50 protein-coding genes (1 of these 50 running past the window's edge) are annotated in these 57,671 nt (G+C 41.2%); 13 read left to right on the forward strand and 37 right to left on the reverse strand.

From position 1 onward, the window contains the following. Positions 1–377: 377 nt before the first annotated feature. From ACVPON_RS04295 to ccpA, 14 genes are all read right to left on the reverse strand, one after another. A complete protein-coding gene (locus tag ACVPON_RS04295; protein ID WP_462876515.1) occupies positions 378–1,397 on the reverse strand; it encodes a DUF3114 domain-containing protein in 1,020 nt (339 codons plus the stop codon). 781 nt (positions 1,398–2,178) lie between these two features. Further along, on the reverse strand, positions 2,179–4,119 hold the full coding sequence (thrS, locus tag ACVPON_RS04300; protein WP_462876516.1) for a threonine--tRNA ligase: 1,941 nt from the start codon (positions 4,117–4,119) through the stop codon (positions 2,179–2,181). A 267-nt stretch (positions 4,120–4,386) separates the two neighbouring features. Further along, positions 4,387–4,731 carry a nucleoside triphosphate pyrophosphohydrolase family protein gene (locus ACVPON_RS04305; RefSeq protein WP_462876622.1) on the reverse strand — a complete coding sequence of 115 codons (345 nt, stop codon included), beginning with the start codon at positions 4,729–4,731 and terminating at the stop codon, positions 4,387–4,389. A 1,251-nt stretch (positions 4,732–5,982) separates the two neighbouring features. Then, the gene (locus ACVPON_RS04310; protein WP_462876518.1) at positions 5,983–6,732 is read right to left on the reverse strand and encodes a SagB/ThcOx family dehydrogenase; all 750 of its coding nucleotides are present in this window, start codon (positions 6,730–6,732) and stop codon (positions 5,983–5,985) included. After that, positions 6,719–8,101: an ATP-binding cassette domain-containing protein gene (locus ACVPON_RS04315; RefSeq protein ID WP_462876520.1), complete on the reverse strand. Its 1,383-nt coding sequence runs from the start codon at positions 8,099–8,101 to the stop codon at positions 6,719–6,721. The genes ACVPON_RS04310 and ACVPON_RS04315 overlap by 14 nt, the downstream gene beginning before the upstream one ends. Before the next feature lie 14 nt (positions 8,102–8,115). After that, positions 8,116–9,306, reverse strand: a complete 1,191-nt coding sequence (locus tag ACVPON_RS04320; protein ID WP_462876521.1) for an MFS transporter — start codon at positions 9,304–9,306, stop codon at positions 8,116–8,118. Between the two features lie 9 nt (positions 9,307–9,315). Next, positions 9,316–10,356, reverse strand: coding sequence for a YcaO-like family protein (locus ACVPON_RS04325; protein ID WP_462876523.1), 1,041 nt, complete (start codon positions 10,354–10,356; stop codon positions 9,316–9,318). Positions 10,357–10,412: 56 nt separating this feature from the next. Continuing rightward, positions 10,413–11,162, reverse strand: a complete 750-nt coding sequence (locus ACVPON_RS04330; protein WP_462876525.1) for a hypothetical protein — start codon at positions 11,160–11,162, stop codon at positions 10,413–10,415. Positions 11,163–11,347: 185 nt separating this feature from the next. Beyond that, entirely contained in the window at positions 11,348–12,571 is a 1,224-nt protein-coding gene (locus ACVPON_RS04335; RefSeq protein WP_462876527.1) for an MFS transporter, read from the reverse strand. 121 nt (positions 12,572–12,692) lie between these two features. Then, positions 12,693–12,860, reverse strand: a complete 168-nt coding sequence (locus ACVPON_RS04340) for a hypothetical protein (protein ID WP_462876529.1) — start codon at positions 12,858–12,860, stop codon at positions 12,693–12,695. A 492-nt stretch (positions 12,861–13,352) separates the two neighbouring features. Next, the gene (locus ACVPON_RS04345) at positions 13,353–14,219 is read right to left on the reverse strand and encodes an Rgg/GadR/MutR family transcriptional regulator (protein ID WP_462876531.1); all 867 of its coding nucleotides are present in this window, start codon (positions 14,217–14,219) and stop codon (positions 13,353–13,355) included. Positions 14,220–14,444: 225 nt separating this feature from the next. Beyond that, complete coding sequence (locus tag ACVPON_RS04350) at positions 14,445–15,761, reverse strand: glycosyltransferase family 4 protein (protein WP_462876533.1); 1,317 nt, start codon at positions 15,759–15,761, stop codon at positions 14,445–14,447. Next, positions 15,762–16,760, reverse strand: a complete 999-nt coding sequence (locus tag ACVPON_RS04355; RefSeq protein ID WP_462876623.1) for an LTA glycolipid anchor biosynthesis glycosyltransferase, IagA/BgsA family — start codon at positions 16,758–16,760, stop codon at positions 15,762–15,764. Positions 16,761–17,221: 461 nt separating this feature from the next. After that, on the reverse strand, positions 17,222–18,223 hold the full coding sequence (gene ccpA, locus ACVPON_RS04360) for a catabolite control protein A (RefSeq protein ID WP_462876625.1): 1,002 nt from the start codon (positions 18,221–18,223) through the stop codon (positions 17,222–17,224). A 451-nt stretch (positions 18,224–18,674) separates the two neighbouring features. Between ccpA and ACVPON_RS04365 the strand changes: the two genes are divergently transcribed. From ACVPON_RS04365 to ACVPON_RS04385, 5 genes are all read left to right on the forward strand, one after another. Then, positions 18,675–19,757: a M24 family metallopeptidase gene (locus tag ACVPON_RS04365; protein ID WP_462876535.1), complete on the forward strand. Its 1,083-nt coding sequence runs from the start codon at positions 18,675–18,677 to the stop codon at positions 19,755–19,757. A gap of 597 nt (positions 19,758–20,354) precedes the next feature. Beyond that, positions 20,355–23,027, forward strand: coding sequence for an aconitate hydratase AcnA (gene acnA / locus ACVPON_RS04370; protein ID WP_462876537.1), 2,673 nt, complete (start codon positions 20,355–20,357; stop codon positions 23,025–23,027). 12 nt (positions 23,028–23,039) lie between these two features. Further along, complete coding sequence (locus ACVPON_RS04375; protein WP_462876539.1) at positions 23,040–24,170, forward strand: citrate synthase; 1,131 nt, start codon at positions 23,040–23,042, stop codon at positions 24,168–24,170. After that, positions 24,160–25,341 carry an NADP-dependent isocitrate dehydrogenase gene (gene icd / locus ACVPON_RS04380; RefSeq protein WP_462876540.1) on the forward strand — a complete coding sequence of 394 codons (1,182 nt, stop codon included), beginning with the start codon at positions 24,160–24,162 and terminating at the stop codon, positions 25,339–25,341. The genes ACVPON_RS04375 and icd overlap by 11 nt, the downstream gene beginning before the upstream one ends. A gap of 144 nt (positions 25,342–25,485) precedes the next feature. Next, positions 25,486–26,256, forward strand: coding sequence for a MerR family transcriptional regulator (locus ACVPON_RS04385; RefSeq protein ID WP_462876542.1), 771 nt, complete (start codon positions 25,486–25,488; stop codon positions 26,254–26,256). Between the two features lie 527 nt (positions 26,257–26,783). On the opposite strand, the gene tgt is transcribed toward ACVPON_RS04385, so the two are convergent. After that, positions 26,784–27,923, reverse strand: a complete 1,140-nt coding sequence (tgt, locus tag ACVPON_RS04390) for a tRNA guanosine(34) transglycosylase Tgt (protein WP_462876544.1) — start codon at positions 27,921–27,923, stop codon at positions 26,784–26,786. Between the two features lie 152 nt (positions 27,924–28,075). On the opposite strand from tgt, the gene ACVPON_RS04395 reads away from it, so the two are divergent. Then, positions 28,076–28,906, forward strand: a complete 831-nt coding sequence (locus ACVPON_RS04395) for a DUF975 family protein (protein WP_462876546.1) — start codon at positions 28,076–28,078, stop codon at positions 28,904–28,906. A 330-nt stretch (positions 28,907–29,236) separates the two neighbouring features. Here the strand turns inward: ACVPON_RS04395 and ACVPON_RS04400 are convergent, their stop codons facing one another. Further along, positions 29,237–30,274 (reverse strand): M42 family metallopeptidase, encoded by a 1,038-nt coding sequence (locus ACVPON_RS04400; RefSeq protein WP_462876548.1) that lies wholly within the window; start codon positions 30,272–30,274, stop codon positions 29,237–29,239. A gap of 84 nt (positions 30,275–30,358) precedes the next feature. Here ACVPON_RS04400 and birA point away from each other — a divergent pair, with 84 nt between their 5' ends. Further along, on the forward strand, positions 30,359–31,315 hold the full coding sequence (gene birA / locus ACVPON_RS04405) for a bifunctional biotin--[acetyl-CoA-carboxylase] ligase/biotin operon repressor BirA (RefSeq protein WP_462876550.1): 957 nt from the start codon (positions 30,359–30,361) through the stop codon (positions 31,313–31,315). On the opposite strand, the gene ACVPON_RS04410 is transcribed toward birA, so the two are convergent. The 9 genes from ACVPON_RS04410 to udk form a co-directional block, all read right to left on the reverse strand. Then, on the reverse strand, positions 31,275–31,469 hold the full coding sequence (locus ACVPON_RS04410) for a DUF3272 family protein (protein ID WP_462876552.1): 195 nt from the start codon (positions 31,467–31,469) through the stop codon (positions 31,275–31,277). The genes birA and ACVPON_RS04410 overlap by 41 nt on opposite strands. Positions 31,470–31,536: 67 nt before the next feature. Beyond that, positions 31,537–33,213, reverse strand: coding sequence for a DNA polymerase III subunit gamma/tau (dnaX, locus tag ACVPON_RS04415; RefSeq protein WP_462876554.1), 1,677 nt, complete (start codon positions 33,211–33,213; stop codon positions 31,537–31,539). Beyond that, complete coding sequence (locus ACVPON_RS04420; RefSeq protein WP_462876556.1) at positions 33,213–33,710, reverse strand: GAF domain-containing protein; 498 nt, start codon at positions 33,708–33,710, stop codon at positions 33,213–33,215. The genes dnaX and ACVPON_RS04420 overlap by 1 nt, the downstream gene beginning before the upstream one ends. An 83-nt stretch (positions 33,711–33,793) precedes the next feature. After that, positions 33,794–34,399 (reverse strand): 3-isopropylmalate dehydratase small subunit, encoded by a 606-nt coding sequence (gene leuD / locus ACVPON_RS04425; protein WP_462876558.1) that lies wholly within the window; start codon positions 34,397–34,399, stop codon positions 33,794–33,796. A 2-nt stretch (positions 34,400–34,401) separates the two neighbouring features. Continuing rightward, complete coding sequence (gene leuC, locus ACVPON_RS04430; protein ID WP_462876561.1) at positions 34,402–35,784, reverse strand: 3-isopropylmalate dehydratase large subunit; 1,383 nt, start codon at positions 35,782–35,784, stop codon at positions 34,402–34,404. A 1-nt stretch (position 35,785) separates the two neighbouring features. Further along, the gene (locus ACVPON_RS04435) at positions 35,786–36,055 is read right to left on the reverse strand and encodes a DUF1294 domain-containing protein (RefSeq protein WP_462876563.1); all 270 of its coding nucleotides are present in this window, start codon (positions 36,053–36,055) and stop codon (positions 35,786–35,788) included. Beyond that, positions 36,052–37,086, reverse strand: a complete 1,035-nt coding sequence (gene leuB / locus ACVPON_RS04440; protein ID WP_462876564.1) for a 3-isopropylmalate dehydrogenase — start codon at positions 37,084–37,086, stop codon at positions 36,052–36,054. Before leuB ends, ACVPON_RS04435 begins: the two co-directional genes overlap by 4 nt. A 15-nt stretch (positions 37,087–37,101) precedes the next feature. Then, positions 37,102–38,658, reverse strand: coding sequence for a 2-isopropylmalate synthase (locus tag ACVPON_RS04445; RefSeq protein ID WP_462876627.1), 1,557 nt, complete (start codon positions 38,656–38,658; stop codon positions 37,102–37,104). 713 nt (positions 38,659–39,371) lie between these two features. Further along, positions 39,372–40,001: a uridine kinase gene (gene udk / locus ACVPON_RS04450; protein WP_462876567.1), complete on the reverse strand. Its 630-nt coding sequence runs from the start codon at positions 39,999–40,001 to the stop codon at positions 39,372–39,374. Positions 40,002–40,296: 295 nt separating this feature from the next. Between udk and ACVPON_RS04455 the strand changes: the two genes are divergently transcribed. Then, positions 40,297–41,298: a Gfo/Idh/MocA family protein gene (locus tag ACVPON_RS04455; protein WP_462876568.1), complete on the forward strand. Its 1,002-nt coding sequence runs from the start codon at positions 40,297–40,299 to the stop codon at positions 41,296–41,298. Next, positions 41,276–42,358 (forward strand): DEAD/DEAH box helicase, encoded by a 1,083-nt coding sequence (locus tag ACVPON_RS04460; protein WP_462876570.1) that lies wholly within the window; start codon positions 41,276–41,278, stop codon positions 42,356–42,358. The genes ACVPON_RS04455 and ACVPON_RS04460 overlap by 23 nt, the downstream gene beginning before the upstream one ends. A gap of 1,095 nt (positions 42,359–43,453) precedes the next feature. On the opposite strand, the gene ACVPON_RS04465 is transcribed toward ACVPON_RS04460, so the two are convergent. From ACVPON_RS04465 to ACVPON_RS04475, 3 genes are all read right to left on the reverse strand, one after another. Further along, complete coding sequence (locus ACVPON_RS04465) at positions 43,454–44,848, reverse strand: polysaccharide deacetylase family protein (RefSeq protein ID WP_462876572.1); 1,395 nt, start codon at positions 44,846–44,848, stop codon at positions 43,454–43,456. 87 nt (positions 44,849–44,935) lie between these two features. Beyond that, the gene (gene gloA, locus ACVPON_RS04470; RefSeq protein WP_462876574.1) at positions 44,936–45,319 is read right to left on the reverse strand and encodes a lactoylglutathione lyase; all 384 of its coding nucleotides are present in this window, start codon (positions 45,317–45,319) and stop codon (positions 44,936–44,938) included. A 280-nt stretch (positions 45,320–45,599) separates the two neighbouring features. Continuing rightward, positions 45,600–46,292: a phosphoglycerate mutase gene (locus ACVPON_RS04475; RefSeq protein ID WP_462876576.1), complete on the reverse strand. Its 693-nt coding sequence runs from the start codon at positions 46,290–46,292 to the stop codon at positions 45,600–45,602. A 300-nt stretch (positions 46,293–46,592) separates the two neighbouring features. Here ACVPON_RS04475 and ACVPON_RS04480 point away from each other — a divergent pair, with 300 nt between their 5' ends. From ACVPON_RS04480 to ACVPON_RS04495, 4 genes are all read left to right on the forward strand, one after another. Next, positions 46,593–47,777: an acetyl-CoA C-acetyltransferase gene (locus ACVPON_RS04480; protein WP_462876578.1), complete on the forward strand. Its 1,185-nt coding sequence runs from the start codon at positions 46,593–46,595 to the stop codon at positions 47,775–47,777. Between the two features lie 3 nt (positions 47,778–47,780). Beyond that, positions 47,781–48,944 (forward strand): hydroxymethylglutaryl-CoA synthase, encoded by a 1,164-nt coding sequence (locus tag ACVPON_RS04485; protein ID WP_462876580.1) that lies wholly within the window; start codon positions 47,781–47,783, stop codon positions 48,942–48,944. Positions 48,945–48,995: 51 nt separating this feature from the next. Then, positions 48,996–50,258 carry a hydroxymethylglutaryl-CoA reductase, degradative gene (locus ACVPON_RS04490; protein WP_462876582.1) on the forward strand — a complete coding sequence of 421 codons (1,263 nt, stop codon included), beginning with the start codon at positions 48,996–48,998 and terminating at the stop codon, positions 50,256–50,258. A gap of 375 nt (positions 50,259–50,633) precedes the next feature. Beyond that, positions 50,634–50,906, forward strand: coding sequence for a YiaA/YiaB family inner membrane protein (locus tag ACVPON_RS04495; RefSeq protein WP_462876584.1), 273 nt, complete (start codon positions 50,634–50,636; stop codon positions 50,904–50,906). A gap of 236 nt (positions 50,907–51,142) precedes the next feature. Here ACVPON_RS04495 and ACVPON_RS04500 read toward each other — a convergent pair whose 3' ends face one another. The 9 genes from ACVPON_RS04500 to ACVPON_RS04540 all read right to left on the reverse strand — a co-directional run. After that, complete coding sequence (locus tag ACVPON_RS04500) at positions 51,143–51,418, reverse strand: HU family DNA-binding protein (protein WP_462876586.1); 276 nt, start codon at positions 51,416–51,418, stop codon at positions 51,143–51,145. Between the two features lie 93 nt (positions 51,419–51,511). Beyond that, entirely contained in the window at positions 51,512–52,111 is a 600-nt protein-coding gene (locus ACVPON_RS04505) for a YpmS family protein (RefSeq protein WP_462876588.1), read from the reverse strand. Continuing rightward, complete coding sequence (locus tag ACVPON_RS04510; protein WP_462876590.1) at positions 52,080–52,922, reverse strand: SGNH/GDSL hydrolase family protein; 843 nt, start codon at positions 52,920–52,922, stop codon at positions 52,080–52,082. The genes ACVPON_RS04505 and ACVPON_RS04510 overlap by 32 nt, the downstream gene beginning before the upstream one ends. Further along, on the reverse strand, positions 52,915–53,748 hold the full coding sequence (locus ACVPON_RS04515; protein WP_462876592.1) for a DegV family protein: 834 nt from the start codon (positions 53,746–53,748) through the stop codon (positions 52,915–52,917). The genes ACVPON_RS04510 and ACVPON_RS04515 overlap by 8 nt, the downstream gene beginning before the upstream one ends. A 253-nt stretch (positions 53,749–54,001) precedes the next feature. After that, a complete protein-coding gene (locus ACVPON_RS04520) occupies positions 54,002–54,733 on the reverse strand; it encodes a metallophosphoesterase (RefSeq protein WP_462876593.1) in 732 nt (243 codons plus the stop codon). Positions 54,734–54,741: 8 nt separating this feature from the next. Then, the gene (gene recN / locus ACVPON_RS04525) at positions 54,742–56,403 is read right to left on the reverse strand and encodes a DNA repair protein RecN (RefSeq protein ID WP_462876595.1); all 1,662 of its coding nucleotides are present in this window, start codon (positions 56,401–56,403) and stop codon (positions 54,742–54,744) included. Positions 56,404–56,409: 6 nt separating this feature from the next. Beyond that, positions 56,410–56,841, reverse strand: coding sequence for an arginine repressor (locus ACVPON_RS04530; protein WP_462876597.1), 432 nt, complete (start codon positions 56,839–56,841; stop codon positions 56,410–56,412). Continuing rightward, on the reverse strand, positions 56,834–57,649 hold the full coding sequence (locus ACVPON_RS04535; protein ID WP_462876599.1) for a TlyA family RNA methyltransferase: 816 nt from the start codon (positions 57,647–57,649) through the stop codon (positions 56,834–56,836). The genes ACVPON_RS04530 and ACVPON_RS04535 overlap by 8 nt, the downstream gene beginning before the upstream one ends. Then, positions 57,642–57,671: the 3' portion of a polyprenyl synthetase family protein gene (locus tag ACVPON_RS04540; RefSeq protein ID WP_462876601.1), read on the reverse strand. Its footprint extends 846 nt past the window's final position; only the last 30 of its 876 coding nucleotides appear in the window; the start codon falls outside the window, past its right edge; it ends in the stop codon at positions 57,642–57,644. The genes ACVPON_RS04535 and ACVPON_RS04540 overlap by 8 nt, the downstream gene beginning before the upstream one ends.

A 57,671-nucleotide genomic window follows, 5' to 3' on the forward strand; every position in this document is an offset into this window, starting at 1 on the left:
CCCCCCCCTGCATTTTTAAGCATGTTTTCGTGTGACATCGTATTTTCCTTTCATCTGTTTGATTTGTGTCAGTAGGTTTTTGTTGCCTTTTCTCAGTTCCATTGCCTTATTAGTAGATTTCGCCTGAAACATCTTTTTTTGACACCTCTATTTTACCAAAAATACTGTGTTTTGATAAGGGCTTCTATCATTTTTCTCTCTTAAAAGTATGCGTTACTATATTTTTAGAGAAAACCAGATAGACTATACTTCGCAAAATGATATCGTTACAGAATCTCCTCACCAATCGCTTTTTTCCTATCTATTCTTGCAGAGAAGAAAAAGTGACAGACTTCCGTCCTACCAAGTTGAAAAAATCGCTGAAGACATACACTTCTTCAGCGATTTCTTTTTTTCATTAATTGCTTAAAATCCCGTACGACTAGCTTGGTCTGTTGGTAGCTAGACAAGCCATCTTTAGCATACAGACCGCAGGGATTGAAATAGCTACGTTCATAGTCTGAATCCTTTCTTCCGCTTCGGTTGGGGGCACGAAAGCCTTTCGTTGCCTGATTGCGAAAGGCAGGGTCATGAGGCCCTACAGGATCAACATCTAAGTCCCAGTGGCTTTTGCCTGCTTTTCCATAGTTAAAACTGGCTCCGTTGACGATACCAATCTCAGTCACTTCTTGCGCATCTAGTTCATTGAGGAAATTCCCTCGGCTATCAAGGATAAACTCTGTATGAAAGTGAATCAGAATCTTGATATTAAAGGAAGAATAGCCTGACGGATAGATTGTCTTGCCCTTTTCAAATTTGAGCTTATTGTGCAAACGAGCAGAGCTTCCAATGCTATAGTCCTTTTTCCAGCGCCACCAGGGATAGGTGTTCCGCAAGTAGCGAGCCAGAGCCTGACTATCTGTTTCAGCCCTGCGTTTAAAGTGCTGACGGACATACTCTGCCTGCTGGCTAGAAATCACATAGCGGAGTTGGTGCAGTTGCCGCGCTAGCAAATCTTTTTGGCTCATGGTCTGCTCTTTAAAGGCTTGGTCAACCAGTTGAGAAAGCTCCCACCAAAAAGAATCATGGGGAGCAAGGGTTGGATAAAAGCCTGCCACTAGTGCTTGATTCTCGGGCACTTCTCCCGTGACCTCCTCTGGCATACCGACTATTGCAACAATCAAGTCCAAGAGCTGTCTAGGAGATTTGAGCCTTTTTTCTAGTCGCCAAAGTGAGCAAAACAAGGGAGAGCCAATCCGACTGTCACCCAAGTCCAATTCTTTAGCGACTACCCTGCCTAAGCTATCATCAGACCAGCCCTGTGCCTTGAGGGTCAGAAGCTGGTTTGCCACACGATAGCGTTCTGTCAATTCTTCTGGTGTGAACCCCCAGTGGCGCTTTGCTAGAATCTGCCACATACTTCTCTCCTTATTTTCGATTCAAAAGCTGTAAAGCAAGCAACATACAAGCAAAAGGTGTACGAAAGAAATGATCCAGTGAAAAGTTGTTGCATACCTTTATACTTCTAAGGATAGACTAAAGTTTGGAAATAAAACGAGTGATACTCGTGTCAAACGCTCTCGTATCTTAACTGAGTTTTTTACGGACTTTGTATCTTGGTGCAATTGAACTCGAGCTACGAGTTATGCAAAAAAGATCGTTTTTCCTAGAACCGAAAGGTTCTGCGTCAAAACTCCTATTTTTGCTTTACTCGTTTCACGCTCTCGTATCTTAATTGAGTTTTTCACGGGCTTAGTATCTTGGTTTAATTGAACTCGAGCTACGAGTTGTGCAAAAAAGATCGTTTTTCCTAGAACCAAAAGGTTCTGCGTCAAAACTCCTATTTTTGCTTTACTCGTTTCACGCTCTCGTATCTTAATTGAGTTCGGACTAAAAGCTCGGAAAAAAAGACCAACAATGAATAAGAAATATACTTTGTTTAATTGGCGGTAGCTAGCTGACTATTCACTGCATTTCATTTGTGACTAGCCTAGCTATCTTCGCAGGGGTCTCGCAACGAAGTTGCAAGCAACTTCTGTTCGGCCGCCTATTTTTCTTTCCATTTTCTTAACGTCCTCACATCTTAATTGAACTCGCCCTAAACTCTGTGCGAAAAAGAGAGATTGTCTTGTGTTCATCGAACACTGCGGCAATCTCCTATTTTCGCTTTGGGTTTTTTACGGGCTTAGTATCTTATTTTTACTTCACTCGCGAATAGTTGGCGATATCGGCAAGGATTTGCTCGGTAAAGTCTGCTAGACCAACCGTTTGCGTTTCCTTATGTCCATAACGACGAACATTGACTGCACGGTCTTCTACTTCCTTGTCACCGACAATCAACTGATACGGAATTTTAGTCGTCTGACTTTGGCGAATCTTGTATTGCATTTTTTCATTTCGCTCGTCAACAACAGCACGTACACCATGGTTTTGCAATTCTTTTGCGACTTCCCAAGCGTAGTCTACATGCTTTTCATTAGAAACTGGAATCACCGTTACTTGGGTAGGAGCAAGCCACGTTGGAAAAGCACCTTTATAGGTTTCAATCAAGATAGCGGTAAAGCGTTCCATAGTTGAAATGACTCCACGATGAATCATGACAGGACGGTGTTCTTCCCCGTCAGCCCCGATATAGTGAAGGTCAAAGCGCTCTGGCAACAGGAAGTCAAGCTGAATCGTTGACAAGGTTTCTTCATTTCCAAGAGCCGTTTTAACCTGGATATCCAATTTCGGACCGTAAAAGGCTGCTTCTCCTTCTGCCTCAAAGTAGTCTAAGTCCATATCATCCATCGCAGCTTTTAGCATGGCTTGGGCATTTTCCCACATCTCATCATTGTCATAATATTTGTGCTTATCTGCTGGATCACGATAAGAGAGGCGGAAGCGATAGTCCGTCAGATTGAAATCTTCATAAACGTCAATAATTAACTGCAGTGCACGTTTAAACTCTTCTTGAATCTGCTCTGGAGCAACGAAGATATGACCGTCATTCAAGGTCATTTCACGCACCCGTTGGAGACCTGAGAGAGCACCTGATTTTTCATAACGATGCATCATACCAAGTTCAGCAATACGGACTGGCAATTCACGGTAAGAACGCACATGATTCTTGTAGACTTGAATGTGGTGTGGGCAGTTCATTGGACGAAGGACAAATTCTTCCCCGTCTCCCATATCCATTGGCGGGAACATATCTTCTGAATAATGCTCCCAGTGACCTGAGGTCTTGTATAATTCTACAGAAGCAAGTGGTGGTGTATAGACATGCTGGTAGCCCGATGCCAATTCCTTATCGGTGATATAACGCTCCAGGGTACGGCGGATAGTCGCTCCATTTGGCAACCAGAATGGCAAACCTTGTCCCACTTCCTGACTAATCATAAACAAATCGAGTTCTTTTCCAAGTTTGCGGTGGTCACGTTCCTTAGCTTCTTCTCGCATCTGGATATAGTTTTTCAAATCTTTTTTATCAAACCAAGCTGTACCATACACCCGTTGCATCATAGCATTGTCGCTATTTCCACGCCAGTAAGCCCCTGCTACATTAAGCAATTGAAAGACTTGAATACGACCCGTTGACGGCACATGAGGACCACGGCAAAGATCCACATATTCACCTTGATGATAAATGGTCAAACCACCTTCATCCTCAGAATGTTCCTCAATCAATTCCAACTTGTAAGGGTCATTCTTGAATAGCTCACGCGCTTGTTCTTTTGAAACTTCCTCACGAATACTTGGGAAGTTCTCCTTGACAATCTTTCTCATCTCTTCTTCAATAGCTGCCAAGTCTTCATTTGAGATCTGTCCGGCTTCATTATCCGTATCGTAGTAGAAGCCATCCCGAATAGCAGGACCAACTCCTAGGTGAATATCTGGAAAATGGCGACGAGCTGCTTGGGCGAACAAATGGGCTGCTGAGTGGCGCAAGATATCAAGCGCATCTTCATGGTCTGGAGTGACAATCTCAAGTGAGCCGTCTTCTGTAATCGCACGGGTCGTATCGATCAATTTGCCATTCAATTTCCCAGCAAGTGCCTTTTTGGCAAGAGAATGACTAATAGATTGGGCAATCTCAAAAGTTGTCACGCCAGACTCAAATTCACGCACAGCGCCATCTGGAAAGGTAATCTTAATCATCTAATATTCTCCTTATTTCTTTATAATCCTAATCTTAATTATCAGCTATCTGCCCATCATGGACTAGTCACTGACACTCATCTAGAGACAGGTTGGTCAAGCAGACTGTGAAAAACAGAAGCTCTGGACTACAGACAGTGAGACCAAAGAAATTCCCTTTCTTAGAACCTGTATATGGTGAAACGACTTACCGTCTCTGAACATTCTAAGTGGAAATCCTGCCACAGTCTTGCTCAGTCTCAATAGCCCATCCTCTATTTGAATCACTCAATAGTGATACCTACTATTTTCCCCTGCATCTGAGATACCAAAGCGCTTTTCCTTATCTGATAGGAAAGCCTCCAATTCTTCCTCAAGGTTAAGCCCCAAACGCTGAGACAACTCCACTAGCCACCAGATGTTTTCAGCGAGCTTTTGCTCCAAGCTATAGGGCGTTTCATCATAATAACGTCCCTGCTTAGTCATCACAAGGCGGTTGAGATTGCCAATATCATTGGATAAGCCAAGCAAATCTTCTTCAATCGTCCACTCACTCCCGTGGTGCATGATTTCAAGTTTGCGATAGGTCTCTCGAATCGCAAGGCTTCGTGCTAGTAATTCCTCAATCGTCATATTTGCCCCCTTTCTCGCATTCATACTTCCATCAATAGCAATAAGGTCTATTCTCGATAGTATTCGACAGTTCAGACACCAGAAACATTCTCTTATCCTCTTCAACTGCCCACTGGACTGTATAGAAATTCTAACCTAAAGAGCAGTAAACAAGACAATCCCGTACATGAAATCCTAAAGGACAGAATAGCATCTTTCAATTCCATGTGAAATGGAGACCAAGCAACTATCCTTTTGATTGTAGGTAGTCCATTTATCGTTCACATCAAAACAAAAACGACCTCCTAAAAAGGACGTCGCAACGTGGTTCCACCTTCATTCATGCCTGCCTCCTTCAAATAAAATTAGAACAAGCACCTCGAATCAGCTATATCGTAGCAACCGTTTTATGTTTTCATAAAAATTAAAAGAGGAGTATCTCATCAGGCTTTTTATGCGTTTGCAGCAACCACGCACTCTCTTGAAAAAAGTTCCTAACAGACTTGTCTCTGATTGCTATTATAGCACCTTTAGGGGAAAATTCAAGTATTTTTTATCATTTTTATAGCCATTATTTCAAGCGATGGATTACTGGAATGATTCAGTTTAAGTTTTTTCAAGTATATTTCTAGTTTTTATGGAGAGATAACAATAGAGCGATGATTGAATCAATTGTAAATAGGAAATGGTTATCTCGTATCTATTTTTGGTTTCGGATTAGTATTAGGTCCCCTCATCCTCTATAATATACCTTAATATCACGTTTTTATTCGTAAAGCCACGATTTCGCCATCCCTTCCTCTGACGATCTTGGTTTCTTGCGTCAGACTTAAAACGGTCTCTCTCCAGACCGTTTTAATCCGCTAACTCGCGGTATTCAAGCTTGGGAGTCGCTATTTGGTTCACCAGTGGGGGATGCCCACAGAGAACTTTCACCTCAGATGTACGACATGCCCATCGTACTTAAAAAGACCCTACACAATAAATATTGGAGTAGAATCTTTAACTTAATGTCTTAATGACATTGATTCAAACAGCTAGTTTATTTGCTACGCACCTTACGTATACAGATTGTGACGGACTAAAAGTCACATACAATAAAATCCCAAGGAGTTTATAATAAAATCTTCTTAGGATTTTAGATTACTAGTCTAATTTAGTAATATGCTCCTCAATATTACTTCTTGTCCTCTATTAAAAGTATCAATTATAAATGTTTTGGAATCTGAAAGAATTACTTTCTTAGCCTCAACAAAACGAGAAACTTTTACTTTAAACTGAACCTAAAAAGCACTCATATAACACTAAGATATCATCATCGTTTACTAAAGAATGCAGTGTAGGTAAAGTTGGAATATCATATCCTCCTCCTGACATGGTACATCCAACTCCAGTCGCAGAAGAACATAGGTGTATACTTTGCATAATATGACCACATTCAAGTAATAAAAAGCGATAACCTCTATCTTGATATTTATAGCATTTCTGCTTAGTGGACGAAAATAAATGTATTGAGAAAGCTGATTGAGTCGCTAATTGAATTGAGGAGGTCAGCATTTCATAATCACATAAAGAAAAATCAGAAATTTTAAATAGACTAAACTCCTTTGCACAATAATAATAAATTCCTTGTTCAATTTCGTCAACATTACTTACACATATAATAGGAATAATAGATTCAATTCCTCCACTAACCGGATAAGTAAAATAAATGTTCTCATCCTCAATATGAGATACTCCCAAACTATTATTTAAAATAAAAGCAAAATCATCTACGGAAATACTTGTTGTAGAAAAGTTCCGAACACTCCTTCTTGAATTTAGGAGTGAAGCAATTGGTTCATTTAATTCCCGACCAAAATATTTCAATTTATATTTTAATTTCCACTCCTCTGGCATTTGGAAGGCTAGTTGTTTAGAAAAATCTCGCATACTTGCTACCCATGAGGCAATATCAGAAAATTCCTTCGCATTTTCTAATGATAAACTCGATTGCTTATGAAATAATTTATAAGCCTCCATTCTCAACCCCTTTTCTTTCTTCTATATCTAAAACGATGGTCGCCAGGTTCTTGATAAAATCGTGGTCATGACTCACAAAAATGAGGATTCCTGGATAAGAATGTAGTACCTTTTCCACTGCTTCTATAGTTTTCATGTCTAAGTAACTTGTGATTTCATCTAGCAACAAGACATCCACATCGCTCACTAAAAATCCCAATAAAGCGAGTTTTGCTCGTTCTCCCCTACTTAGATACTTGATGGTACAAAAGACTTTATCCCTTCTAAAATCAAGCAAAGCGAGTAGTGTACGCAGTTGACTTTCTTCTAAGTACCCTCCAGCCTTCTCAGAAATAAATCCATAAACACTGTCTTCTTCGTTCTCAAAGTTCAACTGATGTTGTTTAAAATAACCTATCCTGTAACTGGATGGAAGAGTTGATAAAATATAATTTAAATAAGTTGTTTTACCTGAGCCATTCCTTCCTTTAATCCCAATTTTTTCACCACTGTGTAAGGTAATAGAAGAAAGTGATTCTAAAAAATTTTTTCCAGATTGAGCTTCTGGAGTTGGAATAAGAATTTGCCTTTTGGGTCTACAAGTAAGTGTAGATAAAAAAGAAATATCTATATCCTCTTCAACCCTCTCTGGTTTTTGAAGAGTATTTAACTTACTCTCTTGTTGTCGAATCCCTTTTTGCAGTTTCTTTTGTTTAACATTTATTTTTGTCTTCACACCAGTAATGCGATACTCAGAGGGACTCATTTTTCTCGGTTTCCCCTTTTTTTGATCTCTTTTTTCCTTCATTGCTTGAAGGCTCTCTTTTATCTTTTTTTTATCTTTTTGGTATTTTTTCAAATCACTTTGATATTGTATCAGCCGATAGGAACGCTCTTGTAAGTAATCTGAAAAACCACAAGCATATTCTTGTATTTTTCCTTGTTCAATCACCCATATTTTCGTAGCAACTTCTCTTAAAAGCCTACGATCGTGGCTGGCTATACAAAAAGAAGAGCAGGAACGCTTAATCATTTGGACAACGTTTGAAAAGTTCTTCTCATCTAGATAAGTAGTCGGTTCATCCAACAACAGTAAACTAACGGACTCCCTCAAAGACTGAAAAAAATTTGCAATAGCAAGTTCTCCCCCACTCTTGGTCATGGACTCCGTCAAAATTAGCTCACTAAACATCACAGATGGATTTCCAAATTTCTCTCCTGAAATACCATTAAACTGATTCGAGAGACTTTTTAGAAGACAGGTTTTTCCTGACCCATTTTTTCCAATTAGGCCGATAACATCTCCTTCTTCTATTGTCAATTTCTCTGCTTCAAATAGGGTCTGTCCTGCAATCTCACAGCTTATATTTTTTAAAGTTAGAACAGGCAAATCAAACACCTCCTTTAATCAAAGGTAGATTGGAAGACTGGCAACAATCCGACACATATAGACGCCAGCAACATCATCATGGATAAAATGATAACTAAAATAGGAATGGGCAACATAGCTACCAAGGAACTAGAAACCATGGCCGCAAATGGATTGACGAGAGAAAATAAAGTTATAATCGTACCAAATACACTACCGATAATATCTTTCGGAACCTTAATTTGTAGATTTCCAAAATAAATGATGGAAAAAATGGTATTGAACAAAGCGTATAAAAACCATAAAAAGAGCAAAATTGTGTAAGATAGAATCTTGGCTTGAAGCAACAAATCAATCCCTAATAACAATAAGGTTAAACTCTGTAAAAAGAGGGTTACTCTAAATAAGTGGTATTTATTTTGGTAGCTAAAGAAATATTTGGTAAAAATCCATCCACCAACAATTCCTCCAAAGGCAAAGAACAATTCCAAGACACTATAAGAAATATTAAAAAATGAAAAATGATCATTCATAATTTTGGGTAACAGAAGAAAAATACTCCAAAATGAAAAGTTCATTACCAAAGCGATTGGGATTAAATTACGAATATAGGATGTTTTCAGAATATAAGACAATCCTTTATAAATGGTTTGAAAGACTGAAACGGATTGCAGGGGTGTTTCTACAGCTATGTGTAGTAATAAAATAAATGAAAGGATTGACAGAATCAGCGAAATCAATAAGACAGTTGAAAAAGATAAAAGGGAAATATATAAAGCTGAAAGAACTACGGATAAAACGGTCGCTGTCTGTGTTAGGCTTGCCACGATAGAGTTCACACGAAATAGTTCATCATCTGTCTTTACTAGAAAAGGAATGAGAGATTCTAATGTAGGAGATAGCAAACTTCCTATCGCTGTTGAAATAAACATAAATAAAGGAAGTATCAGTGCTAAATCAAGAATTCCTTGCAAACTCCAAATGATAAGTAGTAAGAAAATTTTTAGAAATTTCAGTATTTTAATAAAAGTCAGTTTATTGACCCTGTCCGATATGCCACCTCCCAAAGTGGATAGAAAAATGCCACTCAGTTGTCCTAATCCAACTAACCCAATCATTGTTTGGGTTTCAAAATAGTGATAGGCAAACCAATAAATGTAGATATTTAGAGCTGATGATAAAACTGTAGCAATAAAATCAGAAGTAAGAATTCTTTTTATTTTCATAGAAACCTCTTATAAAAATGGAAAATAAGGCTTTACGACAGCATCTATATCACTGGCTGTAAAAAATCTTTTTGTCAAGGGAACAGTATCACAGTATAAGCTAGACTGCAATTCAAAAGAATAAGCTTTCACTAAATATCCATCATTTATTGAAATGTAAGAATAGTAAATGTCGTACTCACTAATTGCTCGCTGGTTATCCAATATGATAGAAAAATCAGATATCCTTGCAGACTTACTATTTGAAATAAAATCTGGATAATAAATATGTGTATTTATCCTCTTAAAATTTATAAATTCGTATCTTAATCCTGCTATACAAGAGATTGCTTCAAAAATTGAATGTTTTACTGCTTCAACTATATCAAAATGTGCAGCACTACCATACGCTACTCTTGGATAATCATCTTGTTCTAGAATAGATACTACAACATAGACATCTAAATTATTTTTTATATTTAACAAAGTTAATTTTATATTTTGATTAGTTAAACACTCTGTAATGGATAAAACCTCATCACTGGAGCTTTCGTCTATAATAATGAACTCACTTGATGTTTCTCTATGCCACCACAAAGTTGTCACATCTTTTTCAATCAGTTCCATCATAGCTTTTAGTTTAGCTTTCTCTAACTCATAGTCAAATGAATATCCTTCTTGAGGGCTAAAAGTAAGACCTGTTCCTTTTTCTTTATCATAAATAGTAAGCTCTTTTGGAATATATTTTAACTTCCCTGTTTTATAATGATAAAATGGAACGTATGCAACATTCATTCGATTATACCATTCAACATCTTTCAATACTCTTTTTTGCCACATAAACGGATGTAAGTGAATGGGTAACAAAAAATCACCTAGAAATGCCCTCCCAAAAAGTACCTCTGGAAAATTTCCATAAAAAATTGAATCCAGTTCCTTTCTCTCCAATTCTGTTGCTTTTATAGCCTCTAGCTTTGTTTTTCGTGTAGCACAAGGGCGAAATGTTTCGCTCTCTGTCACATGATAAGTATAAAATCCTTCTATACCAAGTAAAGAAACTTCTTCAAGCATAGCACACCCCTATCTAAAAAATCCCGCATCTTAAGAAAGATACAGAATTTAAATCATCATTTAACCTGTTTGAAAATCATACTATCACTACTAGAATTAGGCAATAAATCAAATAATTCTAATTTTTTCCCTGAAATACTAGTATGAGCAGCAAATTCAGCTAAACATAAGTATGTCAATGAACTAGTTAGCTCACTAATTTTTGTTAAAGCCATCGCAGTCAAAGGAGTAACTTTAACAGTCATGTCTCTAATAGCTATATAGGATACTCCCAAACGAACATGTTTCTCTAGTAGTTTATATTCTTCAAAAAGATTTTGTAAAATATTTTTGAATGCACTTAACTCTCTTTGTTGATAAAGCAAGTACTCAACCTCGCCTCCATTTTGGAGAGAATCAATTACAGAATTCCAAGTACTTGTTTCATTTGTCACCATTCCCTCATTTTCAAATAATGTTTTTGCAAACGAACTCTCAAAACCTCTGTATTGATCAACCGAGCCTTTTTTTAAACGACTGTATTTGAATAAAGGTGCAATCTCGTTATAACAATTAATAAGCGATTGAGTAGCATTGTCCAATGAGGTCATCGTATCCTGAATCGCTACTAAAGTAGATTTATACGCTGATAATGCTCTGCTAGAATTTTCTTTTTCCAAAAGGGTAAATTCTTCAACTAGAGAATTAGCATGATAGAATTGTTCTAAACACTCAAATAAATACTTAGAGTACAAAGCATATTCCAAGCGATAGGGCTCATTTATATTAGTTCTATTGTTGGACATTCCGCAATTAATACCACCCATAATGGCACCTCCTTATTTTTGTATCTCTATCATAACAAAATAGTATTTCGTTGTCAACAGTTATTTTTGAAATTTTTAGAATTTTATGAACATTTTTTCGTTGTTTTTTCAATCTTTATTTTTCCCCATTATTTCAAGCGATGGATTACTGGAATGATTCAGTTTAAGTTTTTTCAAGTATATTTCTAATTTTTATGGAGAGATAACAATAGAGCGATGATTGAGATAAGCAAAAATACAAACCAGGTAGTTGTTATATTGTAAACTGCTAACGAGGAAAAGAGGAAGGTCCCAACAGGAAGTGATAGAGTAAAAAGCATGCCTAGAAAACTGTTGCTTTGTGCTAAAATATCTGAAGGCAGACTTTCCATAAGTAAGGCGTCTAGTTTTGGTACTGCTTTCCCCATGATGTAGCTAGCAAAAGCTAATACAATAATACCAAATAATGGACTGAAAGATACTGAATTTACAAGTCCAACAAGCCCAAATAGAGAACTATTGATGACTAAAAGAGTTGAAAAACTTTTCTTTGAGAAATAGTCGCGGGGTGTTAAGCTACCTAAAATAGCCCCTGCTAACAATGCAATTTCAACTACAAGCAAAGATTTTCCGTAACTCAAATTTAGTAAAGTATGCTTCATGAAATAGAAATTATAAATACTACCAACCGCTCCACCCAGCGCATTTATACACAATATCGATGATACTATTTTTAAAAAGGAAACATTATTTGAACGTTTAAAAATGGTATCCATTTTTCCATACATTTCTTTAAATTGCCTTGATAAAGAATCCGACTTACTTGAACTAACAACCGCTTCATGAGTCAGTTTCTTTTTATTGAGGAAAAGGACAATAGCAGATAGTAGAAATGATACTGCATTGATGATAGCTACAAATGCAAAATGATTATTGGAGATTGTAAGCAACCATACACCAAATGTTTGTCCAACGATGTTGCATAGATAGGAAACGAATTGGGCAAAGGAGTAGGCTTCAAACAATTCTTCTTTCGGAAGATTCTTTTGTAAGATAGGTAAGCGTAGACCTGAAGCATAATCGCTTAGCAGATCACTCAGAATATTTAGAAGACATACAAAAGAAAACACAAGGAAGGTCTTATTTTCAATAACAAAAGCGACCAAGGTAAACAGAATGGCTTGAAGAATGCCAACAAACACCATCACTGAACCTTTGTTTCGAGTATGATCTGCCTTTATACCGACCCAGAATGTAAACATTGTCGGAATAATGGTTACCATATTTGCTATAAAGACGGTAATTGTAGCTTGCGGTAAACTAGCAGCATAGATAACAAAAACTAAATTATAGATATAGGAGCCAAGAGCGTTTAGCATTCTTGAAATCGTTAGGATTCTGTATAAACGGTTCTTAAAAAATAGTCTCATCCCTCACCTCAATATCTGTTTTTGATATTGGCTAAAGACACAAAGGTATAAATCGTAAACCCAAATTCAGGGAGGTCATACTGTAAGGTCTCATGGTACTTAAACTGTGATGATTTCATAGCTATCCTCCCTTGTTCATAATTGTTATAAACGGATACTTTTGAGGATTATTGACTACTTTCTTTACTTTACTTTCAATATACTGTTCAAATCTTTCTTCAAAGCTATTACCATTTGAAACTTTTGGTTCTTCTAGATTGCAGTATTTTGTTAAAATTGTTTTTTTCATCATATTCTCATTTCTAATCAAATTCCCCTCCCATTGGTAGGAAGGGGAGTTTGATGGTTATACTCTTTAAAAATCAAAAGGATACTTCGTTAACTTGCCTTGGTGAACGCTCGTTCTACCTTCGGCTTCGATTATAAGGAAATGAGCAGTGCTACTCTCATTTCCAACCTTTCACAATTCTGAATTGTGAAAGCTAGTCTACTTTTGATTTTTATTGAGTATTAGTTAGTATTCACTTGACATTTGTATGTCAATACAACATCTTGAGATGGCATAGCATATTTGCTAGCTTCAAGTGCAAATGGTGTCATAATGTATTCCTCCTTTATTTTTTACAAACACATTATAACCCGTCCAACAGTCGCTCTAAAAAAGTTTTCATATTTTCTTGTTCCTTTTCTTCAAAAAAAGAATAGTTCACCCCAAAATCTCTTCATTAGTAAAGAGATTGGAGCTCACTATTCCTTTTGATGAATCTGATTCAATTTGAATTTATTCAACGTTTTTCAGCCAGTTTTTCATACTATTCCTATAATAATTTGCACTATCTGTACAATTTAGAAGTTTTAAGATTTCAACCGATTTCTCCATCTTTTGAACCCCTATTTCTTTATTTCCCTTTATATATTCATGCTGCCCATCCGCAAACATATAGATGATTCGTAAATAGCTATCATTCTCTTCAAAAAAACGATCTTGAATCTGCTTATCAAAATATGCTGCCTTACTTAATTTTTTATCATCTATAGCTTTAAATAATCCATTTAATAAAATCGTCTGAATATAATTTTTATTTTTTCTCAAATTCCCTAAAAAATCAACTTTTTGAAGCATTTCCCTCGTGTATTGAAAGTATAAATCTAACGGGAGTAAGGGGGCAATATCCGAAAATAACCTTAACTCAAACTCTCCCCATATATCAATAAAAAATAAATAGTCGTATAAAAACTGAAGCTCTCGATCCTCAATTTCAACACTATCATCAAAAAGATAGAGGTGACTTTTTATAATAATAGCATGTAATAAATGAGTATCATCTTTATGGGTATTGTATTTTTCTATCTCAGCCTGGTGCATTTTTTGCAATAAGGATAAATTATCTTTGTTACTTACTTTCCATATAGTATCTTTTAATCGATCATATGCGGTTGGTTGAAAACCTCTAACAAGATAAACGAACTCAGTCAATTCTATATGAATATTTTCTAAAGCGACTAATAACTTTGAAATGGTTATATCTGATTCTCCATTTTCAAATTTACTAAGCATAGAGTAAGAGAACTTACCTCCTGTAGCCTTTTTCAAAGAGATTTTTCTGCTCGTTCTCAAATCTTTGAATATTTCTCCCATGTAATTCATCGTTCTACATTCCCCCTCTCATTTCAACTAATAAGACACAAGATGAAATCCTTATCCCCAATAATAGCTTTAATATGCTTTCTAAGCCCCTTGTCTTTTAATATAATTCCTCCATACTAGCTCTTTTCTATGCTTCAATCGAAATAGATGGTATATAGCCTTGTAAATATTGTTAAGATCTATTTCCCTCAAAAATCACTTTAAATCGCTTTTGAACAGATTCACCTACTCCTCAAAATAATGACGGATTGATTTGACCTGCTCAACTGACTTTTTAAAGATGGCAGCCGTTGTATCAGATGATTTGACAAAGGCACGTTTCGGCAGGCTGATGGCTTCCTTAAGTAAGGTCTCTGCTGTAGTGTCATCATTGATGTGCTCCCGTCTGAAATCATAGGAAATTTTCAAATCTAGGTAGTATTCATAGACCCTGCGTCCAAAGTTTTCTGCAGAAATGTCGTACAATTTTTTGGCTAGGTGGTGGGGGCTCATGCTCGGTGTGAGCAAGATAGCGTCTAAGACAGCATCTGGCAATTCCGCTTCATGCTTGTACAAGGTTCCAAACATCTTATCAGTCACGACATTTTCCAAATAAGGATTCCACTCTGCAATGACAGGTGTCCCTGAAGCAAGACTTTCGAGATAAGTCAAGCCCTGCGTCTCACTAGTGGAAGCTGAAATAAAGAAATCCGCAGCCTTATAGTAGAGCGCTGTCTCACTCGGTGCAATCATGCCTGTCATCAAGATACGTTCTTCCAACTGTAGCCTTTGTATCTGCTCTTTCAAATCTTGAGCATAGGGTCCACCGCCTGCAATGACCAACTTGACTTTCTCATTTTCTGCCAGAATCTGTGGCATAGCTGCAATAATAGCCTGGATATTTTTTTCATAGGAAATCCGTGAGAGGCTGAGCAACATGGTTTCGTCCGGATCAATCCCCAGTTGCTCCCGCAATTCAGCGATTGCAGCTGCTGTAATTTCCGGCCGTTCAAACTTAGCAAGCTCAATCCCTGTTGGAATGACCCTTTTTGAAATCAAGACATTGTATTCTGTGAGGAGATTTTCCACAATCTCGCTGGGACAAATCACTCCGTCCAAGTCATTTAAAAAGGCACGCACCAAATATTTTACCATGCTAGGCCGAATGAGTTTGCCCTTGGCAATATAGCGAACATAGTCTTCATACTGGGTATGATAGGTATGGACAACTGGAATATCCAACTCTCTTGCAATCATCTTTCCTAATATTCCCAAAGAAAATTCTGTCTGAGTATGAATGATGTCCAAGTCATAGCGACCTGCAATTTTTAGGGCATCGGTAAAGCCACGATAGGCAACGCGCCGATCCTTAAAAGCAAAGAAAGGCACGCTTGGAATCCTGATGATATCCCAGTCCTCGTAACGGTTGACATCCTTGTCTGTTGTCGTAAAAATAAAGACACGGTGACCCTGCTTTTCAAGCTCGGTCTTAAGGGTCTTAATAGACGTTGCGACCCCTGATACCTGTGGAAAATAGGTATCTGTAAATAATCCAATTCTCATCTATAACTCCATTACTTGACGATAGGCATCTGCTAATTGATGCGATACCTTATCAATCGATCGACTCTCTGCTACTCGGTAGCCAGCTTCTCTCTTATCCACTTCTTTATCCAAGATTTTCTGAATAGAGGTTACAAAGTCATCAACAGTGTCTCCCAGCTCAGCACTATTCTCATCAATCCAACCTTCATAGACTGGAATATCACGTAAGACCACTTGCTGATGGCTGGCAAGGGCTTCTAAGACAACAATTCCTTCGGTTTCCTCATAGGAGGGGAAGAAAAAGGCGTCCGCACCGCTCATGGCTCCTTGAAAAACAGCCCCCTTGAAATAGCCAGGAAACAGAACATTTTCAGGATGATTCCTGTCAACAAGCTCGCGAATGTAAGAAGGAATAATCCATTTATTCACACTCCCTAGCCAAATAAAGCGGACATGGGGCATGCGTTCTGCCACCTTCACAAAATCTTCAATCCCCTTGCGACGAAAATAGAGGCCTGCACAGACTACCACAGGTTGATCTGCTGCAAGTCCAAAGTGCTTGCGAAAGATTTCTTCCTTGCGCGGATCTTTTTGATATTTACCAAGATCAATCCCATTTGAAACAGCAAGAATCGGGGTTGTCACACCGTAAGCTTGAATCAATTTCTTAGAGTATTCAGACGGCGTAATCACAAAATCAGCCTGCTGGTACATTCTCGCCAGGTATTTGCCTACAGCAGGAGCTAGTAGATTAGAGCCAATAAAAGAATTCCGAAAATCTTCCATGGTTGAATGCCCATGCAAAATCACCTTCTTCCCCTGACGCTTAGCCGCCTGCAATAAGAGCCAACTACGAGGCCCATAGGTATTGATATGGACCACATCATAATCCCCTAATAAATCTGTCGTGTAAGGAATCCCTGCCAAATCAAGCGCCTCCATCTGATGGTGAAGAGCACGCCCAATACCTGATTTTTCTAAAACAGTCTTTCCTTCTAAATACAATAGCACTTTCATGCCCTTATTATACCACACTATCCTTTTTTCCATGCTCCTAAACCGATACCGCCTAGCATAGATAGTTGCTAAAATCAAGATCTCCTAATTGACAGTGATATTGCTCTACTGTCATTTCTTCTGTTTCAAGATTTTACAGTTCTTAAACTCAATAAGATTTATCCTTTATGACGCTTTGGTTTATATGCAATATTTTTGTACGATTGACTTATACTCATTTAAAAGCAACGATAGCCTTCATTCACCGAAACGAAAGGCGACTGCTCGTTTTTTAAAACTCTATGAAATAAGGAACGAATAGATAAATAGCGAATAGATAGCTAACATACCCTACAATATATATCTTTTGGTTTTATAAGTTTCATGTCTGCTATTTTTGATTTTTACAGAGTATTAAAGTACAAAATCGCTCTTTCCTCCAGCAAAAAAGCTAGGGGATGCCTAGCTTTTGTTTCACATTCTTATTTGGTTGATTTCCGTTCCTTAATGCCGTGGTTCAAGATAACTTCACGTGTATCCAGCTCTTCCTTGTGCATAATCTTGGTCAACATCCGCATTGCAATCGCACCGATGTCATACAAGGGCTGGCTGACAGAGGTCAAGTTTGGATTCGTAAATTTAGTGACCAATGAATCATCGCTCGTAATAATCTCAAAGTCTTCTGGAACCTTGATCCCTTTATCAACAATTCCATTCAACAACCCCGCAGCAATTTCATCTTCTGCTACATAGGCTGCTGTTGCACCAGCATTCAAGATCCGCTCCGCAAGTGCATATCCCTCTTCGTACTTGTATTTTGATTCAAAGACAAGCCCCTCATTAAAGGTCAAACCATTTGCTTTCAAACCTTCTTTATAGCCTGCAAAGCGAACTTTCCCATTGATATCATCCACCAATGGTCCTGATACGAAGGCAATTTTTTCATTGTTCTTAGCCAGGCGATCTACCACGTCCTTGCTCGCCTTGGTATAGTCGATGTTAACACTTGGCAACTGGTGCTCTAAATCAACTGTTCCTGCGAGCACAATCGGTGTCCGAGAACGAGAAAACTCTGCACGAATTTTATCAGTCAAATGGTAACCCATGAAAATAATGCCATCAACCTGTTTTGAAAACAGGGTATTCACTACGTTAATTTCTTTTTCATCATTTTCATCGCTATTGGCAAGGACAATATTGTACTTATACATATCTGCAATATCATCAATCCCTTTTGCCAAGGTTGCAAAATAGGCATTGGCAATATTGGGAATGACAACTCCCACCGTGGTTGTCTTCTTACTTGCCAAACCACGCGCCACAGCATTTGGCCGATAGTCCAAGCGGTCAATCACTTCCAATACTTTTTTTCGCGTGTTTTCCTTTACATTCTTATTCCCATTTACAACTCGGCTGACGGTCGCCATCGAAACACCAGCTTCGCGAGCAACGTCATAAATGGTCACTGTATCGTCAGTATTCAACATAATCGTAAGATCCTTTCACTTTCTTTTTTATGAAAATTACGCTTTCACCTTCCCTATAGTGTATCATTTTTTGAAATCCCTTTCAAGCGATATCCTGCACTTTTTGAAAAGTTTTGAGAAATCAGAGAAAATCAGAGAAAATGATTACAAATCAGAAACTCTCTCCACCTTAGACTTGCTTTTTACCGCCGATTTCCATTCTTCGAAAATCAAACTCTGACTTTATGGACTTGATTTACTGAGTGAAAAGCATCGGTGGCATTTTTCAGTCTGCTCCCTAAAAATGAGAGGGGAACCGAGTTCTATCTGTAGCTGTGTCGCTTCATCTGAATGTGGGATTCATTGAGCATTCCATCCTCTGCTTCTTTCTGTTTCTATTTTTGTGATAAATCCTTGATTTTTTATTCCTTTTTTGACACAATGAAATAAATAGAAAGAAGGTACGCTTATGACCAAAATCACTACTATTTTCTCGCATTTACAAAACACTAACTTAGACATAGCTGTCTTTTCCAATCCTGTTTCAATCCACTATCTAACAGGCTTTTATAGCGACCCACACGAACGCCAAATGTTCCTCTTGATCAGTCCAGACAGTACCCCGCTTCTCTTTGTACCTGCACTTGATGCCGAACGTGCACGGAAAAGTCTCGACTTCACAGTCATAGGCTATGTTGATTCGGAAAATCCTTGGGAGAAGCTCAAGGCCATTCTACCAGAAAAAAACTACAGACGCATCGGTCTTGAGTTTGAGCACCTTATTCTTACCAAGTATCAGGGGTTAAAAACCGTTTTTGAACATGCACAATTTGACGATTTAACCCCCGTCATGAACCGTATGCGCTTAATAAAATCAGCTGATGAAATTCAAAAGATGAGGCTTGCTGGAAAATGGGCAGATAAGGCTATACAAATCGGATTTGAAGCTATTTCACTCGACAAGACAGAAACCGATATCATTGCGGAGATTGAATTTGCTATGAAACGAGAAGGGCTCGAAATGAGCTTTGAAACGATGGTCTTAACCGGTCATAATGCAGCTAATCCTCATGGTATCCCTGGACCTCACAAGGTAGAAAATAAGGCACTCCTCCTCTTTGACCTTGGTGTTATGGTAAATGGCTATGCTAGCGATATGACTAGAACGGTTGCGGTAGGACAACCTGACCAATTCAAAAAAGATATTTACGCCCTCACCCTTGAAGCTCAACAAGCTGCATTAGCACTGATTAAGCCAGGTGTAACTGCTCACGAGGTCGATCGTGCAGCCCGCCAAGTGATTGAAAAAGCTGGTTACGGTGAATATTTCAACCATCGCTTAGGACACGGAATCGGTATGGATGTACATGAATTCCCATCTATTATGGAAGGAAATGACTTGGTACTCGAAGAAGGCATGTGCTTTTCTGTCGAACCCGGTATCTATATCCCAGGCAAGGTCGGTGTCCGTATCGAAGACTGTGGTCACGTAACCCAAAATGGCTTTGAAGTCTTTACCGATACTCGTAAGGACCTATTGTATTTTGACTAACCATATTAGTGATAGACCGGCTCCTTCTTGCAACAAACGGCAAAGGCATTGATCAAGGTAGGCAGTTCAAGAAATTGAAGCAATCTACCTTTTCTAAACTTCTAGCATCCCTCTAATAGCAAAAGCGTTCCAGAGTCAAAACACTTTGGAACGTTTTTCAATATCCTTCGTTATTAGACGCTTATACTCAATCAAAATCAAAAGTAGACTAGCTTTCACAATTAAGAATGGTGAAAGGTTGGAAATGAGAGTAGCACCGCTCATTTCCTTATAATCGAAGCCCAAGGTAGAACGAGCCTTCACCAAGGCAAGTTGACCAAGTATCCTTTTATTTTTAAAGAGTATTAGACAATACCTTTTTATGGTCTAGGATACCACTACAAGGGGAAAGATCTTTGAAAGGCTCATTCGTTCTCTATTTATTTACCATTATAGTACATTCTATCTTTAAGAACCTGTAGCCACAGTTCAGGTCTTTTTTCTAACTTCCATAACTACGTTATATGTTCTGACATGATATTCCTTTTTTTATTGACGAAAACGATGAGCATCTGTATAATTATTTTAAAAATTGAAAAAATATACGGAGGTATACAGATGAGGAAGCAGGCAACATGCACATTCAATCAGCGTGAATTTCACTACTACAGTATCCGAGATGCCATTACCCAAGAAGGGAAAGATGTTTCACAACTTCCCTATACTATCCGTATCTTGATTGAAAGTTTACTCAGAACATACGACAATGAAAACGTCAAAAAATCTCACATTTCAAACCTAGTGAACTATCACGCAAAAGCTCCTGACGGAGAAGTTCCTTTCAAGCCGAGCCGTGTGATTCTTCAAGATTTTACTGGGGTTCCTGTCGTTGTGGATTTGGCTTCCATGCGTGAGGCTATCATCGCTCATGGCGGAGATCCGCATTTAATCAATCCTGAAATCCCGGTCGACTTGGTGATTGATCATAGTGTGCAGGTAGATGCTTATGGATGCGATACTGCATTGGAAGATAATCTCACTTTGGAATTTAAGCGAAATAATGAGCGTTATGAATTTCTCAAATGGGCTGAAAAATCCTTTGATAATTACCGTGCTATCCCACCAGCAACAGGGATTATCCATCAAGTCAATATTGAATTTTTGAGCGATGTTGTCATTGAAAAAGATGGTCTTCTCTATCCTGACTCTATGTTTGGCACTGACAGCCATACAACCATGATCAATGGGATTGGGGTTCTCGGTTGGGGCGTCGGAGGAATCGAAGCCGAGGCTGCTATGCTGGGAGAGGCTTCTTATTTCCCTGTTCCAGAAGTGATTGGGGTACGCTTTACGGGTCGTCTCCCTAAAATTGCGACAGCCACCGATCTTGCTCTTACTGTCACACAAGTTTTACGACAAGAGCAGGTTGTTGGAAAATTCGTTGAATACTTCGGACCAGGGCTTGCGCATCTAAGTTTAGCAGACCGAGCAACCATTGCCAATATGGCACCTGAATACGGTGCAACCTGCGGTTATTTCCCTATTGATCGTGAAACTCTGAACTATATGCGCCTAACCAATCGCAAAGAAGAGCACATCGCTCTCACCGAATATTACGCTAAAATAAATGACCTCTTTTACAACCCAGACATCGAACCAACTTATACCAAAGTTATTGACATCGACTTATCTAGCATCTGCCCAAGTATTGCTGGTCCAAAGCGTCCCCAAGATTTAATCAGATTAACCGATGCCAAGGCAGCCTTTCAAGCGAGTATCAGCCGAGAAGCAGGTACACATGGATTTGGCTTAACTCCTGAAGAACTCGACAAGGTCGCACAGGTCTCCATTGATGGTAAAAAATTCCCTATCAAAACAGGACATGTAGCAATTGCTGCAATCACTTCCTGCACGAATACCTCCAATCCTTATGTCCTCATGGCTGCAGGACTAGTCGCACGTAATGCCGTTAAAAAAGGCCTAAGCGTAGCACCGACTATTAAAACCTCTCTTGCCCCAGGCTCCAAGGTCGTCTCTGCCTATCTGAAAGATTCAGGTCTTCAACCTTATCTTGATAAACTTGGATTTCAAGTGGTCGGTTACGGCTGTACTACTTGTATTGGAAATTCTGGAAATCTTCGTCCGGAAGTGGCGCAAGCCATTACAGACAGTGACCTACTTGTTTCTGCTGTCCTATCTGGCAATCGGAACTTTGAAGGGCGAATCAATCCCTTAGTCAAGGCTAATTTTCTAGCTAGCCCACCACTTGTTCTTGCCTACGCCCTTGCAGGAACGACTGCTATTGACTTGACAAGAGAAGCCCTGGGAGTTGACCCCAAAAATAAGCCTGTTTACCTAGCTGATCTCATGCCATCTAGTCAAGAAATCGAAAGTTATGTTGAGAAGTATGTCACCCGTTCTCTCTTTGAAAAAGAGTATGAACATGTCTTTTCAGACAATGACAAATGGAATACCATTCCTATCACCAATAGCAAGAACTATCAGTGGAATACTCAATCAACCTACATTCAAAATCCACCCTATTTTGAACACCTAGAAGAGGACTTGACCATTCGTCCTTTATTGAATCTTCAGCCACTGGCAAAATTTGGAGATAGTGTGACAACAGACCATATCTCTCCTGCTGGCAATATTGCCAGTAACAGTCCTGCCGCTCATTACCTGAGAGAACACGGTGTGGACTATCTAGACTTTAATTCCTACGGTAGCCGTCGGGGGAATCATGAAGTCATGATGCGGGGAACCTTTGCAAATATCCGTATCAAAAATGAGCTAGCAGACGGAAAAGTGGGGGGATTCACTTCTTATAAAGGAGAGATTATCCCAATCTATGATGCAGCCATGGCCTATCAAGCTGAAAATATTGGAACCTTGATTATCGCTGGTAAAGATTACGGAATGGGCTCAAGTCGTGACTGGGCAGCTAAAGGGGCTGCCTTACTCGGTGTCAAGGCAGTATTAGCTGAGAGTTTCGAGCGCATTCATCGTTCCAACCTCGTCATGATGGGAATTGCTCCACTCCAGTTTTTAGAAGGACAAACAGCAGATAAGCTCGGTTTAACCGGTTTTGAACGCTATGATATTCACCTTCCTGAAAAACCAGGACTCCAAGAGATAATCGATATTGTTGCCCATGGAGAAAATAACACCATTGTCTTTCAAGCCTTATTGCGCTTTGATGCTGTAGCAGATATCCGCTATTACCAAAACGGTGGTATTTTACCTATGGTCATCCGCAAGAAACTCGCTGCATCAGTATCTCATACATAGAAAGGAAAGTCTATGCCAGAAGAAAATGGATTAAAGGACTTAATCGCTTGTCATACCCGTATCAGCTCGATTAAAGAGGACCATCTAGCCTATGCAGGCTACGATATTTCAGAGTTGATGAACAATCAAGTTTCTTTCGAAGAGACCATTTATCTCCTTTGGAACTTACGGCTACCGACTACTAGCGAGTATAAAAAGTTCACGAAAGAATTACGCACGAACTATGAAATTAGTGATGCGGTTGAGCAATGTATTCTCATTCAGTCCCGTAAACATCTCCACCCCATGAGCGTGCTGCGTTCAACCGTTAGTCTCCTAGGTGTTTACAATACCCATGCTGAAGAGCGCTCCCTAGAAGCGACCTATGAACAATCTCTTCAGTTAATGGCGAAGATTCCGACCATTATTGCTAGTTTGGCCTGCCTGCGAAATGGAAAAACACCAATTCCCCCGCGCAAAGACATGGGCTTTGCGGAAAATTTCCTCTATATGTTGACAGGAAATATCCCCCGTCCATTAGAAATAGAAGCCCTCAACAAGGCATTGATCCTACATGCCGATCACGAACTCAACGCCTCCACCTTTGCAGCTCGTATCTGTGCATCAACCCTATCAGATATTTATTCCTGTGTCACAACCGCCATCGGAACCTTGAAAGGACCCCTCCACGGCGGAGCCAACGAACGTGTTTTTGATATGTTACAGGAAATCCGTGCCTGTGGCGATACCAGAACTTATCTCCAGCAAAAATTAGATTCACAAGAGAAAATCATGGGCTTTGGTCACCGTGTCTATAAACGACAAGATCCAAGAGAAAGCTATCTCCGCCAAATGGCAAAAGAATTGACCCAAGGTACTGAACAGGAAATCTGGTACCAACTCTCCCGTGAAATCGAAGACTATATGAAACATACCAAAGGGCTCATTCCGAACGTTGATTTCTATTCGGCAACGGTCTACCATGTCCTAGGTATTGACAGTTCCATCTTTACTCTGATTTTTGCTATGAGCCGAGTAGCAGGCTGGATTGCCCATATCCAAGAACAACAGCACTGTAATAAACTGATACGCCCGCGCTCCCGCTACTTAGGACCTGAAAAGTTAACCTACCTCCCTATGGAAAGGAGAGCCCATGTCTCATAAGATTTACCTAAAAGACGGTCAACTCATCGTACCTGCTATTCCCACCATTCCCTATATTGAAGGTGATGGGATCGGACAAGACATCTGGAAGCCAGCACAATCGGTCTTTGACCGAGCAGTTGAGCTAGCCTATCAAGGTCGGCGAAAGGTAGAGTGGCTAGAAGTTTTAGCTGGCAAAAAGGCCTATGATAGACAAGCAAGTTGGTTACCAGATGATACTCTTACATGTATCAAAAACCACCTTATTGCAATTAAAGGGCCACTTGAAACAGCGGTTGGTGGCGGTATCCGCTCGCTCAATGTTGCCCTAAGACAAGAACTAGATCTCTATGCCTGTGTGCGACCCATCCGCTACTTCAAAGGAATCGAAAGTCCCCTCAAGCACCCAGAAAAGACTAGTATTACTGTCTTTAGAGAAAATACTGAAGACATCTATGCAGGAATTGAATGGGAGGCTGGGACAAGCGAGGTAAAAAGCCTTCTCCACTTTCTACAATCTGAAATGAAGGTCAAGAACATTCGCTTTCCAAATACCAGTAGCCTAGGAATTAAGCCGATCTCAGTTGAGGGAAGTGAGCGAATTGTACGTGCTGCAATTGACTATGCTCTTAAAAACAAACTGAACCAGGTCACACTGGTCCACAAGGGGAATATTCAAAAATTTACCGAGGGAGGTTTTCGCAAATGGGGCTATGAGGTCGCAGAGCGAGAGTATCCTTCCTTTATAGAAAGTGGGCAATTACGTATCAACGACCTCATCGCAGATAATTTCTTCCAGCAAATCTTGCTCCAGCCTGAAAGATTCGACGTAGTAGTCCTCACTAATCTGAATGGTGACTATGCCAGTGACGCACTGGCTGCCCAAGTAGGAGGAATCGGGATTTCCCCTGGTGCTAATATCAATTATCAGACTGGCCATGCTATTTTTGAGGCTACTCATGGCACTGCTCCGGATATTGCAGGACAAAATATAGCCAATCCTTGCTCCCTACTCCTTTCTGGTGCTATGCTCTTTTCCTATATCGGCTGGCAGGAAGTTGCCGATCGTATCCAGCAGGCGATTGCAACAGCCCTAGAACACCAAGAAATGACTGCTGATTTAGCATGTCATTCCAAAACAAAAGCACTCAGTACCAAACAGTTTACCGAGCGATTATTACAGTATCTCTAACAGACGAAAAATTCGTCTGTTATTTTTTTAAGAAAGGCTTGACATTAACGTAACGTTAACCTATATAATAAAAAGTGGGATGAGAAAGCTTTCTGCTTCCCATTCCTATCTTGCAAGATAATAGACAACAATAAGGACAACAGTATGGTTTATTCGATTCGCCAGTTGGCAAAGCTATCCGGAGTTAGTACCCGCACCCTACGCTATTATGAAGAGGTCGGACTCTTACTTCCAGCCCATAAAAATGACAGTGGCTACCGCTTTTATAGTGAACAAGAAGTCGATACCCTCCAGCAAATCCTTTTCTATAAGGAGCGGGATTTTACACTCAAGCAAATTAAGGAACTCCTGAACCAGTCAGACATAGATATTCTAAGGCATTTGGAAAACCATTTGGCAGACCTCCATACGAAAAAGGAGAAAATCGAAGCCATGATTGAAAACCTTACACATACTATTCAAGCACAGAAAGGACAAGTAACTATGACAACAGCAGAAAAATTTCAAGCTTTTAAAGAGCATCTTATCCAAGAAAATAAGGTAAAATATGAATCCGAACTACGTGAAAAATATAGTGAAGAATCCATCAATGAAACCAACCAAAACCTTGCCAATATGGATAAAGAAGGCTATCAAAATTGGCAAAGGGTAGAGCAACAAATAACAAACTTGCTCCATCAAGCGATAGCGGAAAATTGGCAACCGACAGACGATAAAAGCAAAGAAATCGTCCAATTCCACAAAGAATGGCTCCAAATCGCAGATAAGCACTATTCTATCAAAAAACATATCGGCATTGCCCAGCTCTACATAGCCGATGAACGCTTCACCGCCTACTATGATGAAGAAGTCAAGGGCTGTGCCGCTTTTCTAACCGCAAGTATTCAGCACTGGGCAGGGATAATCGCTAAGTGAGCTGTATCTGATTCAACACTCTCTCACGAATGAAAGCACTTCAGTAGAATTTTCTTTTTTACACTCCCATATCTTATGCAGATTGTACTTATCTTTAGGTATAATTCAAAGAGCTATCATCAATAGAAACTCCGAACGAAGTTTTAAAAAAGACTTCATTCGGAGTTTTTAGCTTATTATTTCGTAAAGAGCATCAGGTGCAGAGGAATAGAATACATCCTAAAAAATTTGATATTTCCCTTCAATAGTGCGGACGCAAGCACCCTTCTTCAAAGTGTCATCTCTCATTTAAAACCCAAAGCCCAAAAATCCCGTCCTAGACAATAACAATTATTGTCTAGGACGGGAAATGGCTTTTAAAGGCTCACTTCGTTCGCTCCTTATTTCGCACCTACCAACTTAAACTGCATCCTATTTTAAAACGAAATCACTACACAAAAACAAAAAAACTATCCCAACAATATACAAGCAACATCGTGTTGGAATAATTTTTTATTCATATTCAGTTCAAGATTCCGCATCTTCTTTTAAAAATTACGTTTCGAACTGTTATAACCATAGCGTTCCATAAAGTCTTCACGGAACTCCAAAAGATTGTCCTCCATAATAGCTTGACGAACATTCCGCATGAGCTTAATTAGGAAGTAAAGATTGTGGTAGCTGGTCAAGCGAATGCCGAAGGTCTCATCTGCTTTGAGGAGATGACGAAGATAGGCTCGTGTGTAGTTGCGACATGTATAGCAGTCACAGTCATGGTCAAGCGGGGTGAAGTCTTCTGCAAACTGGGCATTTTTTACGACCAAACGTCCCTCGCTAGTCATACAAGTGCCATTTCTAGCAATCCGTGTCGGTAACACACAATCAAACATATCCACCCCACGAATGACCCCGTCAATTAGACTATCTGGAGCTCCAACTCCCATCAGATAACGTGGTTTCGTTTCTGGTAGTAAAGGGGTGGTGAAATCAAGTACAGCATTCATCTCCTCGTGTGACTCACCCACAGCTAGCCCCCCGATAGAATAACCCGAAAAATCCATGCTGACCAGGTCTTGAGCAGACTGACGACGTAGGTCTTCAAAACCTGCTCCCTGCACAATCCCAAATAGGCCTTGGTCATGTGGACGGCGATGGGCTCTAAGACCACGCTCTGCCCAACGACTGGTCCGCTCAATGGATTTTTTGACATAATCATACGGCTGGTAGAACTGTGGACATTCATCAAAACTCATCATGATGTCGCTCCCTAAGTTGTTCTGAATCGAGATTGCTTTTTCAGGAGATAGGAACATCTTAGACCCATTGAGATGGTTTTTAAAGGTCACCCCTTCTTCAGTAATGTTACGACTATCAGCCAAAGAGTAGACTTGAAAACCTCCGCTATCGGTCAAAATCGCCTGATCCCAATTCATAAACTTGTGCAGGCCTCCGCTACGTGCGATCAGCTCATCTCCCGGACGCAGCCAGAGGTGATAGGTATTTGATAAGATAATACCTGACCCCATCTCTTTCAGTTCTTCAGGAGACTGGGTCTTAACGGTTGCCTGTGTACCAACAGGCATAAACATAGGCGTTGGAAATGTGCCGTGCGGTGTGATTATCTCACCCAGCCGTGCCCCTGTATGCTTTTCTTTTTTGATCAATCGATATTGGATCGGTGATGTCATCTTCTACCTCCCGCTAGGAAAAACAGTCCTAGCTATTGTATTATTTGGATGAGTTCTCTCTTTAAGAGAAATCTCCGAAACTTCTCTAGTCTACCAAAAAAAGACTAGCTTGTCACTTCATATTGTGCTATACTATAGGAAGGAGGTTTTTTATGTTTTCCATTCGACAAATTCGTGCCAAGGCACGCCACACCATTGCAGAAATACCAGGAGCCTATCTCCTGGCTCTCATTCCTATCATATTGGACATAGTTATTCAAATCACTAATCTAGTGCGTTCAAATCAGCTAGCCCTACAATTAGAGAACTCTTCCCCAAATCTCCCTCAGATCATCGGGGCAATAGCCTTCCCTTTCGTATATGGCATCTTAACTGACTTAATGAGCTGGTCTATTTTGTTAGCTCTCTTCCAAGCGATCTACCACTACCGCGATAGTGTCAGCTTTAAGGATGCTTTGACCCTCTTTAACCACAAGCGTTTTGGCAGTATCCTCGCTACCTATTTCTTGAAGAATCTCTTTCTCTTCCTTTGGAGCCTGCCTATCTTGATTGGGCTTTCCATGATATTTGCTGGAGGCGGCATGATCGATGTAAATCAAGTGTCAGAAGATATTCTTGCAGCTGGTGGAATGATGATTCTCGTCGGATCCATTATAGAGATTGCAGGAATTGCTCTCCTTCTTCCACAAGCCTATGCTTACTTCCTCGTTGAAGCTCTCCTTTTTGATAAATTGGCACAGGATACCTATACAGGACCACTCGCCATCATTAAAGAGAGTCGTCGTTTGATGAAAGGCTATAAATTCAAAGGATTCATCTTAGGGTTATCCTTTATCGGTTGGTTCCTCCTGACCTTTATTACTCTTGGGATCGTGGGAATCTATGTTTTTCCTTACCTCAGTGCTAGCTACATTTACTTCTATCAAGCAGTCCTTGAGGACCGTGCCATGAAAGAAAAACTCTTCCAAGGTATGATATCCTAATATCTAAAAATGTATGAAGGTCATCCTCTTCGTACATTTTTATTATACCAACCAAAAAGTCATATCGAGTTGTTTCGTTTCCTTTTAGTACTAGGCAAGGAGCTACAGGCTGCTTCAACAGTCTAATGACTGTTGAAGGTTGGACATCATACTGACGATAGTCAGTAACAATCGTAGAGTATGGCAAAGTGAGTTCCCATCATCTTCTAGATGATGGGAAGTGGGAAATAAGGAAACGAAGTTTCCATAATCGTTAAAGTAATAAAAGGGAAACGAAATAAGTTTATATACTCTACAAAAATGGAAGTCTGTAGGGCAAATCAAACTGCCTTAGCACTCCACCATATCTGACTTCAAATAGGCATCAACCATTTTCTCGGTTGCCTCAATCGAATCAAGATGAGTGCGTTCGTAGGAATGACTGGACTCGATTCCTGCACCGAGAAGGGCATGTCTGACATCTGCTCCTGCGTGCATAGCAGCTGAAGCGTCCGAACCATAATAGGGGTATATATCTAATTTATAAGGAATATTTTGCTCCTGTGCTAGAGCAACCAGATGCTGGCGTAGTTCGTAATGATAGGGTCCTGAAGCATCCTTGACACAGATGGAGACGGTATATTCATCGGTCTGCTGGTCATCTCCCATCGCTCCCATATCAACGGCTAGATATTCCACAACCTGCTCAGGCAAGCTAGAATTGGCACCGTAGCCAATTTCTTCATTGTTTGAAAAATAAAAATGTGTCGTATAAGGTAGCCTAGTCCCTTCTTCCTTATAGAGCTTCAGTAAATGAATCAAAATAGCAGCGGATACCTTGTCATCTAAATGCCGGCTCTTGATAAAACCGCTGTCAGTGACGACAGTCCGCGGATCAAAGGAGATAAAATCCCCTACCTCAATCCCCAGAGCTCGTGTTTCTTCAGCAGAAGTTACCTTTTCATCAAGGCGAATTTCCATATTGGTCTGATTGCGCTCTGCTGTTTTGGCATCGGCATAGACATGGACAGAGGTCTGGTGCATGAGAATGGTTCCTGTATAGGTCTTGCCATTTTTAGCTACATGAACCAGACAGTTCTCTCCTTCGATAGAAGGGTAACCAAACCCACCGATCAGATCCATCTTCAATCGACCATCTGACTTAATGGCTCTCACCATGGCTCCCAAAGTGTCCAGATGAGCCGTCACAACTCGGTGTTTACTCTCATCTTCTCCTACTAAGCTGACCATGACACCACCTTTAGCAGTCTTTACTACTTGGTAGCCAAATCCTGCAATCTCAGACTGGATGTAGTCCATAATGGCTCTGGTATAGCCTGTTGGCGATGGGGTATTGGTCAATTTGACAAGGTAATCAACTGTATTCATATACTGCTCCTTTTATTTGCTATCAATCACCTTCTATTATACCACTTATCCCACGTTTGAACGCTTTTTTGTTATAATAAAAATATGAAAACCTACGAAAACATTTATCAAATACTGTGGAATAATAAGGACTATGTTAGTGGCGAAGAATTAGCCCAAACATTAGGAATTTCAAGAACCTCTGTCTGGAAAGGGATCAAACATTTAGAGAAAAAAGGACTCATCATTCAAGCGATTCCTAACCGTGGCTATCGTTTGGAAGAGGGGGACTTATTGCTTCCTAATCAAATAGAGCAAGATTTAAAGATTCCTGTTCATTTGACCAAGGATAGCACTTCAACCCAGCTGGATGCAAGACATGGTATTGAGCGGCAGGATGATAGTCCTGCCCTCTATCTAGCAGCCACTCAGACCCAGGCACAGGGACGGTTTGGTCGCTCCTTTTTCACCGCTGAAACCGGCGGTATTTACATGACCTTGCACCTGTGTCCCGAGGTACATGTTCAAGATTTGAAACCCTATACCTTGCTCGTTGCGGCAGCTATTGTTAAGGCGATTGATCGACTAACCGGTATTCAAGTCGACATCAAATGGGTTAACGATCTATACTTCAATGGAAAGAAGATCGCCGGTATTCTAACGGAAGCAATCTCTTGTGTTGAAAACCAGGTTGTGACCCATATGATGATTGGGGTCGGGTTAAATTTTCACCTCCCCCATCTACCAGCAGAGCTATCAGAAACTGCCACCAGCCTTTTTTTAGCCCCGCCTCCTATCACACGTAGTCAGTTGATTACAGAAATCTGGCGCATTTTTTTCACCACTAACGAGGCAGAACTATTAGCCTTATACAAGGAAAAATCACTTGTCCTAGGAAAACAAGTGACCTTTATACAACAAAACCAGCACTACTGCGGAGTAGCTACAGCTATTAGCGATACTGGGACGCTTCAAGTCCAGTTAGAAGATGGGTCCCTTAAAATTCTCTCAAGTGGCGATGTTAGCCTTTCTTCTTGGTCAGAGTCTCCAAAGTCCGAATAACCTTACTCACTCGGTAACTCAATCGGAGATTACGTATGACAAAAAAACCATAAATGAGTGCCCAGAGATGGTCACCAGCTAAGATGGATTCATTCATCCAGTAGGTTGCTAGGGAGGTCGTAATAGCAAGAAAGATAAATTGTGTTACTCTCATACTCTTAAGTATATCAAAAAATCAGCTTAAAAGCTGATTTTTGGGGTCTATTTCTCTTTTTCAACAGCTAATCCTCTACAATCGTGATCTCATCTGCCAAAAATTGGAAGGCTTCTGGGACGAGAGGATCTTCTTCAAGCACTGGCATCGCCTCTTTTTGACCTTTTGCCTTACTTGAAAATGCTGCACGAATGGTCAGCCAATCTGCGTGAGCGATAGCCAAGATGTGAGGAGAGAATCCTGCTGCCTTACTCAAGATATTGCCAAACATCGTATCTAAATTTTCCCTCTTCATGGTTTGTTCAGCATTAAAAGCTGACTCAAAGGCTAGGATTGCATGATGTTCATTGGCAGCAACAGGCTGTGAACCAGCCAGCAAAGCCTTATCCGCTCCTGATAAACTTTCAATAATTTCTCCCCAAGCCTCTTGCAAACGAGTCAAATTCTCGCGCGCCAAACCTGGATTTTCCATGGCCTCCTGTAAGATTGCATGAACCTTATTGGTATCTGGACGGTACTTTTTACTGATCTGCGGTTTGCGTGAAACTGGCCTCACTTCAAGTGGCTGCTTGCTAAGACCGGCTAATTGCTCTTGCAGGCTCTGAACTTGAGCCTGGAGAGACTGGAGCTGCTCCTGGAGATGATCTGGGACAGCAACTAGCTCTCTACTAACCTCTTGATTTGAAAGATCTGCCAAGCGAATAGTCATCATTTCCGCATAAATCTTAGGTTGAGGACTGGTCTTAATATCCGCTAAGGAGCGCGTGACAGTCTCAATCATGGCAAAGATTCGCTCCCGCTCCATATGGAGATTCTCTAAAAAAATCGCGCTTGTATGAAGATTTTCCCCACCGGTCTGAACAATCAGCAAATCCCGCAAGTAGTAAAGAATATCCGTTGTAAAGCGAATCATACTCTTTCCATTATCAAAAATAGTCTGCAAATGTGTCAGAGCTGCCGGGGCATCTTGGATACGGATACTTTCCATATAGGAATCCAGAGCATGGAGACCGATTGACCCCGTAATTTCTTCTGCTACTTCAAGGCTCAAATCATGGTCTGCACTGAGGCTCAAAGCCTGATCCAAAATCGATAAGGCATCCCGCATACCACCCTCAGCACGGCGGGCAATCATCGCAAGAGCTTGTTCATCAAAGCCAATCTGCTCTTGATGGAGAATGCAAGCCAAGTGACGGATAATGTCTACCACCTTAATCGACTTAAACTCAAAGCGTTGAAGTCGTGATAAAATGGTGGCTGGAATCTTATGCAGCTCGGTAGTCGCAAGAATAAAGACTACATTTTCTGTCGGCTCTTCCAAGGTTTTCAAGAGGGCATTAAAAGCCCCTGTCGACAACATATGAACCTCATCAATGATATAAACCTTGTAGCGGGCAATACTCGGTGCATAGGTTGATTTATCACGGATTTCACGGATTTCATCCACCCCATTATTGGAGGCTGCATCAATCTCAATCACATCCTCCAAGCTACCTTCTGTAATTGCCTTACAAACATAGCAGTCATTACAAGGCTCCCCACCCACTTGATTGGGACAGTTCATCGCCTTGGCAAAAATCTTAGCAGCCGAGGTTTTCCCTGTGCCTCTAGGACCCGAAAAGAGGTAAGCATGACTGATTTTCTGTTGTTCAATCGCCTGTTTAAGGGTGGTTGCCACGATTTCCTGCCCGACCATTTCTCCAAAGGTTTGACTACGGTACTTCCGATAAAGAGCTTGATACATTATAGTTTCTCTCCAAACATGGCAAAATTCCAATCCGTCCCCTCCACCAAGAGGGTAACGAATCGTTCTAGATATTCCTTGTCAATCTCATCATAGTCCGCCACCAAGTGGGAATCCAAGTCAAGGACACCTAATAATTGACCATTTTTTATCATGGGTACAACAATCTCAGACAAGGCCTTTGCATCGCAGGAAATATAATTGGCATGTGTCCGCACATCATCTACGATAAGCGTCCTTTCTTCTTGAGCTGCTTGACCACAAACACCCTTTCCAAGTGCAATATGAACGCAGGAAACCCCACCCTGAAAAGGACCAAGAAGCAATTCTGCACCGTCAAATAGGTAAAAGCCTGCAAAGACGGAATGGGGCAAGGCTTGATACAAAAGGGCTGAGCTATTGGATAAATTGGAAAGAGCATTGCGCTCACCTTCAAGTAGCCCTGCAAGTTGAGCTAGGAGTAGATCATAGTGTGATTTTTTTTCTTGTTCTAACATAATAGTTTATATTATAGCATAAAAGTGGACAAAAAGAGGAATAGAGCCTTTTTTCTTACGAAATTCTCTTTTTCCATCTACGATTATTTTTGCTCATCATCTCTCCAATAGGCGGGGCGATTGCATTCATAGGCTGCAATCAACTCTTCATATTGGAGGGTGATGCCAATATCGTCTAATCCATTTAAAAGTTTGTACTTCCATTCGCTATCGATATCGAAATAAAAATCGCCTACAGATGAAGAAATCATCTGTTTTTCTAGGTCAATGGTCACTTGATCATCTGGAGCAAGATTGGCTAGTGCCTCACGAACTTCTCTAGGCTGGACAATCGGTAATATCCCATTGTTTAATTCATTGTTATAGTGAATATCTCCAAAAGAACCGGCAATCACGACCTTAAATCCATAATCTGCCAATGCCCAAGCGGCATGTTCCCGAGATGAGCCTGCCCCAAAGTTATCACCAGTCACTAAGATAGTTGCCCCGTGATACTCCTCCTTGTTAAAAATAAAGTCAGGATTTTCTGTATAGGCGTGGTCTAAGTACCGCCAAGCATACATGAGATACTTGCCAAACCCCTTTTTATCAGTCAACTTGAGAAATTGCTTGGGGAGAATCTGATCCGTATCAATATTGTCATTCATAAGAGGGACAATCCTCCCCTTATAGAGGGTAAATTTTTCCATCTTTAATCTACCTCCGCGAGTTTTCTCACATCAACGAAACGACCAGCAATCGCAGCTGCTGCAGCCATGGCAGGACTACACAGATGTGTCTTAGCCCCAAAACCTTGCCGATCCTCAAAATTCCGGTTACTGGTTGAGGCACAATGAACACCGTCTGGAACCTTGTCTGGATTCATCCCCAAGCACATTGAACACCCTGGACTCCGCCATTCAAAACCTGCATCTAAAAAAACCTTGTCCAGCCCCATTTTTTCAGCTGCTCGCTTGACAGGTCGACTTCCTGGTACGACAATGGCTGTCACATTCGAAGCAATTTTTTTGCCCTTGACGAACTTAGCAGCCAGTACTAAATCACTCAAACGGGCATTGGTACAAGACCCGATAAAGATATAGCCTAGTTCAATCTCTTCAATCTTCTGCCCCGGACGAATCCCCATATACTGATAAGCACGCTCATCATTGATGTCCTTAATAGCTGGGAAAGCTTCATCAAAAGCAACTCCCATAGACGGATTGGTCCCCCAAGTCACCATAGGTGCTAGGGTTGACACATCTAGGCGAATGACCTTATCATAAACCGCATCAGCATCTGATACCAAGGTCTCCCAGTCGGCAATCGCAGCCTCCAGATCACTCGGAGCATGAATGGTTTGTCTCACATAAGCATAGGTCTTTTGATCTGGATTCATCATGCCAATTTTTGATCCAAATTCAATGGACATATTGCAAATGGTCATGCGTTCTTCCATGCTGAGGCGCTCCACGGCATCTCCCCGGTATTCTACTGCATAGCCAACCCCCAAGCCGACCCCATACTGCGCAATCAAGGCTAAAATATAGTCCTTGGCATAAACACCTCTAGGTGCCTGTCCTACAAACTCGACCAAGAGCTTCTTGGGCTTGACCTGCCAAATGGTCTGGGTAGCAAAGACATGTTCGACCTCGCTCGTTCCAATCCCGAAAGCTAGAGCACCAAAAGCTCCGTGCGTTGCTGTATGGCTATCTCCGCAGACAATCATCTTCCCCGGTTGTGTACGACCTGTCTCTGGTCCAATCATATGGACAATGCCTTGCAGCTCTGAACCATGGTCAGCACAATCAATATCAAATTCGGCCACATTTTCTGCCAATTTATCCATCTGCGCTTTTGATATCGCATCCCGAATATCATAAATGTTGACGGTCGGCACATTGTGATCAAAGGTCCCATAGGTCAAATCTGGTCTGCGCAAGCGCCTACCTGCATCTCGTAAGCCCTGAAATGCTTGAGGGCTCGTCACTTCATGGATATAATGTTGATCCACATACAAGAGCTGGGGCTGCCCCAACCTGCCTGTAATGACATGACGTTCCCAGATTTTGTCCAAAATTGATTTTCCAGCCATCTTACCTCCAAATCCAATAGATAAGGCCCCCATCTATGATAAGCCCGACGAACCAAGCCACTTGAAAATACCATTTTTTAGTCTTATGGTGAAAACGAGTTCCACCTGCCCAGGCACCAAGACCTCCACCGAGAATACTCATAAGCAGTAAGGTCTTTTCAGAAATACGATAGTGCTGTTTTCTGGCTTTTCCCTTGTCTAAACCATAGGTCATAAAGACGATTAAATTCCAGACCACTAGGGTCATACTAACGATTTGTTTGATTGTCATAAGTGTTTAATAATCGCCTCTACTGCTTCTTGGGTAGAGGCTTTTCCTCCTAAATCTCTAGTCAGGATTCCTTGGGCAAAACTTGCTTCAACGGCATCCTCTATTTGCTGAGCTACCGTCACCTCACCAAAAGTCTCCCGCAGCATCATGGCAATGGATAAAATCATGCTAACAGGATTAGCCAGCCCCTGTCCTGCTATATCAGGAGCCGAGCCATGAATAGGCTCGTAAAGACTAATCCCTGTTCCATGACTAGCAGATGGCATAACCCCTAGTGTACCGGATAAGACACTAGCCTCATCTGACAAAATGTCACCAAAGAGATTTTCCGTCACTAGGACATCAAATCTAGCAGGATTGGTTATCATGACCATAGCTGCACTATCAACTAATTGGTGCTCCAAGGTCACATCTGGATACTCTTGAGCAAGACTGTCTGCTACCTTGCGCCATAATTTTGATGTTGCAAGAACATTTTGCTTGTCAATGCTGGTCACCTTTTTCTTACGCTGCCGTGCTAGTTCAAAGGCCCTACGTAGAATCCGTTCAATTTCAAAAGTTTGGTACTCATTGACATCACGCGCCACATCTGCTTCCAACTCATGAGCACCGAAGTAAATCCCACTTGTCAACTCACGCACCAAGATAAAATCTACGCCAGCGATCCGCTCTTCCTTTAACGGGGAGAGATACTGCAAGGCAGGAGAGATTTTGACAGGGCGAATATTGGCATAAAGTCCCAATTCCTGCCGTAGCATCAGCAGACCCTGCTCTGGGCGCAGAGGGGCATCATCATACTGAGGGCCTCCAATTGCCGCAAGTAGTATAACATCCGCTCCTTTACATGCCTCCAAGGTATCTTGGGGAAGTGGATGTCCCTTGGTATCAATTCCTGCCCCACCGAAGGCCTTTTCAATCAATTCATATTCAAAGGAAAGGCTTGATTTGACCGCTTCTAGCACTTGCAGACCTGCTGCCATAATTTCAGGGCCAATTCCATCTCCTGCAAGAACAACGATTGTCTTTTTCATACACTTCCTCCTAGACTAGTCTAGCATATCACGATAAGATATGGTCTGTCCAATGGTGCCATCATTTTCTTTTTGTACAAATATATTCGCATTTATATAAGCAATCGCACTCGCTTTCAAGACATCAAAGTCTATGCCTGACGCATTGAAAATAGTCTCTGTTGCTCGATTCTCCACTGCTACCAAGACACACGCCTGCGAGTCAATACCATCTGTCACCGCCTCAATATTGTAAGAGAGGAGTTTGGTATCTTGATGGAAAAATTCATCGATGGCATTGAAAATTGCTTCAACACTTCCCTTACCTGTCGCCTGACACTCCACCTGCTCACCTTGAGCATTGTTCAAGCGAACCATCGCTACCATATCCTCCCCGTCCACCGCAAGGCTCAAGTCGTCAAAATGGAAACCTTCTGGATTTTCCACGGTTACCCCTGCAATTAAGGCGCGAATATCTGCATCGGTGACTTCTTGCTTCTTATCTGCTAAGGCTTTGAATCTACCAAACAGTTCAGTAATTTCTGTCTCGTCAAATTCCAGAGCCAAGTCTCTTAATTTCTCCGCAAAGGCATGGCGACCAGAAAGTTTTCCAAGTGGTAAACTGTTACTCTTTGCGCCGACCAATTCTGGGGTAATAATCTCATAGGTGAGCGGATTTTTAAGAACCCCATCTTGATGAATACCCGATTCATGAGAAAAGGCATTCCCTCCGACCACTGCCTTGTTCTTGGGAAGCGCAATTCCAGAGAAGCGTGAAACCATTTCAGAGGTATGGATGGTTTCGCTAAGGACAATCCCCGTCTCCACCTGATAGTAGTCCGCACGGATTTTTAACGCGACCGCCACTTCTTCTAAAGCTGCATTTCCTGCTCGCTCACCAATTCCGTTTATCGTTCCCTCCACGCGCCCTGCTCCATTTTTTATGGCAGAAAGACTGTTTGCTACCGCCATTCCAAGATCATCATGGCAGTGAGGACTAAAGATGATTTCTCGATCAGCTTGTACATGTTCCATCAGATACTGAAAAATATGACCATATTCTTCAGGTGTTGTAAAGCCGACTGTATCTGGAATATTGATATAACTAGCACCTGCATCTACCGCTGTCTGCACTACTTCTAAAAGAAAGTCCAATTCCGTTCTTGTGGCGTCTTCAGGTGAAAACTCCACTATATCAAATTTCGAACGGGCATAGCTGACATATTCTTGAATACTTGCTAGAATATCTTCCTTGCTCTTTTTGAGCTTAAATTCCCGGTGGATAGGACTGGTGGCAATAAAGACATGAATCTGGGGAAACTTAGCTTCTCTCAAGGCTTCATAACAAGCATCGATATCTGACTTAACTAGACGTGCCAGTCCTGTCACAGCAGTCGTTTTCATGGCTTTTGCAATTTCACTCACTGCTGTAAAGGAATCTGGGCTAGCTGCAGGAAACCCTGCTTCAATGGCTGAAATCCCCCATTTTTCTAATTGTTTGGCAATAGCAATCTTTTCCTTAATGGAAAAATTCACTCCCGGGGTCTGCTCCCCATCACGAAGGCTGGTATCAAGAAATTCAATTGTACGCATCATCTACTCCACTTTCTCCATAAAATAAAAACATCTCACTTGACCAAGCGAGATGTTTGCCCGCTTGGTAAGCCAAACAGGACTAATGCCTTTGTGCATTAGCCCCCTCGTCGCAACAATAAATTCATAGACGAAACGAGTTTCATTTGACCTTCTCCTTTTAGATGAATAATCGTATCATATCATTTTTTAAGCATTATTGCAACAATTTTCTGTATTGTTTTAATTATCTGACAATTTTTTGAATATATCTTCTTTGATCCTATCTTTCAGTCTATATTGAGTGGCTTTTAGAGGCTCCTTTCGTTCGCTCGTTATTTGGTGCATATCGACTTCTCTTTTAAAACAAAAGCCCTACTCAAAAAACCAACGAGAAAGAAGCACTCCATGACTTCTTTCTCGTTGGCGACTCTTTTATACTCAATAAAAATCAAAAGTAGACTAGATGAGTCTGGGACAAAAGTCTAACCTCAACTATAAAAAACGAACAAAACTGGTTTTCGGACACTCAACATTCTTGTTTGTTCGCTTTTTGTATTTCATTTATCAATTTGAAGATTTGATGATAAAGAATTTCAAAAATCAAAATCTTTTTGTCCCAGCCTCGTTGGAAATGAGAGTAGCACCGCTCATTTCCTTATAACCGAAGCCGAAGGTAGAACGCGCCTTCACCAGGCAAGTTGACCAAGTATCCTTTTGATTGTTAAAGAGTATTAGTTGCGACTGCGCAAGATACTATCAACCTTGGTATTGATTAGGTCGATTGCCACAATATTGGATACTCCTTCTGGAATAACAATATCAGCGTAGCGCTTAGTGGGTTCAATAAACTGGTGATACATGGGTTTTACCACACCGAGGTATTGTTCGATAACACTATCTAAGCTACGTCCCCGCTCTTCCATATCTCGCTTAATCCGGCGGATAATCCGCACATCATCATCTGTATCCACAAAAATCTTAATATCCATTAAATCGCGTAAACGTTTGTCTTCAAGGACAAGGATCCCCTCCACGATGAACACGTCCTGCGGTTCTTGATGATAGGTCTTTTCAGAGCGGGTATGCTGGGTATAATCATAAATCGGAATATCAACTCCTCGACCTGCTAACAATTCACTAAGGTGGTAAATCATCAACTCCGTATCAAAAGCTAGGGGATGATCATAGTTGGTCAATATTCGTTCTTCAAAGGTCAAATGTGACTGATTTTTATAGTAGGAATCGTGTTCAATCATCGAAATTCGAGCATTGGGAAAATTATTCAAAATAGCGCGTGAAACACTGGTTTTTCCACCTCCTGAACCACCAGTTACGCCAATGATAATCGGTTTTTGTGCCATGGGTCACTCCTCATTTGTATTCAACCTATTGTACCATAAAAGAGCCCTTTCGTGTATCTCCCTTTTCCAAATCAAGACCTCCATCTATTCACATCGCAATATTCAGTAATTCCTCTCACTCTTGAAACATTCAATCTAGTCTTTTCCTTTAGCTTTTAGTACCTACTCCCCTAATCTAAGTGATTAGGGAAAGGAGAAATGCTACAGTAGGGAAATAATGAGTCAAAGGGTTCTAGTCCTACCATTCTTCCTATTCATGATATAATAGTCCTATTACAACAGTAAAGGATCCTCTATGTTAAAACTAGGCATTATTGGTACTGGAGCTATTGCACATCATTTTATCGCAGCAGCCCATGCAAGCAAAAGATACCAACTTACAGCAATCTATTCACGAACCCAAGAAACTGCAGAAACATTCGCAAAAGACTACGAATCAAGGATTCACCTCTATACCAATATGAATGACTTTCTGACTAGCACTATTGACATTCTCTATATCGCAATCCCCAACTCCCTCCACTATGAGCAAGCCAAGTCCGGGCTCAAGGCAGGCAAGCATGTCATCATTGAAAAACCAGCAGTTACCTGTCCACAAGAATGGGCTGACTTGGTAGCAACCGCCAAAGAAAACAAGGTTTTTCTCTTTGAGGCAGCTCGCAACTATCACGAACATGCCTTTGCCGTCATTGCTGAGTTCTTATCTGACAAGAAGATCTGGGGTGCACATTTTAGCTATGCTAAGTACTCCTCCAAAATGCCCGATCTCCTAGCTGGAAATACTCCAAATGTCTTTTCTAAAAAGTTTGCAGGAGGCGCTCTCATGGATTTGGGAATTTATCCTGTCTATGCCAGTATCCGTCTCTTTGGAAGCCCACTTGATGCCCATTATCTGGCACAACAGTTGCCAAATGGTATCGATTTGAATGGCTCTGGTCAGTTAACCTATGAAGATTTCCAAGTGACCATTCAGACAGGAAAGAATATAAATAGTTCGCTCCCTGCAGAAATCTATACAGACCAAGGAACACTTGTATTAGATACGATTGAGCAGATTAGCTCTGCTATTTTCTATCCTCTCCAAGGGGAAGTCCAGACCTTGGCTATTTCAAAAGCACCACATAGCATGTTAGAGGAAGCCGTACAATTTGCGGACATGATTGCAAAACCGCAACCGGCTCTCTATGAACATTGGCTCCTTGCAGCACAAGCTGCCCACACCACCCTCTACCGCATGCGACAGACAGCACACATCCATTTTGAAGGAGACTTAAATGAATATGACACTTCCTGCTAGTTGGCAAGACCAACTAGAAAAGGCAGGTTTTACCAGCTTTACCCCTATTCAAGAACAGATGTTTGAGCCGATTCGGTCAGGAGAAACCCTCCTTGGAATCAGCCCAACAGGAACTGGAAAAACCCTCGCCTACCTGCTACCTAGCCTCTTGAATATCCAGCCTAAAAAAGCCCAACAATTACTGATTTTAGCCCCGAATACAGAACTGGCTGGACAACTATTTGACGTCTGCAAGACCTGGGCTGGATTGATTGGTCTTGAAGTACAATTATTCCTATCTGGATCTAGCCAAAAACGCCAAATCGAACGCTTGAAAAAAGGACCAGAAATTCTGATTGGTACCCCTGGACGGATTTTTGAACTTATTAAGCTCAAGAAAATCAAGATGATGAATGTCAATACCGTTGTCCTAGATGAGTTTGACCAATTACTCAGCGATTCTCAATATTCTTTTGTTGATAAGATTTGTCGCTATGCACCACGAGACCATCAATTGATTTACATGAGTGCGACTCACCAAGTTGACCCTGATAAACTAGCACCAGCTACCCGCACCATTGCCATTGATAATGTGGAATTGACCAATATCCAACATTTCTACTTACAAGTGGATAAGCGGGAAAAGGTCGAGTTGCTTCGCAAATTGGCACACGTCGAAGACTTCCGAGGTCTCATCTTTTTCAATTCACTCTCTGACCTTGGTAGTGCAGAAGAAAAATTACAGTACCGTGGCATCGAAGCTATCTCTCTTGCAAGCGATGTCAATGTCAAATTCCGCAAGGTCATCTTAGAAAAATTTAAAAATCATGCCCTCACCTTGCTTCTAGCTACAGACTTGGTCGCACGTGGTATTGATATCGAAGCTCTTGAATGCGTCGTTAACTACGAAGTCCCACGGGACCAAGAAACCTATACCCACCGAGCAGGACGGACCGGTCGTATGGGACGAGAAGGCTTTGTGATTACCCTCATTAGCCATCCAGAAGAGGTGAAAGCCTTGAAAAAATATACACCAGTCCGCCAACTATTCCTCAAAAACCAGATGTTGTATCTAGAGTAATTCATATTGAACATGATAGGAGCTTGCAACGCAAACTCTCAGATTGAAGAAAAAGTCTATTTCGACTAATTTTCTTTAATCTTTTTTCTTTTGCTAAAAAATAGAAAAACTCTTAGAAATACCGCTATATCAGTATTTGTAAGAGTTGCTTCAAGATTCGAATTTGCTATTTTTCTGTCGCTTAGAGGGTTTGTCTACACTCTAGGAGTTTGCAACGCAAACTCTTCTCTACTTCTTCATCAAGATTCCTAATTTTCATTTGCTTTTTATACGTCCTCGTATCTGCTTTGAACCCAGCCTCGTTCATTTATACTCATTTAGTTTAACTTTTATTATTTCGACGATTGTGGAAACTCCGTTTCTCTATTTCCAACTTCCAATCATCCTCTAGATGAATTGTGGAAACTCCGTTTCTTTATTTCCAACTTCCAATCATCTTCTAGATGAATTGTGGAAACTCCGTTTCTCTATTTCCAACTTCCAATCATCTTCTAGATGAATTGTAGAAACTCCGTTTCTTTATTTCCAACTTCCAATCATCTTCTAGATGAATTGTAGAAACTCCGTTTCTTTATTTCCAACCTTGCCCACTTCGCTCTCAAATTTCTAGGCTCAGGCTGAAACAGTCCGCCGAACTGTTTCACTCTTCCAGATGATTGGAACTCGCTTTGCCGTACTCTACGATTGTTACTGACTATCGTCAGTATGATTTCCAACCTTCAACAGTCCTTAGACTGTTGAAGCAGCCTGCAGCTCCTTGCCTAGTACTAAAAGGAAACGAAACAACTATATATTCTCTGAACGGCTTGATTGTATCCCCATTGCAAGAGAGAGTCCGTTTACTCTACCAGCTTATACTCAATAAAAATCAAAAGTAGACTAGCTTTCACAATTAAAAATTGTGAAAGCTTGGAAATGAGAGTAGCACCGCTCATTTCCTTATAATCGAAGCCGAAGCTAGAACGAGCCTTCACCAAGACAAGTTGACCAAGTATCCTTTTGATTTTTAAAGAGTATTCAATACTAAAGCTCTGTTTCTATCCTAACTCTACGTACCTCATCTGGATTTGCTTGTCATTCAGTATGGGCTCTGATTTACTGAGCAGGGTGCGCTGATTGCTGGTCATAATAAATCATTTGCGGATTCAAATGTTTTCCCAACAAGTCACTTACTGTAACGGGCTGGTAGCCTTGGCTCAAGAGATAATCTAAGACAGACACCAAGGAGTCAACCGTTGATTGATGAATATCGTGCATTAAGATGATACTACCCGGATAGGTACAGGTCTTCACTTCATTCAAAATAGCTAATGGATTACGGCTCTGCCAGTCTTTTGAGTCGACGGACCAATAGATGACTGGCATCTGTATAATAGACATAGCCGACCGATTAACGGCTCCATATGGTGGACGCATCATTGTTGGTTCCTGTCCAATAGCATTTTTAATAACTTCTTGTGTTTTTCTCATCTCTTGTCTGACTTGTTCATCTGATAAAGTGACCAGACTAGCATGATCCCAAGTATGGCTAGCCACTTCATGACCTTCTGCAACAATCCGTTGCAAAAGGTTTTCATTGCCCGAAACATTTTGTCCCAGAATAAAGAAAGTTGCTTTGACATTGTATTTCTTGAGAATATCGAGGACCTGTGGCGTGGTCCTAGCACTCGGTCCATCATCAAAGGTCAGGGCTATTCGTTTTTGATGTTTTCTAGCTTCTTCTTCTGCCTGATAGATTTGGTAGGCTTCTTGATCACTACTTGCTAGATATTCACTTTTTACAATCCCAAAAATGGACGCAATCGGAAGTTCAATCTGCTTAAGCTGAAAGTCTTTTTCTGGTAGCTCAAGCCTTAGTAGACCTGGCTCATACACAAATGAATAGTCTGTTAAAGGGCTAGCTTCAAATTGGGCAAGCATTTTCTCAAGGTCTGCTTCTGCCACTTGCTTAGCTGTTAAGTCATCCCTCAATTGATTCGCAAACGCTACCTGCAAAGCGCCACTATCTGTCACAAAATATTCTAGTGTAAAGAGTTGTTGCTCCTTCGTTAGCAGCAAGATAGGTCCTGTCCCTTTCTCGCCAGCTCCTATTGACAATGTCTTTACTGGATAGCTTTCTGATTGGATTTGTCTTGCTTCTATACCTGTGAAATGAGTTGTAGCCTCTTTAAGTGATACAAAAAAGAGCTCCTTGGTCTTGCCACTAGGCTTGTCCCTACCAAGTTTCTCGCTGATATAGGTCTTTATTTTCTCTTTAATAGCTGTGTTTTCCTGTCCATGCTCATCCTTAGGAATCCCTACTTCGACGTGGACGGAACCAATATTTCCGCTTTGAATGAACTGATCTTGCTTGTTAAATAACTGCGCCTGCTTCTCAGCAATAAAGCCCGTAATCCTTTGATCTTGAGCATAGGCCAACACCTTGATTCCCAAAAAGATAGCAAGACCTAGCAAGGCTAGATTGACCAGAATAAGAACGATTCTTTTCATACTCCCTCCCTCTCTACTTCGCTAACCATCATCTCTCAATGAAAAAAGGCAAGCTCTTCTCTTTCATCCGATTCTTGCCTTTCTTTTCTAATCCGCACGAATAACTTCTACCCGATAACCATCTGGATCTGTAACAAAATAATAATGCCCAGGATTTCCAGGTAAACCAGACAAGTCAGTCGTTGGATAACCTAGTGCCTTATGCTTAGCATTATCCCCTTCCAAATCATCTGACAAAAGCGCTAAATGTGAAAAACCATCTCCAACTACATATGGACCATGGTCATAATTATAGGTCAGCTCAATCTCAAATTCATCGCCAGGAAGCGCCAGATACACTAGAGTGAATTGATGCTCTGGATAATCCCTACGGCGTACTTCTTGAAAGCCAAAAGCCCGTTCATAAAATTCCTGAGAGGCTTCTAGATTTTCAACGCGCAAACAAGCGTGCAACATTTTCTTACTTGCCATTTCATTCTCCTTTACCATTCTATATGCCTTGTATTATATCATAAATAGGTACTTTTTTGCCATAAAAGATGTAACATCCTGCTTTAGCTTTAAAATACTCAAGATACAAAACCCATGAAAAACTCCACTGGAGACTGCTTCATTCATTGAAACAGCCCTCCATAATGTCTAAGAAATCACTCAAAAAAATCTGGTACAAACACCCAAGTTGTAAGCATCCTCGGTGTTTGTACCAGTTCCTTTATCTATCGTAGATGTTTACCCTTGAGGCTTAAAGAGCCTATTTCCCAAGGTAATATTCAGCTACTACATTTAATTTTTCATCAAATTCAAATACAAGCGGCGGGAAGTTTGGAATTTCTACATCCATAATTTCATCGTCTGACAAGCCTTTGATGTGTTTTACAAGTGCACGAATGGAGTTTCCATGTGCTCCTACGAATACGTTTTGACCTGATTTAAGGGCTGGTGCAATCTTATCCTCCCAGAATGGAAGAGCACGCTCAAGCGTTACTTTCAAGTTTTCAGCATCTGGAACAACAGAATCATCCAACAGAGCATAGCGACGATCAGTGTGTGCAGAATACTCATCATCTTTTGCCATGGCTGGAGGCAATACATCATAAGAACGACGCCAGATATGTACTTGTTCATCACCGAATTGCTCAGCTGCTTCTGCCTTGTTTTTACCAGTCAAGCCACCGTAGTGACGCTCGTTCAAACGCCAAGACTTTTCAACTGGAACCCATAATTGATCCGCAGCTTCAAGGGCAAGGTTTGTTGTTTTAATCGCACGTTTTAAGACTGAAGTGTAGGCTTGGTCAAATTCAATCCCTGCTTCTTTGATCAATTTACCAGCATCGATTGCTTGTTGTGTCCCTTTTTCAGACAAGTCAACATCTGCCCAACCCGTGAAAAGGTTGGCTTTATTCCATTCAGACTCACCGTGGCGAGCAAACACTAATTTTACCATTGTTTGTTTCTCCTTTTATTTTCGAGGTGTCCCTCTTTCCTTTTCTATTCTACACAAAAAGTAGGAAAAAAGCTAGCCCTATCTAAATCTGGGTGCGCTTACATTTTTCTATGCTAGAAAATCAGCCCTAAGACTGAGATTTATTGCTATTATTTAGCTAAAAAAATGGTATAATAGTAGGGCTGAATACGACACATTCACGATGATCTATTCATTTCTGTCCTCATCATTCACCCTAGAATGGAACAGCTTAACTGATCTGAATATGAAATAAAAAGCGATAGATTTATAGGAGTTCACATGAAAAAAGTCGCAATCGTATCTGCCTATCGATCTGCTATCGGGCGTTTTGGAGGCAGTTTAAAAGATATTCACATTGCTGATTTAGGAGCGCAGGTCTTACAGGCTAGCCTAAAGAAGGCAACTATCCCCCATGAACAAATTGATGAAGTCATTATCGGCAATGTTCTGACTAGTGGACAAGGGCAAAATGTTGCCCGCCAAATTGCTATCAAAAGCGGTCTGCCTGAGACAGTTCCTGCCTATACAGTCAATAAGGTCTGCGGATCTGGACTAAAATCAGTCCTCCTAGCAGCCCAATCCATCCTACTTGGCGACAATGATATCGTTGTCGCAGGTGGAATTGAAATCATGAGCCAGGCACCCTATCTTTCTAAGCACAGTCGCTTTGGGGGCAAACTAGGAAACCTACTTTTGGAAGATTCTCTCTTAACAGACGGTCTAACAGATGCCTTTAGTCAAGAACACATGGGGATCACAGCTGAAAATATCGCCGAGAAGTATGCGATCAGTCGCCAAGCGCAGGACCGCTTTGCCTTACACAGCCAAGAAAAGGCAGCAATCGCTATTGAGACAGGACGGTTTTCAGACGAGATTATCCCCATCCATCTGCAAACACAAAAGGGGGAAAGCATCTTTGAAGTGGATGAATACCCTCGTCTTAGCCCCCTTGAGAAATTAGCTAGTCTGCGCCCTTCCTTCAAAAAAGACGGAACGGTTACAGCTGCCAATGCCTCTGGGATCAACGACGGGTGTGCAATGCTGGTCTTGATGTCTGATGAAAAGGTCCGAGAACTTGGTGTGACACCTCTTGCCTATATTGAAAGCTATGCAACCAGTGGACTTGACCCCGCTTATATGGGACTTGGTCCAATTTCAGCTAGTCAAAAAGCACTTGCTAAAGTAAATAAAACCATTGCTGACATTGACTTATTCGAACTCAACGAAGCCTTTGCTGCACAAGCCATTCCTGTCATTCAAGAATTAGGAATTGATGCTAAAAAGGTAAATGTCAACGGAGGCGCTATCGCTTTAGGGCATCCAATCGGAGCCAGCGGTAGCCGCATCCTTGTCAGCCTCATCCACGAAATGCAAAAACGTGGCCATCACTTGGGACTTTGCTCTCTCTGTATCGGAGGAGGGCAGGGTGTTTCCCTCATTATCTCAACTCCACAAAAAGGATAAACTATGAATATTGGTATTGATAAAATCGGTTTTGCAGCACCTAGCTATGTCCTAGACCTAGCTGATTTGGCGCTTGCGCGACAAATCGATCCTAATAAATTTAAAATTGGTTTGCTCCAAAGCGAGATGGCTGTAGCTCCAATTACACAAGATATTGTGACTTTAGGAGCACAAGCGGCGGCGACTATCTTATCAGAAGAAGACAAAGCAGCTATTGACATGGTCATTGTAGGAACCGAATCAAGCATCGATCAGAGCAAGGCAGCGGCTGTCTTTATTCATCAACTCTTGGGGATTCAACCCTTTACCCGTTCGATTGAAATCAAGGAAGCCTGCTATGGAGCTACGGCAGGTCTCAGTCTCGCTAAAAGCCATATCGCCCAGTCTCCTCACTCGAAAGTTCTCGTCATTGCAAGCGATATTGCGAAGTATGGCATCGCTTCAGGCGGAGAAGCTACACAAGGGGCAGGCGCTATCGCTATGCTCATCACAGCAGATCCTAGCATCATGATTCTTCACAATGACAATGTCTGTCAAACTCGGGACATCATGGATTTCTGGCGTCCAAATTACGACAAATATCCTCGAGTAGACGGCAAATTTTCGACAGAACAATACACAGATTGCTTGAAGACTACCTTTGACTACTATGTCGAGCAAACAGGTAACAATCTGGCAGATTTTGCTGCCATGTGCTTACACATTCCCTTCTCAAAACAAGGACTAAAAGGACTGCAAGCAATCTGCCACAATGATGAGGAAACCCTACATCGCCTAACCAAACGCTTCCATGAGGCAACAGTCTACAATCAAGTGGTCGGAAATATCTATACAGCATCCATTTTTCTATCCCTACTATCGCTTTTAGAAAATAGCCAAGCCCTAGAAGCCGGCAACTCTATCCTCTTTTATAGCTATGGTAGTGGAGCTGTCTGTGAAATCTTTAGCGGAACACTTGTGGAGGGTTACCACCAGCAATTAGCCGCTAGGGAGCGCCTGGACCAGCTAAGAGCCCGCAAACGCCTCAGCGTTGCAGAATACGAAGCAATCTTCTTTGAAGAAATCAAACTAGACGAAGCTGGAAATGCTATTGGGCTACCAGTAGATGATTGTCCATTTGCCCTGCTATCCGTTAACCAACACAAGCGTATTTACCGTAAAAATTAGAAAAAAGGCACCTCTTGGCACTGCCAAGAGGGGCTTTTGTAAGGAGTTGACATGTCTCTTTTTTCAGGATTTTATAAAAAAACAAGGCAAGAACGAATTGCCATTGCTGCTGAAACCCGTCAGCTTTCCCCACAGAGTAAGGATATTCTCTTAGCCGATCAAAATCTCCCAGAAGCCATTGCCGGGAAAATGGCTGAAAATCATCTAGGAACTTTTTCACTACCTTTTTCACTAGTCCCACAATTAGTCGTTGACGGTGTGGAATACAGTATTCCAATGGTGACAGAAGAACCCTCTGTTGTTGCCGCCTGTTCTTTCGGTGCTAAACTTATTGCTAAGGCAGGTGGATTCACTAGCTCTATTTCCGAACGCCTCATGATTGGGCAAGTAGCCCTCTATGATGTTCCAGATATGGAAAAAGCTAAAATGGCGATTCTCTGCCAACAAGACAGCATTCTTGCCCATGCAAATCATGCCCACCCCTCAATTGTTCAACGAGGAGGAGGGGCCCGTCAGCTGACGGTCGAACAAAAAGAAGACTTCCTCATTGCCTACCTCCATGTCGATGTTCAAGAAGCAATGGGAGCCAATATTCTCAACAATATGCTGGAAGCTATTAAGGATGAATTAGCTGACTTGGCGCAAGGAAAAGCGCTCATGGCTATCCTGTCTAACTACGCAACCGAATCCCTTGTAACAGCAAGTTGCCGTATTCCAATCAAACAGTCTCACCTTGCACTAGAAACGGCACAGAGCCTTGCCAGAGCTAGTAAGCTCGCTCAAGTGGATCCTTACCGAGCTGCTACCCACAATAAAGGCATTTTCAACGGAATTGACGCGATTGTCCTCGCTACTGGAAATGATTGGCGTGCTATTGAAGCAGGGGCGCATGCCTACGCTAGTAGAGATGGATACTATCGTGGTCTATCCACTTGGGAAATCGTCGCTGATGATCTAATTGGACAGCTGACGATCCCACTTCCTATCGCAACCGTTGGAGGCTCAATTGGGCTCAATCCAAAAGTACAAGCAGCCTTTGATATACTAGGTCAGCCAACAGCAAGGACATTGGCTGCGATTGTCGCATCGGTCGGACTATGCCAAAACTTTGCTGCCCTCCGTGCCCTTGTCACTGCAGGTATCCAGCAGGGACACATGAAACTCCATGCCAAATCCCTTGCCATGCTAGCTGGAGCTAGGGAGCATGAGATCGACCAGGTCGCACGACTCCTACGTCAAGCACCTCATACCAATTTAGAAACTGCCCAATCTATCCTAGAAGAACTTCGAAAAAAGGAAACGAATACTCAATAAAAATCAAAAGTAGACTAGCTTTCACAATTAAGAATTGTGAAAGATTGGAAATGAGATTAGCACCGCTCATTTCCTTATAATCGAAGCCGAAGGTAGAACGAGCATTCACCAAGGCAAGTTGACGAAGTATCCTTTTATTTTTAAAGAGTATAAAAATAGAAAACAGGGATGCTTCCTATTTTGCTTCTAGTACAATCGTTTCGTTTCCTTTTAGTACTAGGCAACGAGCTACAGGCTATACTAGCGAAAAAGTCTCATTCCTTGCTGTTTTGTTTCTCATAAACCATCCATCAGCTGTCACAATTAAATACTACAATACTCTTGTTTCCCATAAAGAATTATGCTATAATGGTTAAAAATTAAAGGAGAATCCTTATGAATAAAGTAAAAAAGAAAATCTATCGTAATACCCCTGCCTTTACTCTCATGGCTTGGGCGTCATTTGCTTTCTTTTCAGCCCTCATTTTAATTGGTCTCTATACCCTAAAAGAACCACTCATGGTAAAGGGCTACTACCTCATGGGAGCGGTTGGCTTGATTTCCTCTTCCTTTACCGTTTCAAAAGTTGTTCGTGACAACCAAGAAGACGAAGATAACTACAACCTATTGTTGCAAAAAGCTGCAGCAGAAGATAATACAGACAACTAATACTCGGCAACTAGCAACATTTCCTAAGAGAGGGGTTGCTAGTTTTATTTCCCTTTATACTTATCCGAAATCAAAAAGCCTATCTTGCAAGCTGAAACTTGAAAAAATCAAGTGCTTGATCGATAGGCTTTTACACTTTCAACATTGATGCTGACAAATCTCTTGGCAACCCTGTGAAAGTTCTAGTCATTCTAACGGAGGTGCGACTACGATATCAAAGATTTCCGTCTTACCTCTTATTTTACAGCGTCTTTAAGAGCTTTACCAGCTTTGAAGGCTGGAACTTTAGAAGCTGCAATTGTGATTTCTTTACCAGTTTGTGGGTTGCGACCTTTACGTGCTGCACGTTCACGGACTTCAAAGTTACCAAAACCGATTAATTGAACTTTTTCACCTGCTGCAAGGTAGTCAGAAACTGCTGCAAACACTGCATCAACTGCTGCTGCTGAATCTTTCTTCGTCAATGAAGTTGCTTCTGCAACTTTTGCAATTAAATCTTGTTTATTAGCCATTTTGCTAAATCCTCCAATTAATTTTCTGAGTTATTACTCACTCTAATATAGTACCGAATTTTATCCATTTGGTCAAGCTTTTAGTACGATTTACTAGCTTTTTCTGTAAATATCAAAAATGAGCTGATTATGATACAAATCAATAGTATTGGCTTTGATGTATATTTTTTGTGCGTTCTCAATAGCACTGAGCTGAATCGTTACAGTAGCCTTTGATGCGTCAATTTGTACAAATCCTGGCAGTTGTGACTGCTTTTTAATATAGGATAAAATCTCCTCCTTAGGCAGGGCTAAGGTCCCTGCCGAAATTTCTGACACTGTCAGTAGAATGCTACCGTCATTTAATTTATTGGGTTGGAAATAAATATAAAGAGGAATGTCGAGCCCCCAAATATTATAACTTCCCTCAAATAAGAGGAATTGATTGGTCGCTGTTAGGCTATAGGAAAAAGCCTCTGTCTGATAGTCTTTTAAGTAGGTCGCCAATATCCTGTTTAACTGCTCTTTGGTTGTTGTAAAGGTTCCCAACTTTTCATCATTTGATGACTCTACTGAAACAAATGAGGTACTAGAATCCTCGCGGACAGAGGAAATTCGTCCTAATAGGACGAGACTAAAGGCTAACATGGCAGCCACTAGAGCCAGGAAAGCCCATTTCCATTTATTGATTTTTCCACTCTTCTTTTGTTGCACGAATAGCCTCCATAACTGCCTTGTTCATGATTTCATATCCTGTATTATTGGGATGAAAATGATCTTCTTCAGCCAGCAAATGATTGCTTACCTTACTTGATGTAGCATCTGACTGACTAATTCCCTTTTCCCCTTCCAAGCCCTTATAAAGCAAATCATTGATTGGAACAAAATAAACTCCCTCTAAACGCTTGATTGTAGATGCGGTCACCTGATTCCAATGATCTACAACTGTCTGCATTTCCGTCAATTCAGGAAAATTGAGGTAAAAAGGATTGTAGATTCCGATAACATAAATCGGTAGCTGAGGATTATCAGCTCGAGCCTTCTCAATAATCTTTAGCAGTCGTTGGCTATATTCTTGCGCAGGAGCATCAAAGACAGAAAGCTCAAGGCTAGTCAGATTAGCGAGAATAATCTGGCGTAAGTCATTGCCTCCAACTGTTAGGGTCAGCAGATCTGCCCTTGCAAGGCTTTCAGCAATTTCTACCTGATCCATCCGATCTAAGATTTGCTGACTGGTATTGCCAGATACCCCATAGTTATCATAGGTAACTTGATAGTCATATTGATTGCCAAGCTCCTGAGCAAGGAGCGGTACAAAACCACCTTGCCCCGTCTTATCTCCCACTCCCTGAGTCAATGAATCCCCTAGAGCTACATAGTAACATTCTCTTACTTCTCCTGTCATGTCCTTATTCTTTTCAAGGAGGGATGCAGCTCTAGGAATCAATAGTTGAAAGAAAAAGAGAAAGCCCAGCAGGCTGAGAAAAAAGAATAAAAAATGATGTAAAATTCTTCGACTATTCATAGCGTACTAGGACTGCCCAGGCATCTTCTCCTGTATGAGTTTGAATAATGGATCCTGTCTCCAACACAGAAATATCTTCTGCAACAAAGGGTTGTAAGGCCTGCTTCATCTCCTGAGCAAAATCAGGTGCTCCTGCGTAGGAAATACCAATTTCCGCTACCTTTTTCGTTTCCAAGGTTGCTACAAATTCACCCAGCCATTTTTTGAAGGTTTTAGAACCCCGCCCCTTGGTAATCGGATGCAGTTGATGATCCGTCATCTCCATAATCACACGAATATTGAGAAGCGAGCTCAATAGGCCTGTCACCCGACCAATTCGTCCCCCCTTGACAAGATTTTCCAAGGTGGAGATACCGATGTAGAGTTCTGTCTTTTGCTGGACTTCTGCCACAGCCGCAAGAATCTCTTCCTTGCTTGCCCCAGCTTGGGCACAACGTGCTGCAGTAACAACTTGGAATTTTGTTGCTTGGTCCGTGAAACCAGAATCAATCACCGTCACATCTACTCCTGATAGGGTCGCTCCTTGACGAGCTGCTTCGACCGTCCCTGAGAGAGCATGCGATAGAAGAATAGCAATGATTTGACTACCGTCTGCAGCTAAGTGAGCAAAGGTTTCTGCAAATAATCCCACCGGAGGCTGACTGGTCTTAGGAAGGTTTTTACTTTCCCGCATCAATCTCAAAAACTGCCCCTCTTCAAGGTCACTATCAGAATAGACTACACCACCAACCATTACCGATAAAGGAACTACTGTAATTCCTAATTCTTCAACGAGTGATGGCTCAATCGTTGTACTAGAATCTGTAACAATTTTTATCGTACTCATATCTCTCCCTATTCTTTCCTATCTATTCTTTTCATTATATCAAAATTTTCTTGTTTGGGCTATTGGAAGCAAATACTAAAAAATGCTCCTAATTGGAACATTTTTAGAACCTATATTCACAAATAAAGTGCTTCGTCTTTCGCTCATCAAGGCAGTTTTTTGAGGAAATACGGACTGTATGTTGAAAAAAACAAAGGATCAGTAGCTTAAAAACAAGCCTTAGCTGGAAGCGTTGAACTGTGAATACAGGTTCTTAATCATCACTGGCAGTAAAGCCGTCATTTGAAAGGGCATAATGCTCTGCTATTTTGCCATTTTGAAAGAGAATACCATGTAATACTCCCCCATAAACAGCACCACCATCCATACCAATTTTACCATCAGGTGTTTGCCATAATGTAGGACTTTCCAAGGATTCTCCTGTCAGATAAGTAACAGGAGTATGCCCAAAGACAATCCCTTTTCCAGTCCTATTTTCTGCCTGATGAAATGGAGCACGTAGCCAAACCTTTTGATAGTCTGTCGTATCCTGCCAGTTATCCAAGGTCAAATCAAGACCAGCATGAACAAAAATCAACTTTTCCGTCTCCAAATGAAAGGGCATTTGCCGCATAAAGGCAACCAAATCGCCTGCTTTTTCCATCACTTGCTTGGCATCTTTCATTTCATCTACTGGAGTATCCAAGGGACGCCCTAGAATCGAATTGATTGTGGTATCGCCACCATTTCGTCTATAGTGAGCATACCGTTCGCACGGATGATCCAACCAAGCTAAAAACATATATTCATGATTGCCCGACAGGCAAATCGCTTTGTGTTGCTCTACTAAACCTTTAACCCGTTCCAGAACAGCCCGACTATTTTCTCCACGGTCAATCAAGTCTCCTAAAAAGATGAGCTGGTCCTCCCCATTCCAATATTGGAGAAGCGATTCAAGCATTCCTATTTTTCCATGAACATCTCCGATGGCAAAATAATTCGGCATTCTCTTCCTCATTCTTTCTTTAGTAATTCCTTGGCCTGAGTCAGAGCAGCTTCCGTTACATTTTCTCCAGCTAACATCTTAGCAACTTCCTCAATCCGCTCCTCAATCGTCAAGAGACGAGTACGAGAAAGAGTGGAGTGGTCATCACTAATTTTCTCAATAAAGAACTGATAATCTGCAATTGCAATCACTTGTGGTAGGTGAGAAATCGCCAAGACTTGACCTTGCGAGCCAATCTTGTAAATTTTTTGGGCAATCGCCTGAGCCACACGACCAGATACTCCAGTATCCACCTCATCAAAGACGATACTGGTCTTTGCCTCTTTACGAGAAAAAGCAGATTTAATGGCTAGCATCAAGCGGGATAATTCTCCTCCACTTGCCACCTTGACAAGGGGTTTAAAATCCTCACCAGGATTGGTTGAAATATAAAATTCCACCTGCTCATTCCCCTCACGACCGAACTTGCCCTTGCTGAAGCGCACCTGAAAATCAGCTTTGTCCATGTAGAGATCTTTTAACTCTTGCTTAATCTCTTGCTCAAGACTTTCTGCTAAGGCATGCCTTGCACTGGCTAGGGCTCCTGCCAGACCAATCACATCTTTTTCACGCGCTTTTAACTCTACTTCCAGATGTTCAGATGAAACATCTGAGCCTGTTAAAAGGTGATATTCCTTTGTAATCTGTTCTAGATAATCCAAGACATCATCTACAGCACCACCATATTTACGGGTAATACTGTAGATTAAGTCTAAACGGCTTTCTACCTGCATGAGACGATTCCCGTCAAAATCAAGCCCATCGATCACACTCTCTAGGCGCTTGGTCACATCTTCTAAGACATAGTAGGTCTCAGAAAGACTACTCGCCAATTCCTTGTAACTCCTATCAAATTCTTCGATAGATTCCAAATCATGCATAGCAGATCGAACATTTCCCAGACTAGAAAATTCTTCATTATCCAGCAGGGTGTAAGCATTCGTCAAGGTATCTGCAATCTGTTTGTGATTGAGCAATCTTTCTCGCTCTTGATGTAGCTCCTTGTCCTCACCCGCCTTCAAATCTGCTGCTTCAAGCTCAGCCATTTGATATTCAAGCATCTCAATACGAGCCTTATTTTCTTCTTGATGTTTCTGAATACTCAGGACCTGTTTACGCAATGTTTTATAGGCTTCAAAAGCAGATCTATAATCTGCCTTTAATCTGAAAAAGGCTTCATCTCCAAATTCATCTAGCATGGCAATATGATGCTGCGGTCGCATCAGTTCTTCCTGATCATGCTGCCCATGAATATCAACCAAATGTTGGCCGACAGCCTTTAAGACAGATAAATTAACCAGCTGACCATTGATACGGCTGATACTGCGACCATTTTGCAAAATCTCACGGCGAATAATCAGCTCATCTGACATCTCCAATCCCTGGTCTTTCAAGAGTTCACATAAACTTCGACTTTGTTCAACCGAAAATAAGCCCTCAATCTCAGCTTTAGGCATACCATGGCGAATGACATCGGTCGTCGCCCTGCTCCCCAACATCATGTTCATAGCATCAATAATGATGGATTTCCCTGCCCCTGTTTCCCCTGTAAGGACAGTCATTCCCTGCTCAAAATGGAGGGAAATTTCCTCAATAATAGCAAAATTTTTAATGGAAATTTCAAGTAACATGACAACCTACCAACTTTTTACTGTTTCTAATATCTCAAGTGCCTTCTCTTTATCCCTAGCAATAATCAGAATCGTGTCGTCATCTGAAACAATGCTAAAAATAAACTCTGAAAATACTTCAACAATCTGATTTTTCACAAATGCCGTGCTTCCTGGTACCAAGCTCAAGTTCAGCATATTGTCCAATCTTCCAGACGACAAGACAGTTCTCTCAACCAATTTTAAACCAGATACCTTATTTTGGGGTAACTCATAAATATAACTATTATCCTTCAAGGGTGTCTTGACAATCCCTAACTCCTTGATGTCACGTGATACAGTTGCTTGAGTAGCAGTCATACCAGATTTCCGAAGATGTTCGACAATCTCTTCTTGCGTACCGATATCAAAATCTGTCACAAATCTTCTAATTTTCTCTAAACGTTCTTTTTTACCCATCTTTAAATTCCTTATGTGCTTGCTCTACAACCCTTTCAATCACAGGGACAACTTGATTTTCAGCAGGACTTTCTTTTTTTAAATAGGCTAAAAATTCCACATTCCCATGACCACCTTGAATCGGTGAAAAGTCAAGGGCCTTGACTGTAAATCCTGCTACCACCGCACCAGCAGTTACCGTTTCCAAAACCATGCGATGGACAGCCTTGTCCTTGATGATTCCATTCTTGCCAATCTGCTCACGCCCTGCTTCAAATTGCGGTTTGATAAGCGCAACCACTTCTCCCTCATCCGCCAAAATGGCTGATAAGGCTGGCAAAATCAAGCTGAGCGAGATAAAGCTGACGTCAATACTTGCAAACTGCGGTCTAAATTCAAAATCGCTGGGCTGTGCATAACGAAAGTTAAATTGCTCCATGCTAACCACACGCTCATCCTGTCGAATTTTCCAGGCTAACTGATTGGTTCCTACATCAACAGCATAGACCAAATCCACTCCATTTTGTAACATGGCATCGGTAAAGCCCCCCGTTGAAGCACCGATATCAAGGGCTGTTTTTCCTACTAGAGACAAGTTAAATACCCGCAAGGCCTTTTCTAATTTTAGACCACCGCGGCTGACATATTTCAACTTCTCCCCTTTTAATTTTAGCTCCGTACTATCCGCTATCTTCTCACCGGGCTTATCATAACGTTCGCCATTGATAACAGAAACTACTAAACCAGCCATAACCCCACGTTTTGCCTGCTCCCGCGTATCAAAGAGCCCTTGTTTGTAAGCCAGTACATCCACTCTTTCCTTAGCCATTTAATCGTAAACTTTCTACTAT

It is taken from the genome of Streptococcus sp. 1F3, from assembly GCF_054968985.1.

What these genes read in the sequence shown, in the direction of transcription:
- ACVPON_RS04375 (WP_462876539.1), top strand. Translation starts at nt 23,040, where the DNA reads ATGCCAGAAGAAAATGGATTAAAGGACTTAATCGCTTGTCATACCCGT.
- ACVPON_RS04345 (WP_462876531.1), bottom strand. Translation starts at nt 14,219, where the DNA reads ATGAATTACATGGGAGAAATATTCAAAGATTTGAGAACGAGCAGAAAA.
- birA (WP_462876550.1), top strand. Translation starts at nt 30,359, where the DNA reads ATGAAAACCTACGAAAACATTTATCAAATACTGTGGAATAATAAGGAC.
- ACVPON_RS04460 (WP_462876570.1), top strand. Translation starts at nt 41,276, where the DNA reads ATGAATATGACACTTCCTGCTAGTTGGCAAGACCAACTAGAAAAGGCA.
- ACVPON_RS04495 (WP_462876584.1), top strand. Translation starts at nt 50,634, where the DNA reads ATGAATAAAGTAAAAAAGAAAATCTATCGTAATACCCCTGCCTTTACT.
- ACVPON_RS04395 (WP_462876546.1), top strand. Translation starts at nt 28,076, where the DNA reads ATGTTTTCCATTCGACAAATTCGTGCCAAGGCACGCCACACCATTGCA.
- thrS (WP_462876516.1), bottom strand. Translation starts at nt 4,119, where the DNA reads ATGATTAAGATTACCTTTCCAGATGGCGCTGTGCGTGAATTTGAGTCT.
- leuD (WP_462876558.1), bottom strand. Translation starts at nt 34,399, where the DNA reads ATGGAAAAATTTACCCTCTATAAGGGGAGGATTGTCCCTCTTATGAAT.
- ACVPON_RS04355 (WP_462876623.1), bottom strand. Translation starts at nt 16,760, where the DNA reads ATGAAAGTGCTATTGTATTTAGAAGGAAAGACTGTTTTAGAAAAATCA.
- ACVPON_RS04480 (WP_462876578.1), top strand. Translation starts at nt 46,593, where the DNA reads ATGAAAAAAGTCGCAATCGTATCTGCCTATCGATCTGCTATCGGGCGT.
- ACVPON_RS04515 (WP_462876592.1), bottom strand. Translation starts at nt 53,748, where the DNA reads ATGAGTACGATAAAAATTGTTACAGATTCTAGTACAACGATTGAGCCA.
- acnA (WP_462876537.1), top strand. Translation starts at nt 20,355, where the DNA reads ATGAGGAAGCAGGCAACATGCACATTCAATCAGCGTGAATTTCACTAC.
- ACVPON_RS04335 (WP_462876527.1), bottom strand. Translation starts at nt 12,571, where the DNA reads ATGAGACTATTTTTTAAGAACCGTTTATACAGAATCCTAACGATTTCA.
- ACVPON_RS04350 (WP_462876533.1), bottom strand. Translation starts at nt 15,761, where the DNA reads ATGAGAATTGGATTATTTACAGATACCTATTTTCCACAGGTATCAGGG.
- ACVPON_RS04295 (WP_462876515.1), bottom strand. Translation starts at nt 1,397, where the DNA reads ATGTGGCAGATTCTAGCAAAGCGCCACTGGGGGTTCACACCAGAAGAA.
- ACVPON_RS04475 (WP_462876576.1), bottom strand. Translation starts at nt 46,292, where the DNA reads ATGGTAAAATTAGTGTTTGCTCGCCACGGTGAGTCTGAATGGAATAAA.
- ACVPON_RS04520 (WP_462876593.1), bottom strand. Translation starts at nt 54,733, where the DNA reads ATGCCGAATTATTTTGCCATCGGAGATGTTCATGGAAAAATAGGAATG.
- ACVPON_RS04535 (WP_462876599.1), bottom strand. Translation starts at nt 57,649, where the DNA reads ATGGCTAAGGAAAGAGTGGATGTACTGGCTTACAAACAAGGGCTCTTT.
- ACVPON_RS04530 (WP_462876597.1), bottom strand. Translation starts at nt 56,841, where the DNA reads ATGGGTAAAAAAGAACGTTTAGAGAAAATTAGAAGATTTGTGACAGAT.
- ACVPON_RS04365 (WP_462876535.1), top strand. Translation starts at nt 18,675, where the DNA reads ATGACCAAAATCACTACTATTTTCTCGCATTTACAAAACACTAACTTA.
- ACVPON_RS04410 (WP_462876552.1), bottom strand. Translation starts at nt 31,469, where the DNA reads ATGAGAGTAACACAATTTATCTTTCTTGCTATTACGACCTCCCTAGCA.
- ACVPON_RS04485 (WP_462876580.1), top strand. Translation starts at nt 47,781, where the DNA reads ATGAATATTGGTATTGATAAAATCGGTTTTGCAGCACCTAGCTATGTC.
- ACVPON_RS04330 (WP_462876525.1), bottom strand. Translation starts at nt 11,162, where the DNA reads ATGGGTGGTATTAATTGCGGAATGTCCAACAATAGAACTAATATAAAT.
- ACVPON_RS04420 (WP_462876556.1), bottom strand. Translation starts at nt 33,710, where the DNA reads ATGTTAGAACAAGAAAAAAAATCACACTATGATCTACTCCTAGCTCAA.
- gloA (WP_462876574.1), bottom strand. Translation starts at nt 45,319, where the DNA reads ATGGCAAGTAAGAAAATGTTGCACGCTTGTTTGCGCGTTGAAAATCTA.
- tgt (WP_462876544.1), bottom strand. Translation starts at nt 27,923, where the DNA reads ATGACATCACCGATCCAATATCGATTGATCAAAAAAGAAAAGCATACA.
- ACVPON_RS04465 (WP_462876572.1), bottom strand. Translation starts at nt 44,848, where the DNA reads ATGAAAAGAATCGTTCTTATTCTGGTCAATCTAGCCTTGCTAGGTCTT.
- icd (WP_462876540.1), top strand. Translation starts at nt 24,160, where the DNA reads ATGTCTCATAAGATTTACCTAAAAGACGGTCAACTCATCGTACCTGCT.
- ACVPON_RS04445 (WP_462876627.1), bottom strand. Translation starts at nt 38,658, where the DNA reads ATGCGTACAATTGAATTTCTTGATACCAGCCTTCGTGATGGGGAGCAG.
- dnaX (WP_462876554.1), bottom strand. Translation starts at nt 33,213, where the DNA reads ATGTATCAAGCTCTTTATCGGAAGTACCGTAGTCAAACCTTTGGAGAA.
- ACVPON_RS04455 (WP_462876568.1), top strand. Translation starts at nt 40,297, where the DNA reads ATGTTAAAACTAGGCATTATTGGTACTGGAGCTATTGCACATCATTTT.
- ACVPON_RS04385 (WP_462876542.1), top strand. Translation starts at nt 25,486, where the DNA reads ATGGTTTATTCGATTCGCCAGTTGGCAAAGCTATCCGGAGTTAGTACC.
- leuC (WP_462876561.1), bottom strand. Translation starts at nt 35,784, where the DNA reads ATGGCTGGAAAATCAATTTTGGACAAAATCTGGGAACGTCATGTCATT.
- leuB (WP_462876564.1), bottom strand. Translation starts at nt 37,086, where the DNA reads ATGAAAAAGACAATCGTTGTTCTTGCAGGAGATGGAATTGGCCCTGAA.
- ACVPON_RS04320 (WP_462876521.1), bottom strand. Translation starts at nt 9,306, where the DNA reads ATGAAAATAAAAAGAATTCTTACTTCTGATTTTATTGCTACAGTTTTA.
- ACVPON_RS04400 (WP_462876548.1), bottom strand. Translation starts at nt 30,274, where the DNA reads ATGAATACAGTTGATTACCTTGTCAAATTGACCAATACCCCATCGCCA.
- ACVPON_RS04305 (WP_462876622.1), bottom strand. Translation starts at nt 4,731, where the DNA reads ATGACGATTGAGGAATTACTAGCACGAAGCCTTGCGATTCGAGAGACC.
- ACVPON_RS04325 (WP_462876523.1), bottom strand. Translation starts at nt 10,356, where the DNA reads ATGCTTGAAGAAGTTTCTTTACTTGGTATAGAAGGATTTTATACTTAT.
- ACVPON_RS04340 (WP_462876529.1), bottom strand. Translation starts at nt 12,860, where the DNA reads ATGAAAAAAACAATTTTAACAAAATACTGCAATCTAGAAGAACCAAAA.
- recN (WP_462876595.1), bottom strand. Translation starts at nt 56,403, where the DNA reads ATGTTACTTGAAATTTCCATTAAAAATTTTGCTATTATTGAGGAAATT.
- ACVPON_RS04435 (WP_462876563.1), bottom strand. Translation starts at nt 36,055, where the DNA reads ATGACAATCAAACAAATCGTTAGTATGACCCTAGTGGTCTGGAATTTA.
- ACVPON_RS04310 (WP_462876518.1), bottom strand. Translation starts at nt 6,732, where the DNA reads ATGGAGGCTTATAAATTATTTCATAAGCAATCGAGTTTATCATTAGAA.
- ACVPON_RS04510 (WP_462876590.1), bottom strand. Translation starts at nt 52,922, where the DNA reads ATGAATAGTCGAAGAATTTTACATCATTTTTTATTCTTTTTTCTCAGC.
- ACVPON_RS04490 (WP_462876582.1), top strand. Translation starts at nt 48,996, where the DNA reads ATGTCTCTTTTTTCAGGATTTTATAAAAAAACAAGGCAAGAACGAATT.
- udk (WP_462876567.1), bottom strand. Translation starts at nt 40,001, where the DNA reads ATGGCACAAAAACCGATTATCATTGGCGTAACTGGTGGTTCAGGAGGT.
- ACVPON_RS04500 (WP_462876586.1), bottom strand. Translation starts at nt 51,418, where the DNA reads ATGGCTAATAAACAAGATTTAATTGCAAAAGTTGCAGAAGCAACTTCA.